The following is a 57,671-nucleotide window of genomic DNA, read 5'->3' on the forward strand; positions in this document are numbered from 1 at the left end:
AGAATGACAAATATTATCGAATAGCTTGGAATTTGAAATTTTTTACTTTTTGGAATTTGCTTTAATAAGCTGAATATACTTCAATCCACACTCAGAAATCTTCGTATACGAATTCATCGCATTTCCATAATTTTGTATCGTCAAAGTGTCTTTTACATACAAAGCATCTATTCCAACGGGGATTTCTAAATCTTTAGAATTATTAGAATCAGTATCATCTTCATTGCTAATATCGCCTTCGTATTCGTTCCATTGAATTCCTTCTAAAGAAATATATTTTTCGCCAGAACTACTTTTAGAAAAAATAGCTTTTCCTTTTAAACTTCTGTTTTGAGTCGTAAAAGTATATTTATAATCCTTTTTATCTTTCGAAATAATCAATGTGATATTACAGTCCTCGGCTTTAGAAATGTAAGTTCCAGAAATGGAATCTTTAGCAGAAGGAGTAAGGTTTTCATTTGCAACAGTAGCAGTTTTTGCTGCTTTTTCCTCCAAAACTTTCTCTGTTTTCTGATGACAGGATAAAATTAGTCCTAACGGAAATAGAAATAAAAGGCGAGTTAATTTTTGATTGTTAATCATCCATTACTAGTTTTTTTGTTCAGAATATATTTTAGATATAAAAAGCCAGCCAAACCTGCTACGAAAGAAGCAATAAGAATGGCTATTTTAGAAAAAACAATTACTTCAGGATTTTTGAAAGCAAGAACCGTGATGAATATTGACATGGTGAAACCAATTCCGCCCAGCATTCCTGCGCCTAAAATATGTGCCCATTTTAAGTTTTTAGGCAACATGCACAAACCGGATGTTACGCCAACAGACGAGAAAAGCAAAATGCCAAGCGGTTTACCCACTACAAGTCCGAGAATGATTCCGTATGTGTTAACGTGATTAAGGCCTTCATGCCAGTCTTCAGTGATTGTTAAGGCCGTATTGGCTACTGCAAACAATGGAAGGATAAAAAATGCAACGGGCTGATGTAAAAAATGCTGTAATCTATACGAAGAGGTTTTTTCTCCGCCATCGCCAAACGGAATTACAAATGCTAAAATCACTCCCGTAATAGTTGCGTGAACACCAGAATTAAGCATAAAATACCACATTATTGCTCCACCAATTAAATATGGAATCAGATTGTGGATTCTCATTCGGTTTAAGATAAATAACAAACCCCAGATTCCAAGAGCAATTCCAAGATTCAAAAAAGAAATTGATGTGGTGTAAAAAACGGCAATAACTATTATGGCTCCTAAATCGTCGATAACAGCCAAAGCGGTTAAAAAGACTTTTAAGGAAGCCGGTACTTTGTTTCCAAGAAGCGACAAAATTCCGATGGCAAAAGCAATATCGGTAGCCATCGGAATTCCAGCTCCGTTTTGTGTGGTTGTTCCGTAATTTAAAGCTAGAAAGATTGCAGCGGGAACTAACATTCCTCCAAAAGCCGCCATAATTGGCAGAGAAGCATTTTTAATATTAGATAATTCGCCATGATAAATCTCTCGTTCCAGCTCCAATCCGATTAAAAGGAAGAAAATAGTCATCAGTCCGTCATTTATCCAATGGGTTATAGAATGGCCTGCAATTTCTTTTTCCCAAAAAGCAACGTATGGAACTTGAACAGAAGAGTTAGCGAGATAAAGAGATAAAATCGTGACAAAGAGCAAGATGATTCCTCCCGATTTTTCGTTTTCAAAAAAGGCTTTAAAAGTCTTAGTAAGTTTCATTAGGGAAGATTTTCTGAAGATTTATATGATGGATTGTGAAATCCTTATGTTTTCAAAGTTAAAAAAAAATCCTAGCAATAAAAAGACATTTGCCACGAAGGCACAAAGGCACGAAGTTTTTTATGTTTTTTGGTGTTAAATTATTTCTTCGTGACTTTGTGATTTTGCGAGATTAAAATATATGACTCAAAAGAAATCTTAAACATTTCCCGTATTTTTGTGTTTCTAAAAATTCTAAGTAAATGAGCATAAAAATTCTTCATATCGACAGTAATAATCCAATTCTTTGGAATCAATTAGAAGAAGCTGGTTTTGAAAACCACGCCGATTTTAAATCTTCAAAAGAAGAAATCGAAGCAAAAATTCATGAATATAATGGAATTGTAATTCGAAGCCGATTCAAGATTGACAAGACTTTTTTGAATAAAGCAACAAATTTGCAATTTATTGCAAGAGTTGGTGCCGGCCTGGAAAGCATTGATTGTGAATATGCTTCTGCAAAAGGAATTCATCTAATTGCTGCTCCTGAGGGAAATCGCAACGCTGTTGCAGAACATTCGTTGGGAATGATTTTGTCATTGTTTAATAACTTAAATCAAGCTGATACTGAAGTAAAAGCGGGGCATTGGAATCGTGAAAGCAATCGTGGTCATGAATTGGATTTAAAAACAGTCGGAATTATCGGTTACGGCAATATGGGAAAAGCTTTTGCTAAAAAATTACGAGGTTTTGATACGGAAGTTTTGTGCTACGACATTTTGGACAATGTTGGAGACGAAAATGCCAAACAAGTTTCTTTGGAAGAATTACGCGAAAAAGCTGATGTTTTAAGCCTACATCTTCCTTGGACTCCAGAGACAGATAAAATGATCAACAAAAGCTTTATCAATGCGTTTAAAAAGCCGTTTTGGATTATCAATACTTCGCGTGGTAAGAACATCGTTACAGCCGATTTGGTTGAAGCTATGAAAGAGAAAAAAGTTTTAGGAGCAGGTTTGGATGTTCTGGAATATGAAAAACTTTCTTTTGAAACCCTATTCCAAGAAAACAATACGCCAGAAGCGCTCCAATATCTTATGGAAGCTAAAAATGTCTTGCTGACGCCTCATATTGCGGGTTGGACTTTTGAAAGCCATGAACGTTTGGCGCAGGTAATTGTTGACAAAATCAAAGCGGTTTACGGCAAAAACTAGCCTACAGCCTTTAGAATTTAATAACGAGTTTTTTCCTGTAAATTTTATTTAGTGAGATTAGTTTTATTTGTTAATTTTTAATAATATTGTTTCCGAATTTTAAAAGAATGAGTCTAAATAGATTTGTTTTTGAAGTTTGGAGAAAGCCGAAAATCCGAAGAGTAGGAATTAATAAATTTTTTAAACGAAGATGGAATTACAAGAAACATCGAATAATTTTGAAGAACAAATCCCAGTATTTAAAGTAGATCCTATCATGGTTTTACTATTTGGATTTTTAACTTGCGGATTGTATTTAATTTATTGGAATATTAAAGTAGCTGAGGTTTTTAATGCTGTAGCAAAAAGAGAAGTTATTTCACAGCCAGTTGCAATTTTTGCAGGTTGTTGTATGCCAGTGAATATTTATTTCTATTACTTGGCTGGTAAAGATGCATTGCCAAAAGTATATGAGAAAACTGGTGAGCTTCAAAAAGACCAATCTACTTTATTAATTGTTTTAGGATTCTTTTTTCCTATTGCGGCGGCAATGATTGTACAAGGTGATATCAACAGATTATATAAATAATACGCAAACAAGACGTAAAATTTACGGAATTATCGGTGCAGCAATTACACTGATAGTTCCGTTTTTTTTAATGCTTCATAATCATAATAATCATTTAGAAACCGATCAATCATTATGCCCTTTTAAGATGCTGACAGGTTTTCCGTGTCCAGGATGCGGAATTACCAAATCCTTAGTTTATTTTTATCAGGGAGATCTATACAAATCAATTTCTTATCATATTTTGGGTCCTTTTGTTATTGCTTTTTGTGCTGTAACGATTGTTGTTTTGACTACAGAATTAATTACCAAAAAAGAATATTTTAACGCACTTTTATACAACAGAAAGTTGGCTTATGGATTGGCTATTTTTCTAGGCGTTTATCATCTTATAAGATTGATTTTATTTGTGAGAAACAACTCTTTTGATGATATCTTGCATCAGTCAATTTGGTTTTAAAATCCAATAATCTGATTTTGCAACAATCAGATTTGTTTGTTTAAGTACAGTTTTAAGAATACTAAAAAATTAAGATCATGGAAAATACAAAGAGAGAAGATTGGAACAATCCGCGTTACGGACAGGAAAATAAAAAAGTGCTAGCTGGGATTCTAGCTATTTTATTAGGATATCTAGGAATCCATAAGTTTTATTTGGGTTACACCAAAGAAGGAATAATTCAGCTTCTTCTAGGTTTGGCTTTTGGAATTGGCGGTATAATTGGAGTTATCGAAGGAATTATATATTTGACCAGAGACGATGAAGAATTTTATCAAACGTACCAAATTGGTTATAAAGGCTGGTTTTAAAAGAAAATATATTTATCTCTAAATCCCATTCAGAAATGAATGGGATTTTTTTATGCTTAAAAATGTCGTTTTCTAATACAATTTTGACTTTTATGTCCTGAAAATTAAATCAATAGTGGGTAACCTTGCGCTTAGTTAAAAAGTAAAGGAGAAACCGAAAATCCTTAAGAGTAGGGAAATTTTAAAAGATTTGTTATGTTAGAAATGTACAAAAAGGTAGTTTTTGAGAACTACGCAAATTTTAGTGGAAGAGCTAGAAGACAAGAATATTGGATGTTTAGTCTTATAAGTATCGTGATTTATATTGTACTAAGTGTTTTTGGTCTTATTCCTGCAATTGGAATCGTCTTTTCAATTTTAAATTTAATATTTTTATTAGGTATTATGATCCCGTCCATTGCTGTAGGAGTTAGAAGAATGCATGATGTGGGCAAAAGTGGATGGTATATAATAATTCCTGTTTATAGCTTAATTTTAGCTTGCACGGAAGGTGAAAAAGGGCCAAATCAATACGGTGCTGATCCTAAAAATCAATTAGAAGAAATTAATGAAATAGGAAAAGAATAATTTTTCTCGTTTGAATAAAAAAAGCCGTTTCAATTTTTTGAAACGGCTTTTTAAGTTTTATTAATCTTCTTTTTCAGATAATTTCTTTTCTAATTCGATTTGAAACTCTTCAATTACAGGTTTCATTGTGCTTTCTGGAATATCTGCAATTCTAATGTACATTAAACCATCAATTGCATTATTGAATAATGGATCAACGTTGAAAGCTACTACTCTCGCATTTTGTTTGATGTATTTCTTAATTAAAACAGGCAGACGTAAGTTTCCTGGTTCCAATTCATCAATGATTTTGTCAAACTTATTCAAATCAGATTCTGCTTCGTCAAAAATAAAATCTTTGTCAGCGTCTTTCAGTTTTACTTTGTACGCTTTCTTAGGGTGAATGTATTGCGCAATATACGGATCGTAATAATTCGATTTCATAAACTCAATCATCAATGATTTAGAGAAATCTGAAAACTGATTACTGATACTTACTCCGCCAACCAAATATTTGTGTTCAGGATGACGCAAAGTAGTATGGATAATACCTTTCCATAACAAGAATAAAGGCATTGGTTTTTGCTGATATTCTTTTACGATAAACGCACGACCCATTTCGATCGATTTGTGCATCATATCATGCAATTCTGGTTCAAATCTGAAAAGGTCTGTCAGATAAAAACCTTCAATTCCGTATTTTGGATAGATTTCAGAACCTAATCCCATACGATAGGCACCGGCGATTTTTTTTGTTTCATCATCCCATAAAAACATATGGTGATAATATTGATCGTATTCGTCAATATCAATAGATTCGTTTGTTCCTTCACCAACTTCACGGAAAGTAATTTCCCGTAAACGTCCAATTTCATGTAAAATATTCGGAATTTCCTTTGCGCTTGCAAAGAAAACTTCATAATTTTTGCTTTGTAAAAACCTGCTGTCACTATCACGTAATGCTTGAACTTCATCAATCAATTTTGATTCGCTTGCAGGCGTAACAATTTTTTTAGGCGCTTTAGGTATTTTAAGGCTCGCGGTGTCAATCAGTTTAGTGTCTTTTTCAAACGGATTAGCCAGCATATAGGTTTTCTTTCTTAAGAATTCTGAGTATTCTTCAAAAGATTCAATTTCATTTTGTTCACTTACAGAAATCGGTTTTCCAATACGCACTTTAATAACGCGGTCTTTTTGTGTTAAAAGTTCAGAAGGTAATTTTGCAGTACGTAAAGTATCATCAATTTTAGAAAGCCAGTAGAATAATTTACTGTTTTTGGCATGAAAGTAAATAGGAACAACCGGAACTTTGGCTTTTCTGATTAGTTTAATAGCACCTTCTTCCCAAGGTTTGTCCACTACTAATTTGCCATCTTTGTAAGTTGAAACTTCACCCGCAGGAAAAATTCCTAAAGGTTTTCCGTCGCTCAAATGACGTAATGTTTCTTTGATACCAATTACACTCGATTTTGCATCCTTGTGATTTTCAAAAGGATTAACCGGCATAATGTATTTTTTCATCGGAACAATTCTATGTAATAAGAAATTGGCAATGATTTTGAAATTTGGCTCTCTTTCAAGCATCAATTTCAAAAGCAAAATTCCATCAATTCCTCCAAGCGGATGATTAGAAATGGTTATATACGCACCATCTTTTGGCAGACGTTTTAAATCTTCTTCAGGGATTTCGAACTTAATTTCCATTTCGTCCAAAATTCCATTCAAAAAGTCAAGGTCTTCCAAATGTTTATTACGATCGTAAATTTTATTAAGGGTCGAGATCTTAAGAACCTTCATAAGAATCCAGCCAGAAAAGGTACCGAAAACTCCGTACTTTTCAACATTTATTGCCTTTGCAACTTCTTTCGCGGTAACTAAACCCATGTACTACTTTTAATTTATTAGAACAGCGAACAAAGATAACAAAAAAGTCTACTTTTCATTGTTTCCAAGATAAACTTTGCACTTTTTTATTACATTTGGAATCCTAAAAAAATCACTGATGAAAATTATTTCTTATAATGTAAACGGAATTAGAGCGGCAATAAACAAAGGGTTTATCGAGTGGCTGCAGCAAGCAAATCCTGATGTAATATGTCTTCAGGAAATAAAAGCTACACAGGATCAAATTCCGGTAGATGATATTACGGCTGCAGGCTATCCGTTTCAATATTACTATCCAGCAACCAAAAAAGGGTACAGCGGTGTAGCAATTCTTTCTAAAACAAAACCGAATAATATTGTTTACGGAACAGGAATTCATCACATGGATTTTGAGGGAAGAAATCTTCGTGCAGATTTTGATGATGTTTCGGTAATGAGTTTATATCTTCCATCTGGAACAAACATTGAAAGGCTAGATCATAAATTTATGTTTATGGATGACTTCCAGAATTATATTAATGAATTGAAACTAACGGTTCCCAATCTGATTATATGCGGAGATTATAACATCTGTCATGAAGCAATAGATATTCATGATCCAGTTCGTAATAAAACCGTTTCTGGGTTTCTTCCTGCAGAACGCGCTTGGTTAGATGCTTTCATGAAATCTGGCTTTATTGATAGTTTCCGTCATTTCAACAAAGAACCGCATCATTATTCTTGGTGGAGTTACCGTGCTGGAGCAAGAGGAAATAACAAAGGTTGGCGTATTGATTATAATTTAGTAAGCAATGTTTTAGAGCACAGGTTAAAAAGAGCTGTTATACTTCCAGATGCTATGCATTCAGATCATTGCCCGATTTTAGTTGAGATAGATTAATTTTTGGTATTGTTCTTGCTGAAAAGTTTAAGTTTTAAAATTGCAATTGGCATTGGATTTTGAAATTTAAAAATTATTAAACGCCCAAAATAAAAACCAATTAAAGAGATGATTAAAAAAGCCTCCATCGGATTACTAGCATTAGCCTTGTCCACGACTTCATGTGTTTCTAAGAAAATTTACAATGATCTTGAAACCAAATATTCTGATTTGAAAAAAGAAAACCGTTCTATTGCTGATGAAAACGAAAGTTTAAAGAAAGCGAAGAATCAGTTAGAAACCGATCGTGATAAATTGACTAAAGATTTAGCAAATGCTAATGATGATTTGGCAAAACAAAAAGCTGATCTTGCTGCCGAGCAAAAGAAATATAAAGTGCTTCAGGATTCTTATAATGCACTGGAAAAAAACAGCAATGATGCATTAGAGAAAAACATGGCTAAAAACCGTGAACTTTTAGCGCAATTAGAAGCAAAAGGGAAAGCGCTTGCAGATGAGCAAGCTCGTTTGGATAAAACGGCTAATCGTTTGAAAGAACTTGAAGATATGATTGCCGCTAAAGAAGAAGCAATGCGTAAACTGAAAGAAACTTTATCTAAAGCTTTAACTGGTTTTGAAGGTAAAGGTTTGACAGTGGAACATAAAAATGGAAAAGTATATGTTTCTATGGAAAACAAATTGCTTTTCAATTCAGGAAGCTGGGCTGTTGGCGCCGAAGGTAGAAAAGCAGTTGTAGAACTTGGAAAAGTTTTAGGTGATAATCCAGATCTTTCTGTTTTGATTGAAGGACATACAGACGATGATCCGTACGCTGGTTCTGGACCAATTGCAAACAATTGGGATTTGTCGACTAAAAGAGCAACCGCAATCGTAGCTATTTTAAGCGAAAACCCAAAAATAAATAAACAAAAATTAACCGCAGCAGGACGTAGCGAGTTTTCTCCTTTGGCAAGCAACGCAACTCCAGAAGGAAAAGCTAAAAACCGAAGAATCGAAATTATTCTTACTCCAAGATTAGATGAAATTGCGGAGATGTTGAATAGTATTAATTAAAGTTGCAAAGTGACAAAGTAACAAAGGCTCAAAGGTTTTTACTTTTGAGCCTTTTTTATCCTGCAAGGTTTCCAAAACCTTGTAGGTTTGGCTTGGCTTTGATTTAAATTGAATTGAACTTCAAATGTCTACAAGGTTTTAGAAACCTTGCAGGAAATAATAAAAAATCTTGTACTTTTTTTAACCTTTGACAAATTTCAATTTGAAAGATCACTTTGTACCTTTGCGACTTTGCAACTTTGAACCTAAAAAAAATGAAATACACTACATTACCTAACACCGATATAAAAGTTAGTAAAATTTGCCTTGGAACAATGACTTTTGGGCAGCAGAATACAGAAGCTGAAGGTCACGAACAAATGGATTATGCCTTGGAAAGAGGCGTAAATTTTTTCGATACAGCCGAAATGTATTCGGTTCCAGCGAGTGAAGCAACTTACGGAAGCACTGAAAAAATTATTGGAACTTGGTTTAAGAAATCAGGAAATAGAGATAAAGTGGTTTTGGCTTCTAAAATAGCAGGTCCAAATCCGAATTTTGGTTATATGCGTGAGAAACTGGATTTTTCTCCAGCAAGTATTAAATATGCGCTTGAAAACAGTTTGAAAAGATTGCAAACAGATTATATCGATTTGTATCAAATGCATTGGCCGGAAAGAAAAACGAATAATTTCGGACAGCGCGCTTTCCATGGACATGATGATGCTTGGGAAGATAACTTCAGAGAAATTCTAGAGACTTTTGACGAATTAATCAAAGAAGGTAAAATCAAACACATTGGAGTTTCTAATGAAAATGCTTGGGGAATGATGCGTCTTCTGGAAGAGAGCAAATACAACAATCTGCCAAGAATTAAAACCGTTCAGAATCCATATTCTTTATTGAATCGTTTGTTTGAAGTGAATTCGGCAGAAGTTTCAAAATATGAAAATGTTGGATTGTTAGGATATTCGCCTCTAGCATTCGGAGTTTTAACTGGAAAATTTTTGACTGGAGAAAGTCACCCGAAAGCCAGAATTAACCTTTTTCCGCAATACAAACGTTACAATAGCGATCAATGTACAGAAGCGACTAAATTGTATCAGGAAATCGCTAACAAACATGGTTTAACGCTAACGCAATTAGCAATGGGATTTGTGTTGCAGCAACCGTTCTTGACAAGTACAATTATTGGTGCAACCACTTTAGAACAGTTAAAGGAAAACATTGATACAATTGATGTGGTTCTTTCTAAGCAAATCCTAGCTGAGATTGATGCGGTTCAGGCTATAATTCCAGATCCAGCTCCTTAAGTTTTTTTGCCACGAAGGCACTAAGACACAAAGTTTTTTTGTTTTAATCTCGCAAAGACGCGGAGTCGCAAAGTTAAATTTTTAAGTTCAATAGCGTCCAGCTTTAGCTGGATGAAGAATAAGCATAAAAAAAAGGCTTTAGCCAAACTTTACTGGTTTGGCTAAAGCCTTTTTCTATTTCGATCTTTTTTCCCTAGTTTAAGCTAGGGGCTGTTGAAAAAACTTTGCGACTCTGCGACTTTGCGAGCAAATTTCACAAGCTTTAAAAAAGCGCCTTAGTGCCTTCGTGGCAGAAAATTACAAATCAAATTCGTCATCAACAGCCAAAGAATCAGTTTTAATAGCAGTCGAATCTGGAACTTTTATTTTGATTAACGAACGAGCATTTCCAGAAATGTAAACAGGTAAAATTCCAATGGTATCTTCAGGAACTAAAAGTCCTCTTCTAAACATCAAATTCTTCAAGAATTTCTGGTTTTTAATGGCGTAATCTTTTAAGTTTCCTTCATCATTAAATTGATACATGAATTTTCTTGGTTTCGGAATAATCGTTGCCAAGTACAAACATTCATCTACATTCAAGTCGGCTGGATTTTTTTGGAAATAGAAATGACTCGCTTCTCCAATTCCGTACACATTTGGTCCCCATTCAATAATGTTGAAATATACTTCTAGCATTCTTTCCTTGCTTACAATTCGGTTGTTTTCTAAAATGTAAACCAATAAAATTTCTTCAAGCTTTCGCGAAAGCGTTTTTTCTCTGGTCAGAAAAACATTTTTAATCAACTGCATACTAATCGTGCTGGCTCCACGAGAGAATTTCTTCGTTCTGATGTTTTTCAGAATCGATTGTTTGAAAGCTTCGTTAATGAATCCGCGATGTGAGAAGAAAGAAGGATCTTCTGTCGTTAAAACACATTTTCTTAAATAAGGAGAAATCTGATCCAAAGGCGTATAATTCGGATTAGCATTTCCAACCAAAATAGGTCTTTGCAATACGTTTTGAATAATGGCACGATACACAAATTCGCCATTTAGTTTATTTAAATCGGCTTCGCCATATTTGGTAATCCGTAAATCTTCTTTGTTCAGCTTACTGTCAAAAACAAGTGTGTTTGGTTTATTTTTGTTGAATTTGAAATCCAATTTGTAATCGAAATTTCCAGTAGCCTGCATTCCCTGAAAATGTGTAAATAATCCGTCAGGCAGCGAAACGATAAAATCCTGTGCCTTCATTTTCGGAATGTTTACTTTCAACGTATAAATGGTATCTTTTTCAGTATCATAAGAAATATAAGGACGAACTTTGATTTTGTTCAACTGCATGGTCGAAGTACTGTCAATCGAAATGAAACTGTCTCCCAATAAGAAGCGATAATCAAAACGGGCATTTTTTATTATAACATCTTTGCTGGCAATTTTTGGATGGTTGATTTTAAGATTGGCAATTGAGGTGTAGCCATCAATATGCAATTCGCTTCCGCTTTTATCAATGTTTTGAACATTCAATCGAATAGAATCAAAGCTTGCTTTTAAGTTATAACGCTGATCCAAATACGGAACACGAATAGCTCCTGTGTCCAAATTGAAAAAGCGAATATCTGCTTTTTTATTTCTCGGGTCTGCAAAACCTTTAATATTCCAACGCTGATCAAAATCTTTTGCTTGAACATGAAGATTGGTTTCGAGTTGTTTATTGCTTAAAACTAGTTTATCTACATCAATATTGGTTTGTTTTCCGTTGTCATCGATTTTGAATTTGAAGTTTTTCAAATCCATATCAGTTGGAACCAAGTTTAAGACCTTAGTAATGATTCTATAAGCAAATGAAGCGTATTTACGCTTTTCGTTTGATTCTGTTTCTTCACGATCTCTTTTTAGAAAAGCATCAAAATTTCGTTTTTTGCCTTTTTTTACTAACTGAATATACCCATTGTCTACTTTTAAAGTCCCAACTTGAACATCTCCAATTAATAAATTGCTTAAGCTGATGCTGGTTTCCACATTTTTTATTTTGACAAGCGTATCAGCATTTATTGGAGCTAAGACAACATCTGTCAATTTTATAGTCGATAAACCATCAAAAGAAGCCGATTCTACAGAAAAATTGCTGTTGTATTGAACAGCCATTTTGTGGGTAACTTTTGCAATGGCCTGTTTTAAAAGTGAATTACGAAAATAGTACAGTCCGATGCAAAGCGCTAAAATTACTATTCCTAGTATTTTTAATGCTCTGTATATTTTTTGTTTTGGAAAATTCATAAAAGGAGAGGGTATTTGAAATCAGCCAAAAAGTATGCTTGCAACATCTTCAATTTTTGCAACAAGTTCAATTTTAATTCCAGTATTCTTTAAAGCAATTTTGTTGTATTTAGAAACAAAAATAGTGTCGAAACCTAATTTTTCAGCTTCTTGAATGCGTTGATCTACTCGGTTTACAGGACGAATTTCACCAGAAAGTCCGACTTCGCCAGCAAAACAGAAACCTTTTCCAACCGGAATATCTTCATTAGAAGATAAAATTGCGGCAACAACAGCCAAGTCAATTGCAGGATCATCAACAGAAATTCCGCCAGTTACATTTAAGAAAACGTCTTTTGCGCCTAAGCGAAATCCGGCTCTTTTTTCCAGAACTGCCAAAATCATGTTTAGTCTTTTGGCATTGTAGCCTGTTGTGCTTCTCTGTGGTGTTCCGTAAACTGCGGTGCTGACCAAAGATTGGATTTCGATCATTAACGGACGCATTCCTTCAAGAGTTGTGGCAATTGCAGTTCCCGAAAGTTCTTCGTCTTTATGCGAAATCAGAATTTCGGAAGGATTGCTTACTTCGCGTAAACCGCTTCCCAGCATTTCGTAAATTCCAAGTTCAGATGTTGAACCAAAACGGTTTTTAAGCGAACGTAAAATTCGGTAAATATGGTTTCGATCGCCTTCAAACTGCAAAACGGTATCAACCATGTGTTCCAAAATTTTTGGTCCTGCGATATTTCCGTCTTTAGTGATATGGCCAATCAAAATTACAGGAATATTACTTTCTTTGGCAAATTTGATTAGTTCTGCAGTGGTTTCACGAATCTGAGAAATGCTTCCTGCAGTCGATTCGATGTAGTCAGTGTGCAAAGTTTGAATCGAGTCGATTATGACTACTTCAGGTTGAATGGTTTCAATCTGTTTGAAGATGTTTTGCGTTTTGGTTTCAGTAAGAATATAGCAGTTGTCGCTGTTTGGCGTAATTCTTTCTGCACGCATTTTTATCTGTTTCTGGCTTTCTTCTCCAGAAACGTATAATGTTTTATAAGGTAATTTTAACGAAACTTGAAGTAAAAGTGTACTTTTTCCGATGCCAGGCTCACCGCCCAAAAGCGTTAAAGATCCAGGAACAAGTCCGCCACCCAAAACTCGATTCAATTCGCCGTCGGTAGTATCCATGCGGACTTCCTGTGTGGAATCAATTTCGTTAATTTTTAAAGGCTTTGGCGCTTTGCTTGTTGGAGTAGGCTCGCTTTTCCAAGCCACTTTATCCTGTTTCTGGATAATTTCTTCGGCAATCGTATTCCATTCTTTGCACGCGTTGCATTGCCCTTGCCATTTGGCATATTGGGTTCCGCAGTTCTGGCAGAAAAAGGAAGTTTTAACTTTTGACATTATTTACTTTTTTTAGCAAGTGTATTCATTTCGTCAATTTTCTCATACATCAAGTCTTTGTTCAAATCGCCAATTGGCTCCATTTGTGAAGCGTTTTGGTATTTTTTTGAAGCATGTTTAGGATCACCCATTTTTTCGTACATCAAACCTAATTCATATTCTCCCAACATGGCTTTCGGGTAATGTGTATTTCCAATTTCGGCCATTTTTCCTAGCTCATCGTAGGCGTTTCTTTTTAGAATAAGATTTTCCATTACTTTGAAATCGCTCATTCGAACAGGAATTTGGACTCCTAAAACTTCAGACATTGCAGCGTATTTTTTTTCTAAATATTCGGCATAACCTGTTTGAAGAACCGCAATTTTGTCGTTGTATTCGGCAGAATTTATAGGTCTGTATACTTCAAAAATCTGGTACAATGCACTTGGTATAGAATGCAAAACTTCTGTATAATGTGTTGCGCCCTTGAATACATCATATTTATAATTCACTAACGGATTATTAGCAATTTTAATATTGCTGTTTAATTTGTCTATTGGTTCTTTAATTTTCTTAATATCACCTTCTCCAGCAGAAAGATAATAGAAAATTGGGCTTTTTATTTTGGCAAACTTCTCCGCAATACGCACTTCCATTTTTGGGGCAAGCTCTGGGCTTAGACAGATGTAGGCATTAAAAAGCGGAATTTCTTTGTACAAATAAAAATTAGCAAAACTTGCCGTTACATCATGACCAGCAATTAGTCTGAAAGGCGAGGTGCGGTATTTTTTTTCAATGTATGGAATTAATTCTGCTCCAATAAATTCGAAAAATTTTGCTCCTTTTTCAAAAGGAAGACCTTCATTTTGATCAATTGTTGTGTCATCGTAGCGTTCTTCATCTTTGTTTTGATGAATTCCGATGATAATCATTTCTGGAATATCATCCCAATAAGTTCCATAGCTTACGGCTCCAGAAAACGGATCAAATAAGTAATCTCCATCCAATAAATAAAGAACAGGATATTTTTTGTCTTTGTTTGCTTCATAAGAAGCAGGAAGTCCAATCGTAATTCTACGTTCTTCTCCCAGTTTTTCTGATTTAATATTATCGAACGTTTTTTGGGCAAACGACGAGAACGAAATCAAAAGTGTCAGTAGGTAAACTTTTTTCATGATTTGTGGCATTTCAGTAAATTAAAAAGTATTGGAAAATAGTGTAGCAATATACTATTTTATTTGCTTCTTTCTTAAATGGGGCAAAAATTGAAGCACAATGTTTTAGCGTCAGAATCATTTTTGGATTGAGACAAAAGAAGAATACTTTGTGCAAAAATAGCTTTTGACAAAGAAAGTAAATTCTTAAAAAGAAAGAATTGATTTAGGTTAGAGAATTGTCATTTTCATTAGGGAAAATAATCCATGGTTTGAAGGTTTTCGCTTCTTCAAAGTCCAATGTTGCGTAAGAAATGATAATGATGATGTCATCTTTCTGAACTTTTCTTGCAGCTGGACCATTCAAAGTGATTTCGCCTGAATTTTTCTCGCCTTTAATAGCGTAAGTTTCAAAACGTTCGCCATTGTTAATGTTAACAATAGATACTTTTTCGCCTTCAATTATATTTGAAGCTTCTAGTAATGTTTCATCAATAGTAATGCTGCCAATATAATTTAAATCGGCTCCAGTTACTTTAACACGATGAATTTTTGATTTTATAACTTGAATTTGCATGATGCAAAGTTAGATTAATTTAATGAAATGGTGTCTATCAGTCTTATAGAATTAACAAATACCGCTATAAATGCGCGATATTTTTTGCCATTCTCTTTTTGATTGATAGGTAAAAGTGTAGATTCGTCAGCAATAACGAAATATTCCAGTTCAAATTCTTTGTTGCCTTTGAAAGAATTTTCCACAAATTCTATTGTTTCTTGCGGGCTATTATTTTGAAAAATCTCTTTTGCTTCAGTCAAGGTCTTGTAGATGATCGAAGCATCTTTTCTTTCCTGAGATGTTAAACGTTCATTACGTGAACTCATTGCCAGCTCATTTTCTTCTCTAAAAATAGGACATCCCACAATGTTTACCGGTAATCCTGTTTTTTCGACTAATTTTTTAACAATTTGAAGCTGCTGAAAATCTTTTTCTCCGAAATAAGCATTTGTTGGCGTTACAATTTCAAAAAGTCTTTTTACGATTGTTCCAACGCCATTAAAATGACCAGGCCTGAATTTTCCTTCCATCTGGTTTTCTAATCCGTCAAAATCAAAAGTTTGCGAAACGGTATTTCCTTCATAAATATCATCAACAGAAGGAGCGTATAAAATGATTTTGTCACTTAATGTACGCATTTTCTTAACATCTTCTTCTAGTGTCCTAGGATATTTTGCTAAATCTTCCGGGTTGTTAAACTGTGTTGGATTGACAAAAATGCTCACTACTGTGTCGTCGTTTTCTTTTAGCGAACGTTGCATTAAAGCCAAATGTCCTTGGTGTAAAGCGCCCATTGTTGGTACAAATCCGATAGTTGAATTTGCGGTTTTGATAGTTTTAAGATAGGCTATCAACGCTGCTTTACTGTAGAAAATATGCATTGAGGTATTATTAAAATTTAGTGCAAACATAATATATTAGTTATAAACTGCATAAATTTTTGTAATTTTGCGACGTTTTTATTACCAAAATTAAGTAAAATACTATTATGAAAGATAAGAGGATATTATACGTATCATCTGAAGTCGTGCCTTATTTGGCTGAAAATGAGGTTTCTTTAATGTCTTATGACGTTCCGAAAATGATTAATGACCAAGGCGGTCAGATAAGAATTTTCATGCCAAGATATGGGAATATCAATGAGAGAAGACACCAATTGCATGAAGTGATTAGACTTTCAGGGATGAATTTGGTAGTGAATGACTTAGACATGCCATTGATTATTAAAGTAGCATCGATTCCTAAAGAAAGAATCCAGGTTTATTTTATAGATAATGACGAATATTTCAAACGCAAAGCCACTTTTACAGATGAAGAAGGCGCTTTGTACCCTGATAATGACGAAAGAGCCATTTTCTTTGCAAAAGGTGTTGTAGAGACGGTTAAAAAGTTAAACTGGGTTCCAGATATTATACATGTTCACGGCTGGCTTGCAGCAATGCTTCCAATTTATATGAAGCATTATTATAAGCATGAAGCATTGTTTTCTGAAACTAAAATCATCACTTCTGTTTACGGACAATCGTTTGATGAAAATTTAGATTTAGAAATGATCAATAAAGTTAAATTTGACGGTGTTCCTCATGAAGCGGTGTCAGATTTAGAAACTCCAAATTACGAGAATGTTTTAAAAGCTAGCATCTTACATTCTGATGGTGTTATTATTGCATCAGAAAATGTTTCTCCAAGTTTAACAAAATTTATAGAATCTTCAGGAAAACCTTTTTTACCTTTCGCCGGGAAAGATGGATTTGCTGACGCTTACACAAATTTCTACAGAACATTTGGACTTTAAATTTTAATTTTATTATTAGACATGTATAAAACTTCTTTTTTTAAGAAAACTCTTTTGGCTGTAATGGCTATTTTTCTATACTCTTGTGACAAAGATTTTAATGCAATTGGTGACGGTTTGGTTGGAGATGATCACTTTGGACTTGAATCTGAAAAATATGATGTTTTAGCTTTTAATCAAGAAGTTACTCCTGTTCAGTCGAATGGTATGACACCAAATGCTCTTGGTATTTTTGATAATCCGCTTTTTGGGACAACGACTGCAAATTTTGTAACTCAAGTAGGACTTGTTTCTTATTCTCCAACAATTGGAGAGTCTCCTGTAATTGAAAGTGCTGTGCTTGAAATTCCATATTACAGTCACGTAACAGCTACAGATAATGAAGGAAATAGTACATATGAACTAGATTCTATTTATGGAGATAAAAATGGGAAACTGAAGTTAAGTGTTTATGAGTCTGGAATTCAAATGAGAACTAGTTACTTTAGCGGTGGTAGTCAATTGCCACAGTTTTATTATACAGATCAAAATGCTGAATTTAATAATAAAAAAGTAGGAGCGAGATTGAACGATGGAGATATCTTGCAAAATGATGAGTTCTTTTTTGATGCAAAAGAAATTGTCACAAAAACAATTGATCCTGATACTAAAAAAGAAACGACTGAAAGAAAGAAACCTCAGATGACGTTACAGCTTAATAAGGATTTTTTCCAAAGTAAAATATTAAACGCAGCTACTTCGAAACTTTCAGCAGAGGATGTTTTTCAAGAGTATTTTAGAGGTTTGTATTTTAATGTTGAAAGATCTGGATCAAATCCTGCTAATATGGCTCTGATGAATTTTAGCGAAGGTAAGATTACAATCAAATACAAAGCTAAAACAGAGTCTACAACAGATGATGCCAATGCTACAGAAGATAAGACAATCGTTTTGAACTTAAAGGGTCTTTCGTCAGCGACCACGAGTACGGCCAATTTTCTTGAAGATGTCCGAAACCCAGATTTTGCGAGTGCTATAACTACAAATGTAAATAAAACGGATGGTGACGAAAAACTTTATTTAAAAGGCGGGCAAGGATCTTTAGCCGTTGTAAAGCTTTTTAATCAGACGGATGTTTTAAGTTATAATTCTAAAGGCGAGCCAGTAAGCGGAGCAAACGGTGTTCCTGATCAATTGGATGAAATGAGGAGTAATGCTACGGTAAAGAATTGGAAGGTTAACGAAGCTAACTTGGTATTCTATATTGATGCTGATAAAATGGCTGGAACAGAAGAACCAAATAGAGTGTATTTGTATAATTTGACAAATAATGCCGTCTTAGCGGATTATTCTACAGATGCTTCTTCGACTTATGGAGGGCTGATTACTGTCGGATCTGATAAAAGAGGGAAAAGTTATAAAATTAGAATCACAGGCCATATTCGTAACTTGATTAAAGATGCGACGGCTAAAAATGTTGATTTAGGACTGGTGGTTTCTCAAAGCGCAACAACGCTTACTTTTAATGCGTTAAAGAATAAAAATGATATCATATCGGCGGTGCCGAGAACATCAATTATGAATCCTTTGGGTACAATCTTATATGGTTCAAAAGCATCTGCATCTGTTCCGGAAGATAAAAGATTGAAGCTTGAAGTGTACTACACGAAACCAAATTAATAAATATATATGTGTGGAATTGTTGGATATATCGGTCATAGAGACGCATATCCAATTGTAATTAAGGGCTTGAAGCGTCTTGAGTACAGAGGATATGACAGTGCCGGTGTTATGCTATATGACGAAGAGTCAGGCATTAAAGTTTGCAAAACAAAAGGAAAGGTTTCTGATCTTGAGGCTAAAGCCAATGAAGGTTTTACAACAAATGGAACTATTGGAATTGGACACACGCGTTGGGCAACTCACGGGGTTCCAAATGACGTGAATTCTCATCCCCATCTTTCTAATTCTGGAGATTTGGCAATCATTCATAACGGAATTATTGAGAATTATGCACCTTTGAAAGAGGAGCTTATCAAAAGAGGTTATACTTTTAAATCGGATACGGATACTGAAGTTTTAGTTAATTTAATAGAAGAGGTTCAAAAGAAAGAAAATATTAAATTAGGTAAAGCGGTTCAGATTGCATTAAACCAAGTTGTTGGTGCGTATGCAATTGCTGTTTTTGATAAAAAGAATCCAAACGAACTTGTAGCGGCAAGATTAGGAAGTCCGTTGGCAATTGGAGTTGGAGAAGGAGAATATTTTGTTGCGTCTGATGCTTCACCATTTATTGAATATACTTCTAATGCAGTTTATTTAGAAGATGGCGAAATGGCTAATATTAGACTTCATAAGCCAATTAAAATTAGAAAAATTCAGGATGACTCTTTAGTTGATCCTTATATTCAAGAACTTCAAATGAACTTGGAGCAGATTGAAAAAGGAGGCTATGATCATTTCATGCTTAAAGAAATCTACGAGCAGCCAAGTGTAATTAAAGATACTTACAGAGGAAGACTTCATGCAAATGAAGGAATTGTTCAGATGGCTGGGGTTGAAGATAATCTGGAGAAATTCTTAAATGCAAAACGTATTCTAATCGTAGCGTGTGGAACTTCTTGGCATGCAGGTTTAGTTGCTGAGTATATCTTTGAGGAGTTTACCCGTATTCCTGTAGAGGTAGAATATGCTTCTGAGTTTAGATATAGAAACCCAATTATAAATAAAGATGACGTGGTTATTGCGATTTCACAATCTGGTGAAACTGCAGATACTATGGCGGCTATTAAATTGGCAAAAGAAAATGGAGCGTTTGTATTTGGAGTTTGTAACGTGGTAGGTTCTTCTATTTCTAGAGAAAGCCATGCAGGTGCTTATACACACGCAGGACCAGAAATTGGAGTAGCTTCTACAAAAGCATTTACTACTCAGATTACAGTTCTGACGATGATTGCTTTACGTTTAGGAAAGGCAAAGGGGACTTTGTCAAATACAGATTTCCATACTTATCTTCAAGAATTAGAAATCATTCCAGATAAAGTTTCTGAGGCGTTAGAAACAAATGATAAAGCGAAAGAAATTGCTGCTGCGTTTAAAGATTCGCCAAACTGCCTTTATTTAGGCAGAGGATATAATTTCCCTGTAGCCTTAGAAGGTGCATTGAAATTAAAAGAGATTTCATACATCCATGCAGAAGGTTATCCAGCTGCAGAAATGAAACACGGTCCGATTGCTTTAATTGATGAGTTTATGCCCGTTATTGTTATTGCTCCTAAACAAGGGCACTACGATAAAATTGTAAGTAACATTCAGGAAATTAAATCAAGAAGCGGTAAAATTATAGCCGTTGTTACAAAAGGTGATACTCAAGTTCGCGAATTGGCAGATTATGTAATCGAAATTCCAGAAACTTCAGATGCATTATCGCCATTAGTTACAACAATTCCGTTGCAATTGCTTTCTTATTACATAGCTGTAATGAGAGGTTGTAATGTTGACCAGCCTCGTAACTTAGCGAAGTCGGTAACAGTAGAATAAATTCTATTTTTAAAATACAATTATGTTAAAAAAGCGAGATTTAAGTCTCGCTTTTTTTTATTGTCAAAAATTTTTTTGAGCATATGTATTTTTATGAATTTTTCAGTTTTTTGATAAAAATTTATATGTATGCATAGTAAACTGGTTTTTCTGTAGTTTTTCTTTGTTTTTATTTTAATAAAATGAATTAGTGAATAGTTAAAATATTGTATAAAACAATGATAAATATCAATTTTATTTAACATTTTTTTATACATATTAAAATATTTATGTATTTTGGCTATATATACTAACAATAAAACTAACCCTAATGAGAGTCTACTTGCTAATTATGTTGTTATTCAGCGGAGTATCTTTTGCGCAGAATACAATCACAGGTTCGGTTACAGATAGTAACAAGCAATCTATTCCTGGTGCCAATGTTGTTGTGGTCGGTGATAATAGTGGAGCATCCACTGATTTCGACGGGACATTTAAATTGACAACAAATGCCAAACTCCCTTTTTCTGTTAAAGTTTCAGCTATCGGGTTTGAATCAAAAACAATTAATGTGACAGCGGCAAATCAAAAATTAATTGTAGTGCTTAAAGATGAGGAAACGAAATTGGATGAAATTGTAGTTTCTGCATCTAGAACGCCTGAACGTGTAATTGAATCGCCAGTTACAATTGAACGTATGGGTCTTCAGGAGATAAAAAACACGACAGCCGCCACTTTTTATGATGGTTTAGAAAATTTGAAAGAGGTAAACTTTAATACTAGTAGTATTTCTTTTAAATCTGTAAATACTCGTGGTTTTGCTACAGTAGCTAATACTCGTTTCATGCAATTGGTAGACGGAATGGATAATTCATCTCCGGCATTAAACTTTGTTTTAGGAAATCTTATTGGGGTGTCAGATATTGATGTTGCTAGTGTGGAGCTTTTGCCTGGTGCGTCTTCAGCGCTTTATGGGGCAAATGCTTTCAACGGGATTATGTTTATGACTAGTAAAAGCCCTTTTACAAATGAAGGAATAAGTGTTTACTATAAATATGGACAAACAAGCCAAGACGCTGCAGGAACAAATGATTATAATGATTTTGGAATTAGAGCAGCAAAAGCTTTTACAAAGCATTTTGCAATGAAAGCTAATTTTACTTACATGGAAGCTTCTGAATGGATTGCGAATGATACTAGAAGTATGACAGGAGGTTCGGTTGGGCATGCAATGAATCAGAATTATGATGGTTTGAATATTTATGGTGACGAGGTTACTACATTTATCCCAAACGTTGGGCAGGTTAGTAGAACGGGATATCGTGAGCAAGACTTAACAGATAATAAGGTTCAAAGTATGAAAGCTGATTTTAGCGCTCATATTAAGCCTTGGGCAGATGATACAGAATTTATACTTCAATATAAAATTGGTACTGGAAGTACAATTTATCAAGGAGCAAATAGATATGCTTTGAAAGATTTCTTAATGCAGCAAGGTAAATTTGAGGTAAAAGGGAAAAACTTTTTTGGTAGAGTGTATTTTACAAGTGAAGATGCTGGAAATTCGTATGATATGAGATTTGCGGCCTGGAATGTTAACAGAGCGGCTAAATCTGATCAAGAATGGTTTACAAATTATGCAACAGCTTATCAATATGCTGGTGCGGTTATGGGAACAAATGCAAATGAGTCAGCACAGATTGCAAGAAACTTTGCAGATTATAATGTATTGCCTGCACAAATATCATTTATTCCAAAGCCAACAGGTTCTCCAAGATTCGAGCCAGGAAGTGCTCAGTTTAATAGTGCTTTGGCGACTGTAGTGGCAAATCCAGATTTGACTCAAGGAGCTAAGTTTATTGACCATTCTAAATTATATCACTCAGATGTGAACTATAATTTTAGAGATATTATCAAATGGGCAGAAGTTCAAGTCGGAGGTTCATGGAGAAAATATGTAATGGATTCTGAAGGAACTATTTTTACAGATTATGATGGTCCGATCGAATATAAAGAATATGGAGCTTATGCTCAATTGCAGAAAAAATTCTTAGACGACAGATTGAAGTTTACAGGATCTTTACGTTATGATAAGAGTCAGAATTTTGATGGAAATATTTCACCAAGAATTTCATTTGTATATTCTGCGGGGGCATCAAAAAATCATAATTTTAGATTGTCTTATCAAACAGGTTTCCGTAATCCGACTACACAAGATCAATATATTGGTTTAGATTTAGGGCCGTTTGCATTAATTGGTTCGGCTCCAGAAAACTTAGACCGTTTTCAGGAAACAGTAAATGTGAGTGCTGCAGGACAAGCGGCAGGACAGCCAGCGACAATTGGAATGTCGGGGCAAAATGCTTATCACAATGCATATACAGTAGCTTCTGTTCAAGCTTTTGCGGCGTCTGCTAATCCTGGAGATCTTCAAATTGCAGATATTGGTTTGGTAAAGCCAGAGCAAGTTCAGGCTTTTGAGGCAGGATACCGTACAGTTGTGCAAAATGATTTATCGGTAGATTTGAATGCTTACTATAATATTTATAATGATTTCATGAATACTGCGAGGGTTATCTCTCCTTATTATGGAACTGTTGGGACAGATCCAACAAATCCTGCTGTACAGCAAACTTACCAAGCTCTTGCATTTGGCGATAGAAGAGTGTATCAGGTTTATACTAATACAACTGCTCGAATTTCTTCTTTTGGTTTTGGAGCGGGATTATCTAAGAAGGTTTACAAAGATTTTGAAGTGGGTGTAAATTATAACTACTCTCAGTTTGATTTCAATCAAGCGGATGATCCGGATTTCGTTGCTGGGTTCAATACTCCAAAACATAGAATCAAAGCTTCTTTAGGAAATGCAAAAGTGATTAAAAATTTAGGTTTTAATGTTAATGTAAGATGGAATTCTGAGTACTTATGGGAGTCTTCTTTTGGAGATGGTATGATTCCGGAAAACACAGTTTTGGATGCTCAGGTGAATTATGCTATTCCGAAATGGAAATCGGTTATTAAAGTTGGAGCAACAAATCTTTTCGGGTCAGATTATCTTCAGGTTATTGGAGCAGGTATGATTGGCCAAATGTGGTTTGCTTCATGGACAATTAATCCATAAAACTAATTATTTATGTGAATTTGGAATAGTTTCTTCTTTGGAGCTATTTGAAAAATGAAGAGGTAATAATTTAAAAAGTACTAACATGAAAAAAAATATAAAAATGCTGTTGCTGGTTTCGTTAACCTTTATGGCAGCTTGTAATAGTGACGATAATAATGCTCCAGAAGAAGTTCCTGTAACTCCCGGGTCTGCGGTTTTAACTAAATATGTGGCACTAGGTGATTCTTTTGCTGCAGGTTACAGCGATAACGCATTATTTAAAAAAGGACAAGAGAATTCATATGTGAATATTTTGGCGCAGCAATTTGTTGCGGCAGGTGGTGGTGCTTTTACACAGCCACTTATGAATGATAACATTGGAGGTTTATTGTTAGGAGGCAATGTTGTGGCAGGAACAAGGCTTTATTTTAATGGACAAGCTCCAGTAAATGTTTCTGGCAAACCGACAACAGAGATAACATCGCACTTAACGGGCACATTTAATAATATGGGTGTTCCAGGCGCAAAAAGCTATCATTTGGTTGCGCCGGGTTACGGAAACGTAGCGGGTGTAGCTACAGGAGCTGCGAATCCTTATTTTGCAAGATTTTCTAGTTCGGCTACAACTACTGTTTTGGCAGATGCTGTGGCTCAAGCTCCAACATTCTTTTCTCTTTTTATTGGAGGAAATGATGTTTTGAGTTATGCTACTTCTGGAGGTATTGGTAAAGATCAGACTGGAAATATGAATCCGGCGACTTACGGAAGCAATGATATTACAGATCCAACAGTATTTAAAACTATTTATTCTAATTTGGTTGCGGCCTTAACAGCTAATGGTGCGAAAGGAGTTGTGGCAAATTTACCTTACATTACAACTTTGCCATATTTTACAACTGTTCCTTATAATCCAGCTCCGCTTACTGCGGCTTTGGCTGCTCAATTAAATGCAGGTTATGCAGCTTATAATGGAGGTTTGCAGCAAATGGTTGAAAAAAAGCTCTTGTCGGCAGAAGAAGCAACACGTAGAACCATAAACTTCAAGGCGGGAAATAATGCAGTGGTTGTTGTGGATAGCTATCTTACTAACCTTTCAGCATATGGAATTCCGTCTTATAGACAAGCTACGAAAGAAGATTTGGTTGTATTGTCTGCAAGAACATTTATTGGAACAACCGTGGGTGGAGATCCAACAAAAGTTAATGGGCTCTCGGTGCCTTTAGCAGACAATTGGGTTTTGACAAAAGACGAAGTTAATGAAGTGAAAAAAGCAACTGATGCCTATAATCTAGCTATAAAAGCAATTGCTGACGAAAAAGGTTTGGCATTTGTAAATACAGTAAATACGATGACACAGTTGTCAAGCGGTGGCGTTCGATTTGGAAATTTCGTAATGTCCTCTACATATGTAACTGGAGGAGCATTTTCTTTGGATGGGGTACATCCAAGTGCAAGAGGTTATGGGTTAATTGCAAATATCTTTATTGATGCAATAAATGAAAAGTATGGTTCAACGCTCCGTCATGTCGATTTGGCGCAATACCCAATTCAATATCCGGCAACGCTTCCATAAAAACACCATTTTTTTAGTTTTAAAAACCGCTCATTTTTAAGAATGCAGCGGTTTTTTCTTTTATTAAAAAAATGCCGTTTTAGTTATTTTTTAAGCAAGTTTTATGAATCAAACAAAATCATGCTATTTTTTATGAAAAAAAAATTGATTTTATATTTTAAAAAATTATCTTTGCGCTCTGAAAAAAGAGGTATTTTCGATAAACCTAAATAGCTATTTAATAAATACATAAGTAATGTCAAAAGTAATAGGAAAAGTTGCTCAAATCATTGGACCAGTAGTTGACGTAGTTTTCAACGGTAAAGATGTTGAACTTCCAAAAATTTATGATTCACTAGAAGTCACTAAAAAAGACGGAACTATCTTAGTTCTAGAAGTACAATCTCACATTGGAGAAAACACTGTTCGTACAATCTCTATGGACTCTACAGACGGTTTGTCTAGAGGATATGAGGTAGTTGGAACAGGAAGCCCAATCCAAATGCCAATCGGTCCAGACGTATATGGACGTTTATTTAATGTTGTTGGAGATGCAATTGACGGTTTAGGTGATTTGCCAAAATCAGGAGAGAACGGTTTGCCAATCCACAGACCAGCACCAAAATTTGAAGATTTATCAACTTCATCTGAAGTTTTATTTACAGGTATTAAAGTAATCGATTTGATTGAGCCTTATGCAAAAGGAGGTAAAATTGGATTGTTTGGTGGTGCTGGAGTAGGTAAAACAGTATTGATTCAGGAGTTGATCAACAATATCGCAAAAGGTCACGGTGGACTTTCAGTATTCGCTGGAGTAGGTGAAAGAACACGTGAAGGAAATGACTTGCTTCGTGAGATGTTAGAGTCAGGAATTATTAAATACGGTGAAGATTTCATGCACTCTATGGAAAATGGAGGATGGGATTTATCTAAAGTAGATATGCCAGGAATGAGAGAGTCTAAAGCTACTTTCGTTTTCGGACAAATGAATGAGCCACCTGGAGCTCGTGCTCGTGTAGCACTTTCAGGATTATCTATCGCTGAGTATTTCCGTGATGGAGCTGGATCAGACCAAGGAAAAGATGTATTATTCTTCGTTGATAACATCTTCCGTTTTACACAAGCAGGTTCTGAGGTATCAGCACTTTTAGGACGTATGCCATCTGCGGTAGGTTACCAACCAACATTAGCAACTGAGATGGGAGCTATGCAAGAGCGTATTACATCTACAAACAAAGGATCTATTACATCTGTACAAGCGGTTTACGTTCCTGCGGATGACTTAACTGACCCTGCGCCAGCTACAACTTTCGCGCACTTAGATGCTACAACTGTATTGTCTCGTAAAATTGCTGAGTTAGGTATCTATCCTGCGGTTGACCCGTTAGATTCTACTTCAAGAATTTTAACTCCACACATCTTAGGAGATGAGCACTATAATTGTGCACAAAGAGTAAAAGAAATTCTTCAAAAATACAAACAATTACAAGATATCATCGCGATCCTTGGTATGGAGGAGTTATCTGAAGAAGATAAACTTGCCGTAGCAAGAGCACGTCGTGTACAACGTTTCTTGTCTCAGCCTTTCCACGTAGCAGAGCAATTTACAGGTATCCCAGGTGTGTTAGTTGATATTAAAGATACTATCAAAGGATTTAACATGATCATCGATGGTGAGTTAGATCACCTTCCAGAAGCAGCTTTCAACTTGAAAGGTTCTATTCAAGACGCAATCGAAGCTGGAGAGAAAATGTTAGCTGAAGCATAATAATCAAGCAGAGCTTGATAAAATCAAAAAAATAAAAATTCCAAATTCCAAGATTGGGATTTGGAATTTTATAATTTGGAATTTTAAAAAACAGTTATGATTTTAGAAATAGTATCACCAGAAGCGAAATTATTTTCAGGAGAGGTAACATCAGTTAGCTTACCAGGAGTTAATGGAAGCTTTCAGATTTTAAATCATCACGCCCCAATTGTTTCAATTTTAGAAGAGGGAACAATTAAAATTGCAGCTCCAAGCTTCAGTTTTTCTAAAGAGGCTGCTGATAAGTTTACGAGAGTGAATGACCAAACTTATACTTTGCAAATTAAGTCAGGAACAATCGAAATGAAAAACAATAAGATAATTGTATTAGTTGATTAATACAATTTCAAAATAAGCTGAAAAGCCAGACAGTATTGTCTGGCTTTTTTTAATTTTGGTAAATGAAAGAAAGAGATTTTAATAAACTGGTTTATGTCTCAGAGAGGCCATTTTGGCATTTTTTGATTGCATTGCCACTATATTATTTTACTATTTCAATGGTTTTTAAAACTATAGATCTCTTTTCTTCTGGAAAAGTAAACGAAGCTTTGAAATTTGTTTTAGCGACTTTTTTTATGTTTGTCTGTGCAGTTGGACTGACTTTTACGAAAAGAGTTTATGCAAATGCAAAGTTGAAAACAGTTAGGTTTAATTTTACTCTTTTTAAGATTCCATTATGTAAAGATTTTATTTTTGAAGATGTACAGTATGTATCAGTGTTTAAAAATTATTCAGATCGAGACTTTGAAATATATATTTGGCAATCTGAAACCAAGAAAAAATCTATTTCAGTTCATTTAGATTTAAAATCAGCATTTAGTTATGCGTTAAAAATAGCCAATGGATTAGAAGTTGATGTGCTTGATGCTACTGAAAAAGGAAATTTTAAATGGGTAGCGAAAAAACAGGTGTAATAAATTGAAGGCTTGACAGTATTGTCTGGCTTTTTTTATTTTCTTACTTTTGAAGTATCAAAATCTCTTTATAAAATATTTGATCAATTGTGAAAGCTCAATAAGCTTTTGCACTTTGTTTCATCCATAATGATGGAACAAAATTTTTTATGTCAAATTTTATAAAGAATATATATGAAAAATATATTAAAAGTCGCAGTTCTAGGCGGCGGTGGAAGAACAGGAAAATACCTTGTAAAACAGTTATTGAAAAACGGATTTAGTGTAAAACTTCTATTAAGAAATCCGGACAATTTTACCATTCAAAATTCAAAAATAGAAATCATTAAGGGAGATGCTCTTAGTGAGGAATCTGTAAGTTTATTACTCGGAGATTGTCAAGCTGTAATAAATACTATCGGTCAGAGAATGGGAGAACCGATGGTGGCAAGTGGGGCGACAAAAAATGTTTTGAATGCTATGGATGCATATGGAATTCAAAGATATTTGCTTTTAGCAGGACTAAATATCGATACCCCATTTGATAAAAAGAGCCTCAAAACAATTATGGCGACGGACTGGATGAAAACTAATTTTCCTGAAATCCAGAAAGACCGACAATTCACTTATGATCTTTTAAGCAGCAGTAAGATTGATTGGACACAAGTTCGTGTTCCGTTAATTGTTTTTTCTGATGAGAGTAATGAAATCTCTGTAAATCTCGAAGATTGTTTGGGAGATAAAATTACAGCATTGGACATTTCGAAGTTTTTAGTAAAAGAGATGGTTGAGTCAAATTACATTAGGCAATCCCCTTTTATTAGTGCCATTTAATTTAGAAAAACGGCGGATTCCCTATAATCTGCCGTTTATTTTATTCTAATAGGAATTGCCTAACTTTGTTTATATGGAATTGCATGAAAATCTTAAACGTAAAATACAAAGATCTAAACAAGAAAATCTGTTTAGAAAATTACCTGTATTTAATAATCTGATTGATTTCTCTTCTAATGATTATATAGGATTTTCTAAATCAGAAACTATTTACAAGCATACTCATGCTTATTTGTTAGAAAATGAGATTTTTCAAAATGGAGCTACAGGTTCAAGATTGACCACAGGAAACCATTTGCTATATCAAATTGCAGAGAGTTTTATAGCGCAATTTCATGAGGTAGAATCAGCTTTAATTTTCAATTCGGGTTATGATGCCAATTTGGGATTTTTTAGCACTGTACCGCAAGAAAACGATGTTGTTTTGTATGATGAATTGTGTCATGTTTCTATAAAAGATGGAATTGCAATGTCTAAAGCAAAATCATATTCCTTTGTTCACAATGATTTTGAAGATTTGGAAAAGTATATTCTTAAACTTCCAGATAAAATAATTTACATTGTAACTGAAACGGTCTTTTCTATGGATGGTGATAGCCCAAATTTAGAAGATTTAGTACAGCTTGCTCAAAAACACAATTGTTATTTGGTTGTTGATGAAGCTCATGCTTTGGGAGTTTTTGGAGAAAAAGGGGAAGGTTTAAGTCAGTATCTAAAGTTGCATCATAAAATTTTTGCTAGAATTGTAACTTTTGGAAAAGCTCTGGGATGTCAAGGTGCGGCAATCTTAGGAAGTATAGAGCTAAGAGATTATCTGGTCAATTTTGCTCGAAGTTTTATATATTCAACTGCTTTGTCTCCTCATACTGTTGCGACAATTTTTACTGCATACCAGCAATTGGAAATAGAAAAAGCTGCTATTGAAAAGCTTCGTCAGAATATTATATTTTTCAATCAGCAGAAAAATTTGTTAGGACTAAAGCCAATGTTTGTTCATAGTAAATCTCCAATACATTCTGCTATTATTCCAGGAAATAATAATGTGAACGAGTTATCACAGCAACTTCAGGATAGAGGATTTGATGTTCATTCTATTCTTTCTCCGATTATTCCAGAAGGACAAGAACGTCTTCGTTTTTGTATTCACAGTTATAATTCGCAAGAAGAAATTAACCAAGTTTTGGAATTGGTTAGAGATTTTGTTTTTGATTGTGTGCAAGGATTCAAGTTCGTTTAAATAGAATAAAACAAGAAACCCATCTTTACGATGGGTTTCTTGTTTTTAGTTATATATGATTTTCTTTGTGACTACACTGTTGTTTTCTAGAATCACTTTTACTAATAAAACTTGATTGCCAGAATATAAGTTTTTAATCTCTAATTCTTTTGTGTCAACTTTAGTTTTATTATAAAGCATTTGACCACCAATGGTATAGATTTGTACTTCTTTAATGTTTTCAGTTCCGCTAGTTACATTTACTGCTTTTGATTTTACAGAAACTAAAACTCCATCTTTTAAATTCTCAAAATCATCAGTGCCTAAGGTTTTGTTTGTATAGCGAAGGACAAAACGATCTGTAAAGGTTCCAATAGCTGTTTTAAAAGTATAATTAGAAGTGCGCAAGTCAGTTATAATACCTGTTGTTTTGTCTTCTAGATAAACCGCCTGAGTATTAAAGAATCCGTCAGCGTGATCAATTGAAATTGTAAGATCGCCTTCAACAGTACTTTTATAACCAATAGGGACAAGGTCAGAATTATCAAAGGGTAAGGCACGGCCTTGAACGGTTAGTTTTTTAGCTTCGCTGATACTATAAAAATCAATATAGGAGTTGCTTCCCATTGTTGTGGCGTCATAATTATAATCTAAATTATTGGTTGCTCCAGTTGCATATCCAATAAGCATTTGCTTAAACGCGCCTTGAGAATTCGTCAAGTTTAGCCATAAACGATTTTTTTCGATTTGGCCTGTTTTTTCAGTCGTCTTAAAGAATGTAGTGTTTTTGGCTTTAACTCTTTGTTCGTTTGTAAATAAAATAGAACTTACATTTGGCTGAGTAAAAAATCCTTGTCCAGTAGCAATATAACCGTTAGGAACCTGTCCTTTTGGAGATGGTTGTGTTTGTCCCATTAATGTGAAAACAGCAAAATCGGCGCTATCATAAGTAAATGTATTTGTTCCCTCGATTTTTTTCGGGGGAGTATTATGTGACCAAAAATATAAAGGTCCAACATCTCCATTGTCTAGAATGAACTTTTCAGCATCAATAGAAGATGGGTAAGGGTTACCTAATAAATTTAATTTTCCGCTTATAATTGGGATTTGGATGTTTCCATTGTTTGGAACTCCTGTGAATTTCGCAGTAAAATTGCTTGGAGTTGCCAAATCATATGTTTGTGGCGCTCTAATACTGTATCCGTATCCTGCTTCCATAACTTTTTGACCATAGTAGCTAGGAACCCATTTTGTGGTAGTTGCATTCCAATAATGATATTTGTCATACAAAGTTTCTGGAGACAAATCATGCATAGACAAACCGATTACGGGTGATGACCAATATGTTACATCGTAACGAACTACATTGGTTGTTCTTTGTATTTCAAAAGCTTTTGCACTTCCCGTAAGCATATTTTTGGCTGTTGAAGTTTGAAGCAATGATCCTCCATCTAAAATCAGTAGTTTTCCTTCTCCAAGAATATTTATGTCCTCATCAACGGTTAAGGTTATATCTTTTGGAACTGTTAATGTAACTTTATCGTTTATTTTACAAGAGCATACTGTAAGATCAGATGTTAATTGTGTATTTGAATTGATTACTAAAGAGCTTCCATTTGGGGTAGCTGCACCGTTGTAATTTGTTTCAATTTTAATAAAATTCAAATTCAGTCTTGCACTTTGTTTGTAATCTTTTAGACGAATTTCAACTTTAGAGTTTTTGCCTAAAACTCTTGGACTAGATAATGCGTTGTTTACAGGCGCATTATCATTAATGTTTCCTGGCGAAGTGTAAACTGGAGTGGTAGCGTTTTCATCATCAATGAAAATTTGTACTTGATCATCGCAGTTTGTAATTTGTATTTGATAGGTTCCGCAAGGGAATCCTTGTCTTTTATAAACCAAAGTAAAATAATCTTGAGGCACAGGGGCGCCTTGCCAGCCAGATACAGCAGGATTAAAAGAAGGTGATTCTGCAAGAGCAAATGAGTCTGTAGTATTAATGTTTACAGGATTAACACTATAATATCCCGCATAGCTGTTTTGTGGAATTGTAAAATTATTTCCATTATCTGCGGTAGTAAATCCGTAAACTTTCCACAAATTATCTCCGAAAGCATAGGGTGCAGTATTACTTCCTGCTATTAAGCCCATTGAAAACTGTATTCTGGAATCGGTTGTTTTTTCATAATATTCTAAGTCAAAAGTATACTCAACGCCAGCAGTCAATTGCATATTTACTGCCTTTTGTGAATAATTTACACCAGACCATTGATCAATTATTTTGGTAGTACCAGAAGCTGTGGTTAAATACAAACGGTAATAATCATCGCCTCCAACGGTAATATTATAAGTGCCTGTTACATCAACTTTGGCTTTCATTTTATAACGAACAAAGAAATAGTCCGAAGGAGATTCACATAACTGCGCATTTAACCCAGTAACAGTTCCTTGTGCAATATCGCGATTAAATAGTTTGTTTTCTTCAACTTGTCCAATATAGGTCATGTTTAAAATCGGAATGGTCGTGGGCGTTGCAGGATCTGGGTCTGTTGGTGGCAAAGTTGTTGTTTTGTACACATATCCTATCCATTTATTGTCTCCATATTTAATTTGGTCACCAACTAGATTGCAAACAGGTGCTGTAGCATTAATGGTTACGGTAGCAGAAGAATAATTAGAATTGGTATTCTTAAGAGTATATGTAAACGTTGCAGATCCAGTAAAATTGGCTGCAGGTGTAAAGGTGATGTTGTTAAGACCATTTACAGTTACAGTGCCATTGTTAGGTTGTGTTACCGTTATGGTTTCTAAAGGATAGCCGCCAATAACATCATTATCTAAAATAGGAATTGTTACAGCCTGATTTGATGGAGTTGAAACAATATCATTTTTTGCTGTTAAGGTAAAAACATCTTCGATTGTTCCTGTGATTACTGGACCTTCTGGACTTCCATTACCATTTTTAATTTCAAAAGTATTGTTACTAGCATAAACATAAAATCTAATGTACAGGGTTTCTCCAGGTGATAGGGTGTTTAGTCCTGATGCAATATTATTGGTTAATGGTGTCCATGATGAGGCAGCATTACTTTCTGGTATTAATGTCTGAGCACCATTCGTAAAATCTGGATTCTTAGAATATTTTACAAGAAACTTTTGATTTTTTCCTCGGTAAGTAAAATTAAATTGTTTAAGATTTAATTTGTGTTTAGAATCGGGTGCGATTTTAAATTGAATGTACTTAGTTTCATCTGCCTTATCTAGAATATTGGGGTTATAAGAAGGAGTAGGCCAGCCGTTAGTTTGAAAAAATGCATTATTTGGGTTTTGAAATATATAATCTAAACTTATGTTAGTACCCGCCTTTGTAATTGGAGAGTTTGGGTCCACATATTGTTTGGTTACGGGATTAAAAGTGTCATCGGCTCCATCCCAAAGCGATAGAAAATCTGTTGTGTCTTGGTTTACCGTTACTTTTACGGTTCCTGTAGATGTTTCTGTTGCATTTGAGATAGTGTAGTTGAAAACAGAAGTGCCAATAAATCCAGCAGCGGGATTAAAAGTTATAGTTTTATCAGGATTAATTATTGCAGTTCCTTCGGCAGCAGACGGTGGTGTAGAAATAACCAAAGTATTTACATTGGCTTTGTTTACGTCATTGCTTAGCGGATTTATATTAACTGCTACATCTTTCGTAGTGGTAACGTAATCGTTGATGGCTAATATTTTGGTAGCATCAAAGCTTAATACTTCACCATTGATGGTAGGTACAATATTTCCGTTTCCAGTTTTGATTTGGAAGTCGTTATTAGTGTAATAAGCATAAATTCTAACATAAACTTTTTCAGTAGGTAGAACAGGGTTTATTTCTTCAGAAAAATTCAATGTGTATTGTATCCAATCACTTGTAACTGATGTTGCTGTAAGAAGATTAAAAACACCAGATGAGAAGTCAGATTGTTTGGAATATTTAATTGTATATTTTTGAGAACCTGGAGATTTACATTCAAAAGTGAATGTGCTTAAATTTACCTTGTTTCCTGCTTTAGGCCCCAGAGCAAATTGTATATACTTTGTCGGATCATATTGGCCGCCTTTGTTTAGAGGTGTTGGCCAGCCACTACTGGCAAAAAAAGTGTTTGCAGCATTATTAGAGTCATATATATTATTTACCGTTGCTGATAAATCAGAAGCGTTAATTGTTCCTATTGGAACAGGAGCATATCTATTGCCAGAATTTGCTGCGTCCCATTTTACTAAAGCAGTTTGAGCAAATCCAAAAAAAGGCAATAATAAGAATAAAAGTAGAGTTTTTTTCATGCTAAATGTTTTTTATCAATTTGTTATGCTGGCATAGGACTTCCGAACCAAACAAAGGTATATACATTTACGAACTGAATATTGGCGTGGTTTTAAGAACCCCGATATAATCGATGAACTAAAAAAATACTCGATGAAGCACATTAAAAATTTTAATGTTAGACAATTATTCTTATAAAATTCTCAATATTATTGAAGGAATAATCGTGTTAATTTTGTTTTTTTTAAACAGTTTTTTGAAGTTTTAGACTGAAAAACGTCTAGTTTGCTATAAATTCTGCAAAAATGGAATATTTTATAACCAAAAGTTGTTTAGTTTGAAAGGGTGATTTTTTAATGACTTTTTGGCAAAAATCAAAATAGTTTGGAAAGGATAAAAAGGCACTTTTTTAAGATAAAAGGTAATTTAGTTTTCTTCTAGTTCCTTAACTTTTTCGTACACAAGATTACTTTCGTAGCCTCTTCGCAACATATAGTCGCAGAACTTTTTACGTTTTTTAAGAAGATTGGTTTCTAAGATATTATTCCAGCATCTTTCTGCTAGATTTTCAAAAGTCTCAAAATATTCTTCGTTGGAAATTTCTTTCAAAGCCAAGGTGATATTTGTAGAAGAAATATTTCTTGCTTTAAGTTCGTTAGTAATCCTGATTTTTCCCCAATGCTTAATTCGATGTTTGCCTCTTGCAAAGCTGCAGGCAAAGCGGGTTTCGTTTAGAAAATTTCCCTCAATGAGCTGTACGACAATACTGTCAATCTCATCACGAGTCATTTTTAGGCTGTATAACTTATCAACTACTTCATCATGACAACGTTCTTGATAGGCACAAAAATGCTCTAACTTTTGTAAAGCTTCTTTGATGGTAAAAGTGTTATTCGTCGGCTTTTTCATGCATTTTAACGTTTAAATCAAATATTGGTCAAATAGTTATAAATTAATTCTGAAAATTGTTAATATTTTATAAAAAGAAATAAATTATAACCTTGTGTATTAGGCTAATTTAAATATTTTTGTACGGAATTTTAACATTTTTAAATATTAGCTAAAGTGCCAATATTTAACATTTTGAATTCCAATACAATACCAAAAGACCATTCATTTTTTGAAAGGAATTGCCTTTTTTGCTTTTAAGCAAACCAAAAACAAATTTAAAACAAATACCTACTCTTATATGATGAGAAAATTACTTTACTCGTTTTTATTTTTTATTTCTTCAAAATCTTTTTCCAGAAGATTAAGTATGCCTAGTTTAGGCTTGCTTTGTATCGGGATGTTTTTTGTTTTTTTAAATTCTGCTTCGGCGCAAACAGCGACAATAAGTACATGGCCACTAACCAGTGACGAAAAAGCATCAGTTACTGGCAATGTGAGTGCTTCAGATGTTGCAATAGGTTCTAGTTTAAATAGTACTAGCTATTCTGCAGGCTCTGGAATTAGTACACGAGGTTGGTCAGATGACGCATCTAGTTTGCAAGGAACAGAGTATTATGAATTTAAAATCACTCCTAAAACTGGTTTTGCATTAAATATTACGGATGTTAATTTTGAATATAGCGTAAGCAATAATAATGGGAATTGGCAAGTACAAGCCTTTTATTCTACAGACAATTTTGCAACTAGGACAGCAATTTCTGATGCTTTTTCCTCTAATAATACTTCACCAACATCGAAAAATACCGCAATCTCGATACCTGCTATTAGTTCTCCTATAACAATTCGCATATATGGATGGGAGTCTGATGGGAATTATCGATTAAGAATCAGAAATTTTGTTGTTAAAGGTAATACAACCTGTCTTTTATCACCAATCACAACAGGCGTTACAATATGTCAAGGAGGGTCTGGTGCGTTAAGTGCTACACTAAGTAATGCTACAACGACTACAACAACATTTTCTGGATCTTGGGATGCTGCGGTCGATCTTACTGCAAACATGCTTAATGGAGGTATGGTTATAGGAGATCCTTGTCTTTTTAGTTCAACGGTTAGGAGAAACTATACTGCGGTAAATTTTACTGTAAATCAAACAGGATCGTATACTTTTAAAATGACTGACGATACAAATTTTGACGGAATGGCTTATATATATACTGGAGCCTTCACGCCAGGATCATGTGCCGCAGGAACATGGGTTGTGGGAGCGGATGATGATGGGCAAGCAGATAGAGAACCTCGATTAATCGCAACATTAACTGCAGGAACCGTTTATACATTAGTTTCAACAACCTGGGCGACAACAAGTGGAACATATTCAGGTAATTATACTTGGACTGTTATTCCACCAGCAGGAGGACAATTAACATTGTCAACTGTAAATTGGTATACGGCAGCAACTGGAGGGAATCCAATTTGGAATGGTTCAATATTTAATCCTGCTGGGGTTACAGGCTCTGGAGTGGCTAGCGCTCCTGCTCCAGGAACATATACGTTTTATGCCTCGTCAGGAGGAGCATCTTGTTCTAGAACACCTGCTACCTTTACTGTAAATGCTACCCCGACTCTTACAGGAGTAACACAATCTGCTTCAGTTTGTCCAGGATCTGCTGCAACAATAAATTTATCAGGCTTGCTGGCTAATAGCACATCTACTGTTTCGTATACAATCAACGGTGCTGCACAGACTGCAACTTCTGTTGTCGCATCATCAACAGGAGCGGCGAGTTTTACTACTCCTGCATTGACAGGAGCAAATAATGGGCAGACGCTTCAGATAACGGGAATAACCACAACGAGTTCCACACCTAACTGCAACCAGTCATTTACAAGTAGCATAACACTGTCAGTTAATCCTTTGCCGACGACAGCCAATGCAGGTGCTGATCAATATGGCAACGGAGCATTTACATTAGTAGCTAATGTACCTACAGCTGGTACAGGTACATGGAGTATAACGAGTGGTCCAAGTACATCTCTAACTCAGTTTAGTAATGTTAATGCTGCTAATGCTACATTTACTCCTATTGGAGCAGGAACATACACATTAAAATGGACAATTACCAATAGTTGTGGGACATCTACAGATGATGTAATTCTTTCAAATTGTGTGGGTAATTTAATTAAGAATGGTGATTTTACATATGGAAAAAATGACTGGTCAAATGCTACAACAAAAGGATCATATGTTGAAGTGTATAATGAAAGTGTTTATTTTGGAAATGGTAATAATGAAATCACCGCAGAATTAGATTCTCAGGCATCATTAGGACAAAGTGTTACGGTAATTCCAAATGTTCCATATACCTTAAGTTTTATTTATGCCCGTAGACCAGGATCTTCTCCTACTACTGGCGTAGATGTTAAAATAATAGATGGGTCAAATACTACATTAAAAAATTATACAACTAATGATATTACTAACACACCTATATTTGTTAGTATACCATATACACCATCAAGTTCTACTATCTGGATTGAATTTTATAATTCTGTAGAAACTACTACCCTTGGATCTATCATAGACAATATTGTTTTGCTTCCTAGCTCGCAGGTGAATCCGGTGGCGACAACAACACCTAAAGGGAAGTATAAAACTTTAGACGCTTGTGATGGTACTAGTGTTCAATTAGACGTAGATAATGTTACTGGTTCGGGATTATCATATGCTTGGACGAGTACATCGACAGGAGTAACCTTTTCGGAAACTAATGTGAAAAATCCTAAAATAACCGTAACAGGAACAGGAACTAAGAATGCTACAGTTGTGGTAACGCAAGGCGGTTGTTCTTCTGTCTCTTCGACTACATATATTAATGTACTATCTTTACCTGTAGCAGGTTTAACTAGCAGTGATGCTGATAACACTTTCTGCGCAGGAACACCAGTAACTTTTACTGCATCAGGTGGTACTAGCTATGTGTTTAAAGTTGATTCTGCTATAGTCCAATCGGGAAATAGTGCTACTTATACAACTACTGCTTTAACAAATGGACAGGTTGTAATTGTAGACGTTACTAATGCCTCAGGCTGTACATCAACAAGTACAGGAATTACTAATACAGTAAACCCAAAACCAACCGCCCCATCAATTTCGCATACTGATGTATCTTGCGGTAGTTTAGGAAGTATAACATTAACTAATTTGCCAGCAGTAAACTGGAAAGTTTATTTAAATGACCAGACGGGGGCACATCCATATTCTCGTCAAAATACAGAAACTGATTTGACTATTAATGATTTACCTATAGGAAGGTATGATTTTACGGTTGAAAATATCGCTTCTGGATGTGTCTCAGATGTAGCAAGTGTCAATATAATAGACATTAGTTCTACAACTACATGGAATGGTTCAGTATGGTCTAATGGCGAGCCAGATGGAAGTAAAAGTGTTACAATTTCATCAGTTGTGCCAAGTCAGCCTTTTTCTGCTGCTAAACCTAACATAACAGTTTGTTCCTTAACTATTACGGCTGGGTCAGATGTAATTATTCCATCTGAAATGACTTTAACTGTTACCAACGGAATTACAAGTAATGGTAAATTAACATTTGAAAGTGGATCAAGCTTATTACAAGGCCCAAGCGCTCTAAATACCGGTACTATTTCGTATAAAAGAAAAGTCAGTATGCGCCGCTATGATGTTGTTTATTGGGCAACTCCGGTAACAGATGTAAGTCTTACTATGTACAAATTTTCTCCAAATACTTTATTTGATAAATATTATTATTGGAATGCAACTACGACAAAATGGGTTCCTAGCAACTATGGCGGAAAAGTGATGGAAATGGGACAAGGTTATAGTATCAGAGGTCCGCAATATTTTGATCTGGTAACTCCTCAAATATTTGAAGGTGTTTTTGTTGGGGTGCCAAACAATGGAGATGTTTCATTTCCTGTTGTGGCAAATAAATTGAATTTGATAGGTAATCCTTATCCTTCTCCAGTAGATGCAGATGAGTTAATGCTAGAGAATAAAGATAAATTAGGGTCATTATATTTTTGGACTCATAATCAGCCTCCACAACTTGCTCCGGGAACTAACACATTTAAGTATCTAAGTTCAGATTTTGTTGTTTATAACGGAACAGGTTCGGTACGAGTAAACAATGAGATTGTTACTGGCGCAGATGAATTTAAAGGTTACATTGGCGCAGGTCAAGCTTTTTTTGCAATACCACCTGGAACAGAAGTTAAATTTAAAAACGAGTTCCGTAAGGGAAGTTCAGAGAATACGCAGTTTTATAAAACAGCTAAAAAAAGTAAAATTGAAAAAAATCGTCTTTGGCTGAATATTGCTAATTCTCAAGGCGCTTTCAAGCAGATATTAATAGGTTACATCGAGGGTGCGACAAACGCTATAGATGTGGATTATGATGCTGTTACAATGGGAAGCAACTCTTATATTGATTTTTATACGCTTAACGAAAGCAAAAAACTAACCGTTCAAGGTCGCGGACTTCCCTTTGATAATACAGAGATAATTCCTTTAGGATACAAGAGCGGTGTTGATGATAAGGGAGATCGTAACTTCACAATTTCTATTGATCATGCAGACGGATTCTTTACTACTCAACCTGTATACTTAGAAGATAAAGTAACGGGTAAAGTAATAGATCTAAGAAAAGAAAATTATACCTTCTTTACTATAGCAGAAACAAACATCACACGTTTTGCGCTTCGTTATACCAATAAAACTTTGGGAACAGGAGATTTCGAAAATATTGAGAATGCAGTTTTAGTTTCGGTTAAAGACAAAGCGATAAATATTACTTCATCTAAAGAAACAATAAAAGAAGTAAATGTTTACAACATTGGTGCGGAGTTATTATATAGTAATAGCAAAGTGAATGCTTCAGAATTACAAATTAAAAACCTGCATTCTAGTGATCAAGTACTATTGGTAAAAATAACTCTAGAAAACGGACATGCTTTTACTAAGAAAGTTGTTTTTTCTAATTTGTAAATAATAAAACCAAGATAATTAGTAGCCCATTCCTTAAAAAGAATGGGCTTTTTTATGCGCAAAATATCCCTAAATCTTGGTATTGTATATCTTATTACAGTCTTGTAATTTTAGCTTAATTCTTACAATATTAATTTAAATTGCATTGTTTTGATTAGAACTTTACTTTATTGCCTAATCCTTTTTTTACTATTACCCTTTTCAGGTATTCTAGCACAGCAGGGAAAAGTTGACCCTTCTTTCAATGTATTTGATGACGGACAATATGGAGATGGTTTCGATGGAACTGTCCGAACTCTTCTTTTACAAAGAGATGGCAACTTAATTGTTGGCGGAGATTACCTGAGTTTGAATGGATCACCCGTTTCTTATCTTACTCGTTTAAACCCCAATGGCTCAATCGATGAAAGCTTTAATACAGGAGCGGGTTTTAATGGCAAAATCTATGCATCCTATTTGCAGTCAGATGGCAAAATTATTTTGGGAGGAAGTTTCACATCCTACAACGGAATTAGTGCCGGAAGACTGATTCGTTTAAATTCTGACGGATCCTATGATCCTACTTTTAATACCTCGATAGGAGCGACAACAGGAATTGTTTATGATATTGCAATGCAATCTGATGGAAAAATAATAATTGTTGGAAGTTTTACAAAATATGCAAATAGTACAGTAAATCGAGTGGCTCGTTTGTTTCCCAACGGAACACTTGATTCTTCTCTTTTGACTGGCTCTGGCTCAACATTAAATATAACTCATGTTAAGATTACAACTGATGAAAGAATAATTCTTACTGGAAATTTTATCACATTTAATGGAACTCCAGCAAACAGAATTGTACGTTTAAATAGTAACGGAAGTTTTGATTCCACTTTTAATTGCGGGACTGGCTTCAACGATGATGTTAATGCGATTGCACTGCAAACGGATGGTAAAATGGTTATAGGAGGCAATTTTACCGTTTTTAACGATATTGTTGCCAATCGTTTTATTCGTTTGAATGCTGACGGAACAAAAGATGAAAGTTTTCAAGTTGGCTTAGGTTTCAGCAAAGAAGGAGTTCAGACAATTAAAATTGATTCGAATGGAGATTTAATGATAGGAGGCTCTTTTACTGGTTTTTATAATGGCACCGAAGTTAATAGAGTAGTTTTTCTTAATTCAGACGGAACCTTAAAAACTAATTTTGATATTGGTTCAGGACCAGCTTCCGCTTCTGTTTTAAGCTTGGAGTTTGACGAAGAAGGTTCTTGGTTTATAGGAGGCTCTTTTTCTGTTTTTAACGGACAAAATCAAGGTAGGTTAGCTAAAATTAATAGTGATGGAGAACACGATATTGCATATTTGTCTTCAGGTATTGGCTTCGATAATTCTGTCTTGAACATTTTGCCACTTCCAAATCAGAAAATAATCGTTGGAGGTAATTTTAATAAATTTAACGGAACAGCGGTTTCAAAGATAACTTGCCTTTTAGAAGATGGTTCTATCGATACCTCTTTTAATACAGGAAAAACTGGAGCAAACTACTTAGTAAAAACAACAGTGTTGCAAGCTGATGGGAAAATAGTGATTGGTGGTAATTTCACCAAATACAACGATATACTTACTAATAGGATTATTAGAATTTTATCAAATGGAGAAACTGATAATTCATTTAACATTGGAGAAGGTTTTAATGCACAGGTATACGCACTTGCTGTTCAGACTGACCAAAAAATTATCGTTGCAGGAGCATTTACCAAATACAATGGATCGACTTTAAACAATAGTCGTGTTGTGAGACTTCTTCCAGATGGAACAAAAGATAGTAATTTTAATATTGGCTTGGGAGCCGATGGAACTATTGAAGCAATAGTAGTACAATCCGATGGAAAAATTCTTTTAGGCGGGCACTTTAAGACATTTAATGCCCAGCCTTTTTCGGGTATAGTTCGTTTAAATCCTGACGGAAGTATTGACTCCAGTTTTAATATTCGAAACGGATTTGATAAATATGTCTATGCAATGGCACTCCAATCAGATCAAAAGATTATTGTTGGCGGTTCTTTTTTAACCTTTGATGGAATTTCTCAAAAGAGAATAGCTAGGCTGAATACGGATGGGAGTCTTGATGCAACATTTGAATCTGGAGCAGGTTTTAGTAAAGGAGATGTTCGTTCTATTTTACTACAACCAGACGATCGAATTTTGGTTGGAGGTACTTTTTCAGGAACATACAACAATACTGTATCTTACAGAATTATTAGATTAATGCCTTCAGGGGTTATTGATAATTCCTTTACTGCATCTCTAAATAATACTCTTTTTGATATGAAATTTACGGAGGAGTATAGATTGCTTATTGGAGGTAATTTCAATTCTGTTTCTGGTATTTCTAAGCATAGAATTGCCCGTTTAAAACTTTGTGTGAATACTACAATTTGGAATGGAATCTCATGGTCAAATGGTCCGCCATCAGCAGGAAAAGATGTGTATTTTAAAGAAAATTTTCCACAATTAACTAATGCTACCGTTTGTGGTTGCCATATTGATCAAGGTAAAACAGTAAACTTGCTGGAGGCAAATACTCTTGCGATAGAGTTTCAATATACAGGATTAGGAACTTTGATTTTAGAAAACTCAGCAAGTTTATACCAATCAGATGATGACATAGTAAATACCGGGATTATCCATTTAATAAGAAAGACAAAACCAGTAATTCGCTATGATATGACATATTGGTCTTCACCTGTTGATAGGCAGACAATGAGAGATTTTTCGCCAAATACTCTTGGAGATAAATATTATTGGCATGACCCGATTTCACGTTGGGTTATAAATTACAACGGAACAATGACCATGATCCCAGGACAAGGCTATTGTATTAGAGCACCACAAAATTATTCTATTACGGAGCGGCAGATATTTGAGGGAACTTTTAAAGGTATTCCAAACAATGGTAAAATAGACGCGGAGTTTAAAGTAGCAGATGGTTTTTATCTAATAGGAAACCCGTATCCTTCCGCGATAAACGCAGATCTTTTTATAAAATCAAACGCTTCAAAAATATATGGCGCTCTTTATTTTTGGACGCATAGTACACCTCCTTCTAACGGTAAGTATTCGGCAGATGATTGCGTTGTGTATAATCTTTTAGGTGGCGTTGGGATAAGTTCTTCTTTAAATTCGGAAAACTATACCACCACGCCAGACGGAACAATAGCTTCAGGACAGGGCTTTTTTGTACAAGGTAAAGAAGAAGGTTCTATTCAATTTAATAACAGTATGCGGATCAAAGCTCGTAACAGTTCCTTTTTTAGACCTAGTATTAGTTCTAAAGCAGAAACAGGAAATGAAAGGCTTCGATTTTGGCTGAATCTTTATAATGAAAAAAATGCTTTAAAACAAATTTTATTGGGTTACGCTCAAGAGGCTTCGAATGTGATGGATTATTATGACGCCGTATCTTTTGGTTCAAATCAGGAAATTGATTTTTATAGTATTTTAGAAGATAAAAAACTAGTAATTCAAGGAAAAGCAATGCCTTGGATAGAGAGTGACTCTTTTAATTTGGGATATAAAACAACTGTCAAAACTACGCTGAAATTAGAGATCGATCATCAGGATATATTATTTAATGAAATTGATATTTTTTTAGTAGATAAAACCTTAAATAAATTTCACAACCTTTCTGAAGGGCCTTATCAATTTGATTCGGAAGCAGGAACTTTTAATAATCGATTTTCAATAGTTTATTATAATAAAGCTTTAGGAAATGGAACTTTCGAAGATGATTTTAAAAGCACTTTGGTATATGTTAAAAACCAAATCATAAATATTCAGTCATTTAATGAAAACATTAAAAAGATCACAATATTCGACATTTCAGGAAATGAATTGTATAAAAAAGATAAGCTTGAAACTAAAAAGGTATTCGTTCAAAATTTGCTTTCTTCTCATCAAGTTTTATTAGTAAAAGTTACTTTCCAAAATGGCAAATCAATTTCAAAAAAGGTTATTTTTTAAAAATAAGAAAAAGGTCTTTTTAGTTGGTTTTTGTTTTTAAATAATTGATTTCTAATGTTTTGAATTTAATTTTAACAGTTTTTATCTATTTTTTAAATTTTTTGATTTATAATTGTTAAAATTAGCGTTTAATACCATCAGATTAATTTTTATGTAAACAAAATCGTACCTTGTAGTAATATTTTATCGATTAAATGCGCATTTAATCGATAAAATACTTTTTATAAGCCTTACGATTAATTTAGCTTTGTTAAAATAGAGCTTCATCAATTGTCATTTATCAGCCTTAAGTTTATTGTAAAAAAGTATTTCTTTGATACTTGATTTTACAATTAATCTTGTTTTGAGTTTGAATTTATTTTTCAATTACTAAAATACCACAAGATGAGAAGAAAATTACTTACTGTGCTGAATCTCTTCAGCTTTTCAACTTTAGTGACATACATTGAGAAGCCAATAAATTCCAGTTGGAGATTTAGATTTTTTCTAATTTTATTTTTAGTAAACTTTTATACTACTTCCAAAGCGCAAACTTTAGTGCATCCGTTAACGGCTAGTAACTCGTCTTTTCCTCTTCCCGCAGGTATGGATATTGTTACTGTTGAAGCTTGGGGCGCAGGAGGTGCAGGAGGTGCCGCAAATCTCACACCTCTAGTTGGAAGGAGTGGCGGAGGTGGCGGTGGTGGAGCTTACGCAAAAGGAACAATTACCACAACAGGTTTATCTAGTTTGAATGTTGTGGTTGGAGCAACTGCTCTAGGAGGTAGTGGAAATGGGGCTCCAGGAGATGCATCATACATAACGACATTTACAACTTCTTTCTATGCGCCAGGTGGTCAGGGGGGGAATGCAAATACCACAACGACCTCTACTCCGACTGGTGGCGCTGGCGGAACTGGGGCTATTGGAAATATTACTACTTCAAGCGGTGCAAATGGAGGAGCAGGAGGAAGTGCCGCATTAGGTTTACTTCTCACTTCTGGTGCAGGAGGCAATGCTGGTAACTTTGGGGCTGGACTAGGCGGCGCAGGAGGAGCAGCAAGAAGCACTGTAGTATTAGCTACAGATGTAGGGAATCCAGGAAATATATATGGAGGTGGAGGAGGCGGAGCCATAAGTGCTTCCACATTACAAAATGGAGGGAGTGGAGCAAGAGGTCATGTTAATATTACCTATACCTGCAAAACGTATAGTTTTGCCACTATATCAGCAACAAATGTTTGCACGACAATTGGGACAACTTCACAAGTACAGCTAACAGGAACGTCAACAACTCTTCCTGCTGGCACATATACAGTAACTTATAATAGAAGCAGTCCAGCATCTACAGGTTTAACAGCAACGATGATGGTAGGATCCAATGGTGTAGGAGGTTTTACAGCTGTTGGATTAAATGTTTTAGGTACCAGCAAAATTACAGTTACTTCTTTAACTTCTGTAGACTGTACTTCTACAATTTCTACAAATAATTTTGTAGATGTTATTGTGGGCGCACAGCCAACATTAACACTTGGAGCGACTACATCAGTATGTGCAAGTTCTAATTTGCAGAGTACAACGTTGCCATATAGCGGTGCTACTAATTCACCTTCTACTTATAGCATAACTTGGAATGCAAGTCCGACAAATAGTTTTTTGCCAGTTACAAATGCATCTTTAGCAGCTAGTCCAATTAATATCCAAATACCTGCCAATACACCAGCAGGTACTTATACTGGGAATTTAACAGTAGGAAATACGGCGGGATGTACATCACCAGTATATAGTTTTACAGTTACAGTGAATCCGCTACCTGCAATTACATTAGGCAATATTGCTGGAGTGTGTACAAATGCAAGTCTGCAAAATGTGACATTGCCTTATACAGCTCCAACAAATTCACCAACAACCTATAGTATTGCTTGGAACGCCACGCCGGCCAATAATTTTTTAACAGTAACAGATGCACCTTTAACCGCCAACTCTATAAACATTGCCGTTCCTGCGGGAACGGCTGCGGGCACTTATACAGGAACCTTAACGGTAAAAAATGTGAATGGATGCATCTCGACAGCAAGTAATTTTACAGTAATGGTTAACCCACTGCCTTCGATAGTACTTGGAACTCCTAATGCGGTTTGTTTTAATCCTGCAGCTCAGACAACTAATTTAAGCTATAATGGCGCAACAAATTCGCCAACATCTTACAGCATTACATGGAATTCGAGTCCGGCTAACAATTTTTTGGCAGTTACAGATGCACCTTTAACCGCTAGTCCGATAAGCATTGCAATACCGGCTGGAACAGTTGCGGGCACTTATACAGGATCTTTAACGGTAAAAAATGCGAATGGATGCGTTTCTGCGCCTAGCAATTTTACAATAACTGTTAATCCGGTGCCATCGATAACACTTGGAACTACCAGTGCGGTTTGTTTTAATAGTTCCGCCCAGACCACTAATTTAACCTATAGCGCTATTGCCAATTCTCCAACTTCTTACAGCATTGCTTGGAATGCGAGTCCAGCTAATAATTTTTTGGCGGTTACGGATGCATCTTTAGCATCCAGTCCAATTAGTATTGCTATTCCAGCTGGAACAGCAGCAGGAATTTATACGGGAAATTTAACAGTAAAAAGTGCAAACGGTTGTATTTCTATACCTAATAATTTTACAGTAACCGTTAATCAGGCTCCAACTATTACTTCGTCAGGAAATTTAACTTCTGTTTGTCAAAATGCATCAGCACAAACAACTTCTTTACTATATTCTGCCACAACTGGTACACCAATCAGTTATTCAATAGATTGGGCAGTATTAAATGATCAGGGAAATACTGTTTTTTCTTTTGATCCTGCAGGTGGAAATATCAATAATATTAATGTACCTGCCAATATAGCTGTCGGAACTTATAGCGGTGTAATGACAATTTTTACTTCAAACGGTTGCCAGACAACACAAGCAGTTTCTTTAACAATTAACGGTCTTCCAACAATAAGTACAGCAGGAGTCTTTGTTCCAGTTTGTCAAAGTTCATCGGCGCAGACTACCACTTTAAGTTATAATTCAACAACAGGATCACCAATAAACTATGCTATTGACTGGGTCACTTTGACAGATCAAGGAATCACACCATTTCCTTTTAGTTCGGGATCGGGAAATATTATAAATGTTAATGTCCCCGCAAATACTGCCTCAGGAACTTATAATGGTATAATGACTATTGAGACTTCGACTGGTTGCCAAGCTACTCAAAACGTTTCTTTGACTGTAAACGCAATTGTTACTCCACCAACAGCATCTGTTACTCAGTTGCCAACCTGTGTAAATAATACAGGTGTCATTACAGTAACTTCACCATCATCTGGAACAGGATATACCTATAGTATAGACGGTGTAGATTTTAGCAATACTTCAGGAATATTTACTGGACTATCTTCAGGAGCTTATAATGTACAAGTAAGAAATAGTGCAACAGGATGCGAATCAGAAGCAACTCCAATCATGATAAATGCTTTTGTTACTAAAGCATGGAATGGAAGCGTTGATGCCAATTGGGGAAACCCTGCAAATTGGACGCCAGCAGGAGTCCCTATTGCTTCTGACTGTGTAGACATTCCAGACGTGGGAGTTGATCCGATTATTTCTGGAACTAATGGCAGTTTTTTTGTCAGCCGATTAACGGTTCAGAATAATGGGGCTCTCATTGTGCAAGGTGCGAATACAATCACAGTAACAAACGAAGTAAGCGTAATGGGTAATGGAGTTTTAATTTTTGAAAATAATTCAAGCTTAGTTCAAATTGCTGATGTAGATAATACAGGAAATATTATTTATAAAAGAAATACAACACCGGTAAGACGTTACGATGTTACGTACTGGTCTTCGCCGGTGACTCGTGTGCCAGCTTTCACATTACATGATTTATCGCCGAATACACTTTGGGATAAATATCATAAATTCAATTCTGTAACGGAAAAATGGATACTAATTAGCAATGGAGCAGAAGAGATGGTGAAAGGAAATGGTTATAGTATTAGAGCCCCTCAATTCTATGATTTGAATTCAACCCAAATTTTCGGTGGAGAATTTGTTGGTGTGCCCAATAATGGAACAATTTTGGGGCCGACAGCTGTAGCTGAAAAATTAGTTTTTCTAGGGAACCCATATCCTTCAGCAATTTATGCAGATCAGTTTATTCATGACAATGCAGATCGTCTTTATGGTACATTGTATTTTTGGACGCATAATAGTCCTCCTACTTTAATTCCAGGTACTAATACTTATACATACACAGGTAGTGATTTTGCTTATTATAATTTATCGGGACTCACAGAGGTAGGATCAATGGAGGGAACTGGAGCAACGTCTCCAGGAAATCAGGACGAACCAGCGGGATATATTGCCGCTGGACAAGGTTTTTTTGCTAAATCCATAACAGGACAGAACCCAGTATATACAAATTCAATGCGAGTGCCTAGTAATAATAGCCAATTTTTTAAATCTGCAAGTACAGCTCTAATTGAAAAACACCGTGTATGGTTAAATTTTACAAATACAGAAGGAGCTTTTAAACAATTACTAATTGGATATGTAACGGGAGCAACAAATTCTTTTGATTTTAATTACGACGCAGTCACACTGAATGCAAATCCATATGTTGATTTTTATAGTATTAATGAAGAAAAAAAATTAGTTATTCAGGGAAGAGCTTTGCCTTTTGTTGTTTCTGATACAATTCCTTTAGGGTATAAGTCTACTATTCCAGAAGGTAATTTTACAATTGCTATAGATCATACAGATGGGAATTTAAGTAATCAGAATATTTATCTGCAAGACAATGTAACAAATACGATTCATAATCTTAAAACAGGAGGTTATACGTTTAGGTCAGCGCCGGGAACTTTTCTGAATCGTTTTGTTTTACGTTATACAAATAGTGATGATGATAAAGCACTTGGAAATGAGGATTTTGAAAATCAAAACCAAAAAATTGTTGTTTCTGTTAAGGATAAAAACATCAAACTGCAATCTATTTCTGAACAGGAAAATCTTCAAGAAGTTTCTATTTATGATGTAGGCGGTAAATTATTATATCATAAAAAGGAAATTGGAAATAAAGATTGGATTATAAATAATTTTCAATCAGGACCGCAAATTCTATTGGTTAAGATAACTTTAGAAAATGGAAAAACAGCGTCAAGAAAAATAGTATTCAGATAAATAAAAAGCGGTTGAGTCTTTAAATTCTCAACCGCTTTTTTATTAAAGGGTACGCTGTAAATTCTGATGCGTGTCTTTAAGAGCCCTTTCGTTTTTATAGTCAATCCATTTTTGACCTTGAATTTTTCGCATCATAATATCAAAGTGACGCATAATAAAAACATTATAAGCCGCTTTGGATAAATTGACAATGTTTTTTGGAAAGGAGCGAAGGCTCATCGAAAATCCTGGCGTTAGATATTTCATATAGTGCCAATATCCTTCAGGCATATAGAGCATCTCGCCATGTTTAAGATTTGTGATATAACCTTCGACATTTTTAAGCGCTGGAAATTTTTCGTAATCCGGATTATCAAAATCAATGTCTTCTCTCGAAATTAAGGCATGAGGCACTTTATACATAAACTTGGACTGGCTTGGAGGAAAAATCATGCATTGCTTTTCTCCATGAAAATGGAAATGAAGAATGTTTGAATAGTCGATATCATAATGCATAAAAACTCTCGAATTTTCTCCTCCAAAAAATAGCATCGGCATTTGCTTCACTAATTTTAAGCCTATATCAGGCCATAAGAAGTCGTTTTTTAATGAAGGAACTTCTTTCATTAGATTGTAAAGAAAAATACGGTAATTAGTAGGCTTTTCTTCCAATAAGTCGATATAATCGCTCATTTTCATTGTAGTATGCGCCTCATTAAAACCATCTTCGTGATTTACAGGTCTATCATCATACAAAGGAACGACCGAATCTCCTGCGATTTCTTTGATATAAGATAATTTCCATTTGTCATAAGCTGGCCAGTCTTCGGTCAATTCTTCGATAACAACAGGAATTTGTTTTTTTACATATTGGGAAACAAAATCTTCTTTTGAGATCTTTTTAACCCTTTCAATTTGTTTTAACTTCATTTTTCAAATAAAAAATTGCTTATAACTCTCTGCTATAAGCAATTTAAAAATATTTCTTGAGATTTAAGATCTCTTTTGGCTAATTTTTTGATTTGATCGATACCACAAAAAGTGCATTTAAAAAGGTATGTCGTTAAAATTTGGTTGCAACGAATTAAAAATTAATCTGCTGCGTATTTGTTATTCCAATACAGCATCATCATTAAAGTTACTATTACAGAAGAAGCAATTCCTTCAAACAATAAACAGATACAATAAGTTGGCACTGATGGATTTCCTCCAAACATAAATGTTTCAGATAAAGTTCTTACATAGGCATCTCCACCTCGTGCGTAGCTATAAACCAATAAGCCAAAAATACTCAGAGCCACACCAACCACTGAAGTAGCCATGGCAGAAATGGCATTAGATAAAAAATTGGTTTCCCCTTCATGAAAATTCATCTGCATTGTCCTATTAACACCGTAGAATATAAAGAAAACATTGAGTGTTCTCAAATAAAACAAATCTGCTAAACCTAGTACATTCATTAATAAAAAATAAATGCCAATTCCGAGGAAAATCAAAAACCCGTTGGTAATTTCTTTAGGTAATTTCATAGTGGTTATTTTTTAGAAGTTAATAGTAAATATTTGAAAAACAGTGTTCTATCAAATTTACTAAAAAAATAACTACGATGATTTAAAAACGGTAAAAACTATGCAGTCTGGTTTTTTAAAGAAGAACCTATAAAAGCTAAAGAATCGGCCTGATCTTGACGAAGTTGCGCTTTTAAGGCATCTATCGAACCAAATTTTTGCTCTTCGCGAATATAATGCAGTAAAGAGACTTCAATCTTCTGATCGTAAATGTCTTTGTCAAAATTAAACAAATGGACTTCAATAGTCTGTTTTTCGCCATTTACCGTCGGATTGAAACCAATATTCATCATGCCAAAAACAGTTTCATTGTTTACAACAGCTCTCACAACATAAACACCAATTTTTGGGATTAATTTATAATCTTCTTCAATATGAATGTTAGCGGTTGGAAAACCAATAGTACGTCCAAGCTGTTTTCCTTTTACAACTTTTCCATTCAAGAAATAGCTATAACCCAGATATTCATTGGCCAAAGCCATGTTGCCTTCATTTAAAGCTTTTCTGATTTTGGTTGAACTAACTGAAACATCTTGAATTTCTTCTGCTGAAATTTGCTCTACTTCAAATCCATATTCGATTCCAAAAGCAATTAAATCGTCAATATTTGCGGTTCGATTGCGTCCAAAACGGTGGTCATGTCCAATAATAATTTTTTGGATTTGGAATTTTTCAACCAGAATTGTACGAACGAATTCCTCAGCGGTTAATCTTGAAAAACTTTCGTTAAAAGGATGAACAACCAGATTTTCTATTCCAGTTGCTTCGAGAAGTTTTATTTTTTCATCAATCGTATTTAGTAATCTTATTTCAGACTTTTCCTGAAGAACCATTCGCGGGTGTGGAAAAAAGGTCAGAACCAGGCTTTCATATTTTCCATTTTCAGTATTCTGAGTAATTCGTTCCAGAATTTTTTTATGACCAATATGCACGCCATCAAAGGTACCAAGAGTTAAAATTGTTTTCTTGGTTGACTGAAAATCGTTTATAGAATGAAAGAGCTTCAAAACAAATTATTTAAGATGCTGCAAATTTATACTATTCTCTTTTAAATTTAATACTATGCCAAATCGATTTTTAACAGATAATATATCTTTTTGTAAAAACATGCCGACTCGTCGATTAAAAAACAATAATTGTCTTGTAGATAATATAATTTCAAATTAATTAAAGTAATTTTGATTATCTATATTTTAACAATATGAAAAAACACCTACTTTGTATATTTGTAGTTTTCTGTTCTGCAGCAATGAATGCGCAAGACGTTTTATGGCAGAAAGTAACTTCTTCATCGCTTTCGCGAAAAGCTGATGGTATAAGCTCCAGTAAATTATATTATAAATTAAATACAAGTCTTCTCAGCTCAAAGTTAGTTTCAGCATCAAATAAAACAGCAAAAAACACAACTTCAGAAATCACCATTCCGAATATCGATGGAATTTTGGAACGTTTTTCGGTTTGGGAATCTTCTAATTTTGATCCGGAATTACAAGCAAAATATCCACAAATCAGATCTTATGAAGGTCAAGGAATAGACGATAAAAGTGCTAAAATACATTTTAGCGTCGCACCAATAGGGATTCAGACCATGGTTTTTAGAACAGCAAAACCAACAGAATATATAGAGCAGAATCCAGATAATAAATCAGAATATGTTGTTTTTAAATCGACAGACAACGCAGCATCAAAAATGCTTTTGGATTGTAAAACGCCCAACTCAATTTCTGAAAATAAATCTTCTGTTACAGCAAAAACAGCGTCTAATGCTAAACAATTTAAAACACTTCGATTGGCATTATCTTGCACAGGAGAATACACGGCTTATTTTGGCGGAACAAAAGCGGGAGCTTTAGCCGGAATGAATGCCACTTTAACTAGAGTAAATGGTATTTTTAATCGAGATCTTGCTGTACAATTGATTTTAATTGCAAATAATGATGCCGTTATTTATACAGATGCGTCTACAGATCCTTATTCTATTGCACCAGTAGGTGCTGATAATAACAATCCTACTTGGCCAAAAGAGGTACAGACAACATTAACCAATGTTATAGGTGAGGCCAATTATGATATAGGTCATTTGTTTGGAGCTTCTGGCGGAGGAGGAAATGCGGGCTGTATTGGCTGTATATGCGAGAGTCCGACTTCTAGCCAGCCAATAGGAAAGGGAAGTGCGTTTACCTCTCCAGCTGACTCAAAGCCACAAGGTGATAATTTTGATATTGATTTTGTTGCTCATGAAATGGGGCATCAGCTTGGAGGCACACATACTTTTTCATATGCAAATGAAGGAATGGGAACATGTTACGAGCCAGGAAGCGGTTCAACCATTATGGGATATGCAGGAGTGACAGATTATGATGTTCAGAATCATTCAGATGATTATTTTTCTTATGCAAGTATCAGCCAAATACAAAATAATTTGGCAGGGAAAACCTGTCCAGTCTCGACTCCCATCGCTGATAATAATCCGCCTATTATAAATGCAGGTTCAGATTATACAATTCCAATTAGTACGCCGTTTATTTTGACAGGAACAGGTTCTGATCCTGAAGGAAATTCTATAACCTATACTTGGGAGCAATTTGACAGCGCAACAACAGCTTTTGCAAGTAATAGTTTAACATATCCTACAAAACCAGATGGGCCAATGTTTAGGTCTTTTTCGCCAATAGCATCACCAGTTCGTTACATGCCTGCTTTAAGTTCAGTATTAAATAACCAGTTGACGACAACTTGGGAATCTGTTTCTTCTATTGCAAAGACAATGAATTTTACTCTGACAGGAAGAGACAATGCAGCAGCTGGAAAGGGACAAACTAATACAGATGCAATGGTCGTGACTGTTAGCGCTTCTGCCGGACCATTTGCCGTAACTTCACAAACAGACGATAACTTGGGTTGGGCTAAAGGATCTGCACAAACGATTACCTGGAGTGTAAATAACACTAACACACTTCCAGGATCATCAAATGTAAATATTAAACTATCAATAGATGGAGGATTAACATTTCCAATAGTTTTAGCGGCTAATACTCCAAATGATGGTTCTGAAACTATATTAGTTCCAGAAATTGATGCCTCTACAAATTGCAGACTTTTAATAGAGCCAGTTGGAAATATTTACTATGCTATAAATTCGAAACCATTTGCTTTAGGATATACGGTTTCGACATCTTGCGCATCATATAATTTTGGTGGCGGCTATTCAACAGGCGATAATGTAAATGTGAATAAAACAGTTTCTGTGCCTACTTCATCAGGATCAGTTTCAGATGTCAATGTTTCGGTAAATGTAACACATGCGAGATTTTCAGATTTGACTATGCAAATTATTAGCCCGAGCGGAACAGTGGTGACTTTATTTAACAAAAACTGCGGAAGTACAAATTCAACTTTTGCTTTGCAGTTTGATGACAGTGGAGCTGCTTTGAACTGTAACACAACTACCAGCCAGATTGTGATTCCTTCAACTGCTCTAAGTGCTTTTAATGGAGAAAATCCACAAGGAAATTGGACTTTTAGAGTTCTTGATGATACTGTGGGAGCTCTTGGAACAATAAATTCTGCATCAGTAAACATCTGTTCTAAAACCTATACATTAGGAAATGATGATTTTGAGAATGCTGATTTCGTTGCATACCCAAATCCAAACAAAGGAACTTTTACAGTGCAATTTGATAGAGATTCGGTGAGCGAGATTAAAGTTTACGTAAATGATATTAATGGAAAATATGTTTACGATAGAACTTTCCAAGGTTCAGGATATTTTATCCAAGATATTCAGTTGCCAGATGTGCCTTCGGGTCTTTATTTTGTAACGGTTACGGATGGCAACAGAAAAGAAGTGAAAAAAATATTGGTGAATTAATTTTTGAGTTTCAAAGGTTAATGTGCCATCGCCATACAGAGTATACTAATCTTAGCGCCAGGTATTTTTAGCAAAGCTTTTGAGCATGCTTCAAGTGTGGCACCCGTTGTAAGCACATCGTCAACAATTAAAAAATGTTTGTTGTAATCAGATTCGGTAAATTTGACATCAAAAATGTTTTCAATATTTTCAGATCTTCCCAAAAGATTTTTCTTGGATTGCGTTTTGGTATATAATTTACGGATTAGGATATTTTCTGCAAAAGGAATTTCAAAACCCGATGCAATTGCTTTTCCAAAAGTGGTGACCTGATTGTAACCTCGTTCTTTAAACTTTCTTTTATGAAGTGGAACGGGAATTACAGCATCAAAAGGAATTTCTAATTGAAGCTCCTTTAGATCTTCTGCATACCAATTTCCTAAGACAGTTCCGATTTCCTGATGCCCTTTGTATTTTAAATTATGGATTAACTCTTGAACCATTCCTTTTTTATTGAAATACAAAAAAGCTGATGCAAATTGAATGTCAATTTTACCATAAAACTTTTTCACAGCTTCATTTTTAGGATTTAAATGATATTGGGTTAGAGGCATTTCATGTCGGCAGACGGTGCAGAAAACAGTTTCATTATGAAGCAAAAGTGATTGGCATCCGCTGCAGACTTTCGGAAAAAATAGATTTATTAGATAATTAATCACAAAAAGAGAGATTTTATTTACAAAAGTAACAAAATCAAAGCTTCAATCTTTATAATTTTTCTTTTTTATAAAGCTAGTTTTTATATTTTTGCATCACTATGGCAAAACAAGAAGATATATTTAAGAATGTGGTTTCGCACGCAAAAGAGTACGGATTTATTTTTCCGTCAAGCGAAGTTTATGATGGTTTAAGTGCTGTATATGATTACGCACAAAACGGTGTCGAATTAAAAAAGAATATCCGTGAATATTGGTGGAAATCAATGGTTCAGATGAATGAAAATATTGTCGGCCTTGATGCTGCAATATTGATGCATCCAACAACTTGGAAAGCTTCTGGTCACGTTGATGCTTTCAATGATCCATTAATTGATAATAAAGATTCAAAAAAGAGATATAGAGCTGACGTTTTGGTTGAAGATTTTGCTGAAAAAATTCACCAAAAAGCTCAAAAAGAAATCGAAAAAGCAAAAGCTCGTTTTGGCGATGCATTCAACGAACAAGAGTTTGTTACTACAAACGCTCGTGTAATTGAATATTTAGCTAAAGAAAAAGAAATCAGAGAGCGTTTAGGACGTTCTTTGGGAGCTGGAGATTTAGCCGATGTTAAAGCTTTGATCGAAGAATTAGAAATTGCTGATCCTGAAACCGGTTCTAAAAACTGGACAGAAGTAAAACAGTTTAACTTAATGTTCGGAACCAAATTGGGCGCATCTGCAGAGAATGCAATGGATTTATATTTACGTCCAGAAACGGCTCAAGGTATTTTTGTGAACTTCTTAAACGTTCAGAAATCAGGCCGTATGAAAGTTCCTTTCGGGATAGCTCAAACAGGTAAAGCGTTCAGAAACGAAATTGTGGCAAGACAATTTATTTTCCGTATGCGTGAGTTCGAACAAATGGAAATGCAATTCTTTGTTCGTCCAGGAGAAGAAATGCAGTGGTATGAGCATTGGAAAGAAACTCGTCTAAAATGGCATTTATCTTTAGGATTAGGACAAGAAAATTACCGTTTTCATGATCACGAAAAATTAGCGCACTACGCAAACGCAGCTGCTGATATCGAATTTAATTTCCCATTCGGATTTAAAGAATTGGAAGGAATTCACTCTCGTACAGACTTCGATTTAAAAGCACACGAAGAATATTCTGGAAGAAAATTACAATATTTTGATCCTGAATTAAACGAAAACTACGTTCCTTACGTAGTAGAAACTTCTGTTGGTTTAGATCGTATGTTCTTGGCTGTTTTTGCAACTTCATTAAAAGAAGAAACATTAGAAGACGGTTCTACAAGAACAGTTTTAAAATTGCCAGCAGTTTTAGCGCCAACTAAAGCAGCAGTATTACCATTAGTTAAAAAAGATGGTTTACCAGAAGTTTCAAGAAAAATCATCGAAGATTTAAAATGGGATTTCAATGTGGCTTATGATGAAAAAGATGCTGTAGGACGCCGTTACAGAAGACAAGATGCTCTTGGAACGCCTTTCTGTATTACAGTAGATCATCAAACGCTGGAAGACGAAACAGTAACGATTCGTCATAGAGATACAATGAAACAAGATCGTGTAAAAATTACTGAATTAAGAGGTATTATCGAAAATGAAGTTTCGATGAAAAACTGGTTAATGAAGATGTAATCTTTACAGTTTATTATAGAAATCCCAAATTCTGTCCCAAAGCTTCGGGAGAGTTTGGGATTTTCTTTTTTAAATAGGTATTTTATCGGTTTTTTTTGCATTTCATCCTTATGTATTAACATTTTAACCTAATGTGTTAACAATGAGATGTTTAATTTTTTTAAATCCGTAATTTTAAATTTGTATTACTGCAAAGCGCAATCTTTTTCTTCATATAGCAATTAAAAGTATTTTTTTGATTATGATTGCGCCGTGAGAAAACCAACAAGACCCGAAATTGAAAAAGTATTCGTATATTATAATTGATGATGTTGCTGAGAGTATTTTGAAAACCCAAACAATCGCTTCAGGCTTTTCAGAATTATCTTTTAAGGCATCGGCATCAAATTTTCAGGACGGTTTAAGCTTGGTTTTAGAACATAAACCCGATTTGATTTTTCTAGAAATCGAACCCGAAAATTTGTCAAGTCATTTGTCTCTGACTTTCGTTAGCGAATTGCACCGTTTCTTTCAGGAGATTC

At 34.9% G+C, this 57,671-nt stretch carries 38 protein-coding genes (1 of these 38 running past the window's edge); 24 read left to right on the top strand and 14 right to left on the bottom strand.

From position 1 onward, the window contains the following. Nucleotides 1–42 precede the first annotated feature (42 nt). Nucleotides 43–582: a hypothetical protein gene (locus GR162_RS15870; protein ID WP_160782941.1), complete on the bottom strand. Its 540-nt coding sequence runs from the start codon at nucleotides 580–582 to the stop codon at nucleotides 43–45. Then, nucleotides 579–1,727: a Na+/H+ antiporter NhaA gene (gene nhaA, locus GR162_RS15875; protein ID WP_160782942.1), complete on the bottom strand. Its 1,149-nt coding sequence runs from the start codon at nucleotides 1,725–1,727 to the stop codon at nucleotides 579–581. Before nhaA ends, GR162_RS15870 begins: the two co-directional genes overlap by 4 nt. Nucleotides 1,728–1,969: 242 nt before the next feature. Between nhaA and GR162_RS15880 the strand changes: the two genes are divergently transcribed. The 5 genes from GR162_RS15880 to GR162_RS15900 all read left to right on the top strand — a co-directional run bounded on the left by GR162_RS15880 (nucleotide 1,970) and on the right by GR162_RS15900 (nucleotide 4,844). Next, a complete protein-coding gene (locus GR162_RS15880) occupies nucleotides 1,970–2,920 on the top strand; it encodes a 2-hydroxyacid dehydrogenase (protein ID WP_160782943.1) in 951 nt (316 codons plus the stop codon). Nucleotides 2,921–3,110: 190 nt separating this feature from the next. After that, nucleotides 3,111–3,488, top strand: coding sequence for a DUF4234 domain-containing protein (locus GR162_RS15885; protein WP_008465507.1), 378 nt, complete (start codon nucleotides 3,111–3,113; stop codon nucleotides 3,486–3,488). After that, on the top strand, nucleotides 3,463–3,927 hold the full coding sequence (locus tag GR162_RS15890; RefSeq protein ID WP_160782944.1) for a DUF2752 domain-containing protein: 465 nt from the start codon (nucleotides 3,463–3,465) through the stop codon (nucleotides 3,925–3,927). The genes GR162_RS15885 and GR162_RS15890 overlap by 26 nt, the downstream gene beginning before the upstream one ends. 77 nt (nucleotides 3,928–4,004) lie before the next feature. Further along, nucleotides 4,005–4,277, top strand: a complete 273-nt coding sequence (locus GR162_RS15895; protein WP_066033290.1) for a TM2 domain-containing protein — start codon at nucleotides 4,005–4,007, stop codon at nucleotides 4,275–4,277. Between the two features lie 195 nt (nucleotides 4,278–4,472). Then, entirely contained in the window at nucleotides 4,473–4,844 is a 372-nt protein-coding gene (locus tag GR162_RS15900) for a DUF805 domain-containing protein (RefSeq protein ID WP_160782945.1), read from the top strand. Nucleotides 4,845–4,904: 60 nt separating this feature from the next. Here the strand turns inward: GR162_RS15900 and GR162_RS15905 are convergent, their stop codons facing one another. Beyond that, nucleotides 4,905–6,707 (bottom strand): lysophospholipid acyltransferase family protein, encoded by a 1,803-nt coding sequence (locus GR162_RS15905; RefSeq protein WP_008465499.1) that lies wholly within the window; start codon nucleotides 6,705–6,707, stop codon nucleotides 4,905–4,907. 118 nt (nucleotides 6,708–6,825) lie between these two features. On the opposite strand from GR162_RS15905, the gene GR162_RS15910 reads away from it, so the two are divergent. The 3 genes from GR162_RS15910 (at nucleotide 6,826) to GR162_RS15920 (ending at nucleotide 9,932) form a co-directional block, all read left to right on the top strand. After that, complete coding sequence (locus GR162_RS15910) at nucleotides 6,826–7,587, top strand: exodeoxyribonuclease III (RefSeq protein WP_066033292.1); 762 nt, start codon at nucleotides 6,826–6,828, stop codon at nucleotides 7,585–7,587. A gap of 108 nt (nucleotides 7,588–7,695) precedes the next feature. After that, nucleotides 7,696–8,640: a flagellar motor protein MotB gene (locus GR162_RS15915; protein ID WP_008465496.1), complete on the top strand. Its 945-nt coding sequence runs from the start codon at nucleotides 7,696–7,698 to the stop codon at nucleotides 8,638–8,640. A gap of 254 nt (nucleotides 8,641–8,894) precedes the next feature. Further along, nucleotides 8,895–9,932 carry an aldo/keto reductase gene (locus GR162_RS15920; protein ID WP_160782946.1) on the top strand — a complete coding sequence of 346 codons (1,038 nt, stop codon included), beginning with the start codon at nucleotides 8,895–8,897 and terminating at the stop codon, nucleotides 9,930–9,932. Between the two features lie 297 nt (nucleotides 9,933–10,229). Here GR162_RS15920 and GR162_RS15925 read toward each other — a convergent pair whose 3' ends face one another. From GR162_RS15925 to panC, 5 genes are all read right to left on the bottom strand, one after another. After that, nucleotides 10,230–12,194, bottom strand: a complete 1,965-nt coding sequence (locus tag GR162_RS15925) for a transglycosylase domain-containing protein (RefSeq protein ID WP_160782947.1) — start codon at nucleotides 12,192–12,194, stop codon at nucleotides 10,230–10,232. A 21-nt stretch (nucleotides 12,195–12,215) separates the two neighbouring features. Continuing rightward, a complete protein-coding gene (gene radA / locus GR162_RS15930; protein ID WP_111377621.1) occupies nucleotides 12,216–13,577 on the bottom strand; it encodes a DNA repair protein RadA in 1,362 nt (453 codons plus the stop codon). Next, nucleotides 13,577–14,731 carry an alpha/beta hydrolase gene (locus GR162_RS15935; RefSeq protein WP_160782948.1) on the bottom strand — a complete coding sequence of 385 codons (1,155 nt, stop codon included), beginning with the start codon at nucleotides 14,729–14,731 and terminating at the stop codon, nucleotides 13,577–13,579. Before GR162_RS15935 ends, radA begins: the two co-directional genes overlap by 1 nt. 205 nt (nucleotides 14,732–14,936) lie before the next feature. Next, nucleotides 14,937–15,287, bottom strand: coding sequence for an aspartate 1-decarboxylase (gene panD, locus GR162_RS15940; RefSeq protein WP_008465481.1), 351 nt, complete (start codon nucleotides 15,285–15,287; stop codon nucleotides 14,937–14,939). 14 nt (nucleotides 15,288–15,301) lie between these two features. Next, nucleotides 15,302–16,180 carry a pantoate--beta-alanine ligase gene (panC, locus tag GR162_RS15945; protein ID WP_160782949.1) on the bottom strand — a complete coding sequence of 293 codons (879 nt, stop codon included), beginning with the start codon at nucleotides 16,178–16,180 and terminating at the stop codon, nucleotides 15,302–15,304. A gap of 77 nt (nucleotides 16,181–16,257) precedes the next feature. Between panC and GR162_RS15950 the strand changes: the two genes are divergently transcribed. The 10 genes from GR162_RS15950 (at nucleotide 16,258) to GR162_RS15995 (ending at nucleotide 29,988) form a co-directional block, all read left to right on the top strand. Beyond that, on the top strand, nucleotides 16,258–17,064 hold the full coding sequence (locus GR162_RS15950; protein ID WP_008465476.1) for a glycogen/starch synthase: 807 nt from the start codon (nucleotides 16,258–16,260) through the stop codon (nucleotides 17,062–17,064). A 21-nt stretch (nucleotides 17,065–17,085) separates the two neighbouring features. Beyond that, the gene (locus GR162_RS15955) at nucleotides 17,086–18,723 is read left to right on the top strand and encodes a DUF4270 domain-containing protein (RefSeq protein WP_160782950.1); all 1,638 of its coding nucleotides are present in this window, start codon (nucleotides 17,086–17,088) and stop codon (nucleotides 18,721–18,723) included. A gap of 9 nt (nucleotides 18,724–18,732) precedes the next feature. After that, a complete protein-coding gene (glmS, locus tag GR162_RS15960) occupies nucleotides 18,733–20,583 on the top strand; it encodes a glutamine--fructose-6-phosphate transaminase (isomerizing) (protein ID WP_160782951.1) in 1,851 nt (616 codons plus the stop codon). A 310-nt stretch (nucleotides 20,584–20,893) separates the two neighbouring features. Continuing rightward, the gene (locus tag GR162_RS15965) at nucleotides 20,894–23,683 is read left to right on the top strand and encodes a TonB-dependent receptor domain-containing protein (RefSeq protein WP_160782952.1); all 2,790 of its coding nucleotides are present in this window, start codon (nucleotides 20,894–20,896) and stop codon (nucleotides 23,681–23,683) included. An 85-nt stretch (nucleotides 23,684–23,768) separates the two neighbouring features. Then, a complete protein-coding gene (locus GR162_RS15970) occupies nucleotides 23,769–25,238 on the top strand; it encodes an SGNH/GDSL hydrolase family protein (protein WP_160782953.1) in 1,470 nt (489 codons plus the stop codon). A 235-nt stretch (nucleotides 25,239–25,473) separates the two neighbouring features. Further along, nucleotides 25,474–26,985, top strand: coding sequence for a F0F1 ATP synthase subunit beta (gene atpD / locus GR162_RS15975; protein WP_008465465.1), 1,512 nt, complete (start codon nucleotides 25,474–25,476; stop codon nucleotides 26,983–26,985). A 96-nt stretch (nucleotides 26,986–27,081) separates the two neighbouring features. After that, a complete protein-coding gene (locus GR162_RS15980) occupies nucleotides 27,082–27,363 on the top strand; it encodes a F0F1 ATP synthase subunit epsilon (protein WP_160782954.1) in 282 nt (93 codons plus the stop codon). A gap of 62 nt (nucleotides 27,364–27,425) precedes the next feature. Beyond that, nucleotides 27,426–27,938: a hypothetical protein gene (locus tag GR162_RS15985; RefSeq protein ID WP_160782955.1), complete on the top strand. Its 513-nt coding sequence runs from the start codon at nucleotides 27,426–27,428 to the stop codon at nucleotides 27,936–27,938. Between the two features lie 174 nt (nucleotides 27,939–28,112). Next, nucleotides 28,113–28,751, top strand: coding sequence for an NAD(P)-dependent oxidoreductase (locus GR162_RS15990; RefSeq protein WP_160782956.1), 639 nt, complete (start codon nucleotides 28,113–28,115; stop codon nucleotides 28,749–28,751). 73 nt (nucleotides 28,752–28,824) lie between these two features. Beyond that, nucleotides 28,825–29,988 carry a pyridoxal phosphate-dependent aminotransferase family protein gene (locus GR162_RS15995; protein WP_160782957.1) on the top strand — a complete coding sequence of 388 codons (1,164 nt, stop codon included), beginning with the start codon at nucleotides 28,825–28,827 and terminating at the stop codon, nucleotides 29,986–29,988. A gap of 45 nt (nucleotides 29,989–30,033) precedes the next feature. Here the strand turns inward: GR162_RS15995 and GR162_RS16000 are convergent, their stop codons facing one another. Both GR162_RS16000 and GR162_RS16005 read right to left on the bottom strand, forming a co-directional pair. Beyond that, entirely contained in the window at nucleotides 30,034–34,290 is a 4,257-nt protein-coding gene (locus GR162_RS16000; protein WP_160782958.1) for an Ig-like domain-containing protein, read from the bottom strand. Nucleotides 34,291–34,696: 406 nt separating this feature from the next. Continuing rightward, complete coding sequence (locus GR162_RS16005; protein WP_160782959.1) at nucleotides 34,697–35,179, bottom strand: regulatory protein RecX; 483 nt, start codon at nucleotides 35,177–35,179, stop codon at nucleotides 34,697–34,699. A gap of 349 nt (nucleotides 35,180–35,528) precedes the next feature. On the opposite strand from GR162_RS16005, the gene GR162_RS16010 reads away from it, so the two are divergent. From GR162_RS16010 to GR162_RS16020, 3 genes are all read left to right on the top strand, one after another. Then, nucleotides 35,529–40,187 carry a T9SS sorting signal type C domain-containing protein gene (locus GR162_RS16010; protein WP_160782960.1) on the top strand — a complete coding sequence of 1,553 codons (4,659 nt, stop codon included), beginning with the start codon at nucleotides 35,529–35,531 and terminating at the stop codon, nucleotides 40,185–40,187. Nucleotides 40,188–40,337: 150 nt separating this feature from the next. Beyond that, complete coding sequence (locus tag GR162_RS16015; RefSeq protein ID WP_160782961.1) at nucleotides 40,338–44,192, top strand: T9SS sorting signal type C domain-containing protein; 3,855 nt, start codon at nucleotides 40,338–40,340, stop codon at nucleotides 44,190–44,192. A gap of 384 nt (nucleotides 44,193–44,576) precedes the next feature. After that, nucleotides 44,577–49,394: a T9SS sorting signal type C domain-containing protein gene (locus GR162_RS16020; protein ID WP_160782962.1), complete on the top strand. Its 4,818-nt coding sequence runs from the start codon at nucleotides 44,577–44,579 to the stop codon at nucleotides 49,392–49,394. A 42-nt stretch (nucleotides 49,395–49,436) separates the two neighbouring features. On the opposite strand, the gene GR162_RS16025 is transcribed toward GR162_RS16020, so the two are convergent. From GR162_RS16025 to GR162_RS16035, 3 genes are all read right to left on the bottom strand, one after another. Continuing rightward, nucleotides 49,437–50,303: a cupin-like domain-containing protein gene (locus GR162_RS16025; RefSeq protein ID WP_160782963.1), complete on the bottom strand. Its 867-nt coding sequence runs from the start codon at nucleotides 50,301–50,303 to the stop codon at nucleotides 49,437–49,439. A gap of 161 nt (nucleotides 50,304–50,464) precedes the next feature. Further along, the gene (locus GR162_RS16030; RefSeq protein ID WP_160782964.1) at nucleotides 50,465–50,902 is read right to left on the bottom strand and encodes a hypothetical protein; all 438 of its coding nucleotides are present in this window, start codon (nucleotides 50,900–50,902) and stop codon (nucleotides 50,465–50,467) included. A gap of 98 nt (nucleotides 50,903–51,000) precedes the next feature. Then, nucleotides 51,001–51,948 carry a bifunctional riboflavin kinase/FAD synthetase gene (locus GR162_RS16035; protein WP_160782965.1) on the bottom strand — a complete coding sequence of 316 codons (948 nt, stop codon included), beginning with the start codon at nucleotides 51,946–51,948 and terminating at the stop codon, nucleotides 51,001–51,003. A gap of 194 nt (nucleotides 51,949–52,142) precedes the next feature. Here GR162_RS16035 and GR162_RS16040 point away from each other — a divergent pair, with 194 nt between their 5' ends. Further along, the gene (locus GR162_RS16040; RefSeq protein WP_160782966.1) at nucleotides 52,143–54,812 is read left to right on the top strand and encodes a reprolysin-like metallopeptidase; all 2,670 of its coding nucleotides are present in this window, start codon (nucleotides 52,143–52,145) and stop codon (nucleotides 54,810–54,812) included. A gap of 17 nt (nucleotides 54,813–54,829) precedes the next feature. Here GR162_RS16040 and GR162_RS16045 read toward each other — a convergent pair whose 3' ends face one another. Beyond that, a complete protein-coding gene (locus GR162_RS16045; RefSeq protein WP_370516255.1) occupies nucleotides 54,830–55,510 on the bottom strand; it encodes a ComF family protein in 681 nt (226 codons plus the stop codon). Between the two features lie 98 nt (nucleotides 55,511–55,608). On the opposite strand from GR162_RS16045, the gene GR162_RS16050 reads away from it, so the two are divergent. Further along, complete coding sequence (locus GR162_RS16050; RefSeq protein ID WP_129746722.1) at nucleotides 55,609–57,150, top strand: glycine--tRNA ligase; 1,542 nt, start codon at nucleotides 55,609–55,611, stop codon at nucleotides 57,148–57,150. A 277-nt stretch (nucleotides 57,151–57,427) separates the two neighbouring features. After that, nucleotides 57,428–57,671, top strand: the start of a protein-coding gene (locus GR162_RS16055; protein ID WP_160782967.1) for a LytTR family DNA-binding domain-containing protein. 575 nt of this gene lie beyond the right edge of the window; 244 of the gene's 819 nt are visible here — the first part of the coding sequence; it begins with the start codon at nucleotides 57,428–57,430; the stop codon falls past the right edge of the window.

The sequence above is a fragment of the Flavobacterium sp. HBTb2-11-1 genome (genome assembly GCF_009826975.1).
Lineage (GTDB): Bacteria > Bacteroidota > Bacteroidia > Flavobacteriales > Flavobacteriaceae > Flavobacterium.

Excerpts from the sequence above, each read along its gene's own strand:
- atpD (WP_008465465.1), top strand. The coding sequence starts at position 25,474 with ATGTCAAAAGTAATAGGAAAAGTTGCTCAAATCATTGGACCAGTAGTT.
- GR162_RS15915 (WP_008465496.1), top strand. The coding sequence starts at position 7,696 with ATGATTAAAAAAGCCTCCATCGGATTACTAGCATTAGCCTTGTCCACG.
- GR162_RS15935 (WP_160782948.1), bottom strand. The coding sequence starts at position 14,731 with ATGAAAAAAGTTTACCTACTGACACTTTTGATTTCGTTCTCGTCGTTT.
- GR162_RS15985 (WP_160782955.1), top strand. The coding sequence starts at position 27,426 with ATGAAAGAAAGAGATTTTAATAAACTGGTTTATGTCTCAGAGAGGCCA.
- GR162_RS15955 (WP_160782950.1), top strand. The coding sequence starts at position 17,086 with ATGTATAAAACTTCTTTTTTTAAGAAAACTCTTTTGGCTGTAATGGCT.
- GR162_RS16010 (WP_160782960.1), top strand. The coding sequence starts at position 35,529 with ATGCCTAGTTTAGGCTTGCTTTGTATCGGGATGTTTTTTGTTTTTTTA.
- GR162_RS15885 (WP_008465507.1), top strand. The coding sequence starts at position 3,111 with ATGGAATTACAAGAAACATCGAATAATTTTGAAGAACAAATCCCAGTA.
- GR162_RS15870 (WP_160782941.1), bottom strand. The coding sequence starts at position 582 with ATGATTAACAATCAAAAATTAACTCGCCTTTTATTTCTATTTCCGTTA.
- GR162_RS16025 (WP_160782963.1), bottom strand. The coding sequence starts at position 50,303 with ATGAAGTTAAAACAAATTGAAAGGGTTAAAAAGATCTCAAAAGAAGAT.
- GR162_RS15920 (WP_160782946.1), top strand. The coding sequence starts at position 8,895 with ATGAAATACACTACATTACCTAACACCGATATAAAAGTTAGTAAAATT.
- GR162_RS16040 (WP_160782966.1), top strand. The coding sequence starts at position 52,143 with ATGAAAAAACACCTACTTTGTATATTTGTAGTTTTCTGTTCTGCAGCA.
- GR162_RS15910 (WP_066033292.1), top strand. The coding sequence starts at position 6,826 with ATGAAAATTATTTCTTATAATGTAAACGGAATTAGAGCGGCAATAAAC.
- GR162_RS15990 (WP_160782956.1), top strand. The coding sequence starts at position 28,113 with ATGAAAAATATATTAAAAGTCGCAGTTCTAGGCGGCGGTGGAAGAACA.
- GR162_RS15980 (WP_160782954.1), top strand. The coding sequence starts at position 27,082 with ATGATTTTAGAAATAGTATCACCAGAAGCGAAATTATTTTCAGGAGAG.
- GR162_RS15995 (WP_160782957.1), top strand. The coding sequence starts at position 28,825 with ATGGAATTGCATGAAAATCTTAAACGTAAAATACAAAGATCTAAACAA.
- panC (WP_160782949.1), bottom strand. The coding sequence starts at position 16,180 with ATGTTTGCACTAAATTTTAATAATACCTCAATGCATATTTTCTACAGT.
- GR162_RS16000 (WP_160782958.1), bottom strand. The coding sequence starts at position 34,290 with ATGAAAAAAACTCTACTTTTATTCTTATTATTGCCTTTTTTTGGATTT.
- GR162_RS15900 (WP_160782945.1), top strand. The coding sequence starts at position 4,473 with ATGTTAGAAATGTACAAAAAGGTAGTTTTTGAGAACTACGCAAATTTT.
- radA (WP_111377621.1), bottom strand. The coding sequence starts at position 13,577 with ATGTCAAAAGTTAAAACTTCCTTTTTCTGCCAGAACTGCGGAACCCAA.
- GR162_RS16030 (WP_160782964.1), bottom strand. The coding sequence starts at position 50,902 with ATGAAATTACCTAAAGAAATTACCAACGGGTTTTTGATTTTCCTCGGA.
- GR162_RS16020 (WP_160782962.1), top strand. The coding sequence starts at position 44,577 with ATGAGAAGAAAATTACTTACTGTGCTGAATCTCTTCAGCTTTTCAACT.
- GR162_RS16005 (WP_160782959.1), bottom strand. The coding sequence starts at position 35,179 with ATGAAAAAGCCGACGAATAACACTTTTACCATCAAAGAAGCTTTACAA.
- GR162_RS15895 (WP_066033290.1), top strand. The coding sequence starts at position 4,005 with ATGGAAAATACAAAGAGAGAAGATTGGAACAATCCGCGTTACGGACAG.
- GR162_RS15905 (WP_008465499.1), bottom strand. The coding sequence starts at position 6,707 with ATGGGTTTAGTTACCGCGAAAGAAGTTGCAAAGGCAATAAATGTTGAA.
- GR162_RS16050 (WP_129746722.1), top strand. The coding sequence starts at position 55,609 with ATGGCAAAACAAGAAGATATATTTAAGAATGTGGTTTCGCACGCAAAA.
- panD (WP_008465481.1), bottom strand. The coding sequence starts at position 15,287 with ATGCAAATTCAAGTTATAAAATCAAAAATTCATCGTGTTAAAGTAACT.
- GR162_RS15925 (WP_160782947.1), bottom strand. The coding sequence starts at position 12,194 with ATGAATTTTCCAAAACAAAAAATATACAGAGCATTAAAAATACTAGGA.
- GR162_RS15950 (WP_008465476.1), top strand. The coding sequence starts at position 16,258 with ATGAAAGATAAGAGGATATTATACGTATCATCTGAAGTCGTGCCTTAT.
- GR162_RS15965 (WP_160782952.1), top strand. The coding sequence starts at position 20,894 with ATGAGAGTCTACTTGCTAATTATGTTGTTATTCAGCGGAGTATCTTTT.
- glmS (WP_160782951.1), top strand. The coding sequence starts at position 18,733 with ATGTGTGGAATTGTTGGATATATCGGTCATAGAGACGCATATCCAATT.
- nhaA (WP_160782942.1), bottom strand. The coding sequence starts at position 1,727 with ATGAAACTTACTAAGACTTTTAAAGCCTTTTTTGAAAACGAAAAATCG.
- GR162_RS15880 (WP_160782943.1), top strand. The coding sequence starts at position 1,970 with ATGAGCATAAAAATTCTTCATATCGACAGTAATAATCCAATTCTTTGG.
- GR162_RS15970 (WP_160782953.1), top strand. The coding sequence starts at position 23,769 with ATGAAAAAAAATATAAAAATGCTGTTGCTGGTTTCGTTAACCTTTATG.